The sequence below is a fragment of the Rhodopila sp. genome (assembly GCF_965276935.1).
Taxonomy (GTDB): Bacteria; Pseudomonadota; Alphaproteobacteria; order Acetobacterales; family Acetobacteraceae; genus Rhodopila.
In genome coordinates this window covers 56750-113855 of the sequence record NZ_CBDIBS010000002.1, presented here as the reverse complement: position 1 = coordinate 113855, position 57106 = coordinate 56750, and the positions used below count along the sequence as shown (strand labels likewise).

General features: G+C 65.2%; 48 protein-coding genes, 1 tRNA gene and 1 pseudogene (2 of these 50 cut by a window edge). 24 read left to right on the top strand and 26 right to left on the bottom strand.

Features of this window, described 5'->3' with window-relative positions; translation table 11 throughout:
• Window positions 1-244, top strand: partial view of a hypothetical protein gene (locus tag ACQY4S_RS03525; RefSeq protein WP_428483813.1) — the 3' portion only. 119 nt of this gene lie to the left of the window's left edge; only the last 244 of its 363 coding nucleotides appear in the window; the start codon falls outside the window, past its left edge; the stop codon is at window positions 242-244.
• Between the two features lie 379 nt (window positions 245-623).
• Here the strand turns inward: ACQY4S_RS03525 and ACQY4S_RS03520 are convergent, their stop codons facing one another.
• Window positions 624-3428 carry an ATP-dependent DNA helicase gene (locus ACQY4S_RS03520; protein WP_428483812.1) on the bottom strand — a complete coding sequence of 935 codons (2805 nt, stop codon included), beginning with the start codon at window positions 3426-3428 and terminating at the stop codon, window positions 624-626.
• A gap of 32 nt (window positions 3429-3460) precedes the next feature.
• Window positions 3461-4150 (bottom strand): lipoyl(octanoyl) transferase LipB, encoded by a 690-nt coding sequence (gene lipB / locus ACQY4S_RS03515; protein ID WP_428484630.1) that lies wholly within the window; start codon window positions 4148-4150, stop codon window positions 3461-3463.
• Window positions 4151-4200: 50 nt separating this feature from the next.
• Here lipB and ACQY4S_RS03510 point away from each other — a divergent pair.
• Both ACQY4S_RS03510 and ACQY4S_RS03505 read left to right on the top strand, forming a co-directional pair.
• Window positions 4201-4286 (top strand) — tRNA-Leu (locus ACQY4S_RS03510).
• Between the two features lie 410 nt (window positions 4287-4696).
• Window positions 4697-5335: a hypothetical protein gene (locus ACQY4S_RS03505; protein WP_428483811.1), complete on the top strand. Its 639-nt coding sequence runs from the start codon at window positions 4697-4699 to the stop codon at window positions 5333-5335.
• A gap of 204 nt (window positions 5336-5539) precedes the next feature.
• Here the strand turns inward: ACQY4S_RS03505 and ACQY4S_RS03500 are convergent, their stop codons facing one another.
• From ACQY4S_RS03500 to ACQY4S_RS03480, 5 genes are all read right to left on the bottom strand, one after another.
• Window positions 5540-6202: a CoA transferase subunit B gene (locus tag ACQY4S_RS03500; protein ID WP_428483810.1), complete on the bottom strand. Its 663-nt coding sequence runs from the start codon at window positions 6200-6202 to the stop codon at window positions 5540-5542.
• A gap of 86 nt (window positions 6203-6288) precedes the next feature.
• On the bottom strand, window positions 6289-6996 hold the full coding sequence (locus tag ACQY4S_RS03495; RefSeq protein ID WP_428483809.1) for a CoA transferase subunit A: 708 nt from the start codon (window positions 6994-6996) through the stop codon (window positions 6289-6291).
• Window positions 6997-7045: 49 nt separating this feature from the next.
• Window positions 7046-7948 (bottom strand): SAM-dependent methyltransferase, encoded by a 903-nt coding sequence (locus ACQY4S_RS03490; RefSeq protein ID WP_428483808.1) that lies wholly within the window; start codon window positions 7946-7948, stop codon window positions 7046-7048.
• Window positions 7945-8301: a DUF423 domain-containing protein gene (locus ACQY4S_RS03485; RefSeq protein WP_428483807.1), complete on the bottom strand. Its 357-nt coding sequence runs from the start codon at window positions 8299-8301 to the stop codon at window positions 7945-7947. The genes ACQY4S_RS03490 and ACQY4S_RS03485 overlap by 4 nt, the downstream gene beginning before the upstream one ends.
• Before the next feature lie 191 nt (window positions 8302-8492).
• Entirely contained in the window at window positions 8493-10088 is a 1596-nt protein-coding gene (locus ACQY4S_RS03480) for a 4-hydroxyphenylacetate 3-hydroxylase N-terminal domain-containing protein (RefSeq protein ID WP_428483806.1), read from the bottom strand.
• Window positions 10089-10225: 137 nt separating this feature from the next.
• On the opposite strand from ACQY4S_RS03480, the gene pip reads away from it, so the two are divergent.
• The 4 genes from pip (at window position 10226) to ACQY4S_RS03460 (ending at window position 13944) form a co-directional block, all read left to right on the top strand.
• On the top strand, window positions 10226-11176 hold the full coding sequence (gene pip, locus ACQY4S_RS03475) for a prolyl aminopeptidase (RefSeq protein WP_428483805.1): 951 nt from the start codon (window positions 10226-10228) through the stop codon (window positions 11174-11176).
• 128 nt (window positions 11177-11304) lie between these two features.
• On the top strand, window positions 11305-12198 hold the full coding sequence (ltnD, locus tag ACQY4S_RS03470; protein WP_428483804.1) for an L-threonate dehydrogenase: 894 nt from the start codon (window positions 11305-11307) through the stop codon (window positions 12196-12198).
• Between the two features lie 37 nt (window positions 12199-12235).
• The gene (locus ACQY4S_RS03465; RefSeq protein ID WP_428483803.1) at window positions 12236-13120 is read left to right on the top strand and encodes a polysaccharide deacetylase family protein; all 885 of its coding nucleotides are present in this window, start codon (window positions 12236-12238) and stop codon (window positions 13118-13120) included.
• Complete coding sequence (locus ACQY4S_RS03460) at window positions 13117-13944, top strand: alpha/beta hydrolase (protein ID WP_428483802.1); 828 nt, start codon at window positions 13117-13119, stop codon at window positions 13942-13944. Before ACQY4S_RS03465 ends, ACQY4S_RS03460 begins: the two co-directional genes overlap by 4 nt.
• Before the next feature lie 296 nt (window positions 13945-14240).
• On the opposite strand, the gene ACQY4S_RS03455 is transcribed toward ACQY4S_RS03460, so the two are convergent.
• Complete coding sequence (locus tag ACQY4S_RS03455) at window positions 14241-14930, bottom strand: 2-phosphosulfolactate phosphatase (protein WP_428483801.1); 690 nt, start codon at window positions 14928-14930, stop codon at window positions 14241-14243.
• Window positions 14931-14998: 68 nt separating this feature from the next.
• On the opposite strand from ACQY4S_RS03455, the gene ACQY4S_RS03450 reads away from it, so the two are divergent.
• The 3 genes from ACQY4S_RS03450 to ACQY4S_RS03440 all read left to right on the top strand — a co-directional run bounded on the left by ACQY4S_RS03450 (window position 14999) and on the right by ACQY4S_RS03440 (window position 16823).
• Window positions 14999-15523: a 2'-5' RNA ligase family protein gene (locus ACQY4S_RS03450; protein WP_428483800.1), complete on the top strand. Its 525-nt coding sequence runs from the start codon at window positions 14999-15001 to the stop codon at window positions 15521-15523.
• Between the two features lie 290 nt (window positions 15524-15813).
• On the top strand, window positions 15814-16104 hold the full coding sequence (locus ACQY4S_RS03445) for a putative quinol monooxygenase (RefSeq protein ID WP_428483799.1): 291 nt from the start codon (window positions 15814-15816) through the stop codon (window positions 16102-16104).
• Between the two features lie 83 nt (window positions 16105-16187).
• Window positions 16188-16823 (top strand): LysE family transporter, encoded by a 636-nt coding sequence (locus ACQY4S_RS03440; RefSeq protein ID WP_428483798.1) that lies wholly within the window; start codon window positions 16188-16190, stop codon window positions 16821-16823.
• Window positions 16824-17021: 198 nt separating this feature from the next.
• Here the strand turns inward: ACQY4S_RS03440 and bchO are convergent, their stop codons facing one another.
• The 10 genes and pseudogenes from bchO to ACQY4S_RS03390 form a co-directional block, all read right to left on the bottom strand.
• Window positions 17022-17906 (bottom strand): alpha/beta fold hydrolase BchO, encoded by an 885-nt coding sequence (gene bchO / locus ACQY4S_RS03435; protein WP_428483797.1) that lies wholly within the window; start codon window positions 17904-17906, stop codon window positions 17022-17024.
• The gene (locus ACQY4S_RS03430) at window positions 17903-19771 is read right to left on the bottom strand and encodes a magnesium chelatase subunit D (protein WP_428483796.1); all 1869 of its coding nucleotides are present in this window, start codon (window positions 19769-19771) and stop codon (window positions 17903-17905) included. Before ACQY4S_RS03430 ends, bchO begins: the two co-directional genes overlap by 4 nt.
• A complete protein-coding gene (gene bchI / locus ACQY4S_RS03425; RefSeq protein ID WP_428483795.1) occupies window positions 19768-20784 on the bottom strand; it encodes a magnesium chelatase ATPase subunit I in 1017 nt (338 codons plus the stop codon). The genes ACQY4S_RS03430 and bchI overlap by 4 nt, the downstream gene beginning before the upstream one ends.
• 117 nt (window positions 20785-20901) lie before the next feature.
• Complete coding sequence (locus tag ACQY4S_RS03420) at window positions 20902-22641, bottom strand: GAF domain-containing protein (protein WP_428484629.1); 1740 nt, start codon at window positions 22639-22641, stop codon at window positions 20902-20904.
• A 189-nt stretch (window positions 22642-22830) separates the two neighbouring features.
• Window positions 22831-23142 (bottom strand): annotated as a pseudogene (locus ACQY4S_RS03415) (hypothetical protein); the annotation flags it as partial.
• Window positions 23143-23163: 21 nt separating this feature from the next.
• Window positions 23164-24504, bottom strand: a complete 1341-nt coding sequence (gene ppsR / locus ACQY4S_RS03410; protein ID WP_428484628.1) for a transcriptional regulator PpsR — start codon at window positions 24502-24504, stop codon at window positions 23164-23166.
• A 181-nt stretch (window positions 24505-24685) separates the two neighbouring features.
• The gene (locus ACQY4S_RS03405) at window positions 24686-25342 is read right to left on the bottom strand and encodes a heme oxygenase (biliverdin-producing) (protein WP_428483794.1); all 657 of its coding nucleotides are present in this window, start codon (window positions 25340-25342) and stop codon (window positions 24686-24688) included.
• Window positions 25343-25596: 254 nt separating this feature from the next.
• Window positions 25597-26082: a hypothetical protein gene (locus ACQY4S_RS03400; protein WP_428483793.1), complete on the bottom strand. Its 486-nt coding sequence runs from the start codon at window positions 26080-26082 to the stop codon at window positions 25597-25599.
• 529 nt (window positions 26083-26611) lie between these two features.
• Window positions 26612-28210 (bottom strand): ABC transporter substrate-binding protein, encoded by a 1599-nt coding sequence (locus tag ACQY4S_RS03395; RefSeq protein ID WP_428483792.1) that lies wholly within the window; start codon window positions 28208-28210, stop codon window positions 26612-26614.
• A 2-nt stretch (window positions 28211-28212) separates the two neighbouring features.
• Entirely contained in the window at window positions 28213-30540 is a 2328-nt protein-coding gene (locus ACQY4S_RS03390; protein WP_428483791.1) for an amidase family protein, read from the bottom strand.
• Between the two features lie 238 nt (window positions 30541-30778).
• Between ACQY4S_RS03390 and ACQY4S_RS03385 the strand changes: the two genes are divergently transcribed.
• The 3 genes from ACQY4S_RS03385 to ACQY4S_RS03375 all read left to right on the top strand — a co-directional run bounded on the left by ACQY4S_RS03385 (window position 30779) and on the right by ACQY4S_RS03375 (window position 33646).
• Window positions 30779-31531 carry a pyridoxine 5'-phosphate synthase gene (locus ACQY4S_RS03385; RefSeq protein ID WP_428483790.1) on the top strand — a complete coding sequence of 251 codons (753 nt, stop codon included), beginning with the start codon at window positions 30779-30781 and terminating at the stop codon, window positions 31529-31531.
• Window positions 31532-31672: 141 nt separating this feature from the next.
• Window positions 31673-32023: a GFA family protein gene (locus ACQY4S_RS03380; RefSeq protein WP_428483789.1), complete on the top strand. Its 351-nt coding sequence runs from the start codon at window positions 31673-31675 to the stop codon at window positions 32021-32023.
• A gap of 318 nt (window positions 32024-32341) precedes the next feature.
• On the top strand, window positions 32342-33646 hold the full coding sequence (locus ACQY4S_RS03375; protein ID WP_428483788.1) for an MFS transporter: 1305 nt from the start codon (window positions 32342-32344) through the stop codon (window positions 33644-33646).
• 31 nt (window positions 33647-33677) lie between these two features.
• Here the strand turns inward: ACQY4S_RS03375 and ACQY4S_RS03370 are convergent, their stop codons facing one another.
• A complete protein-coding gene (locus ACQY4S_RS03370; protein ID WP_428483393.1) occupies window positions 33678-34790 on the bottom strand; it encodes an IS630 family transposase in 1113 nt (370 codons plus the stop codon).
• On the opposite strand from ACQY4S_RS03370, the gene ACQY4S_RS03365 reads away from it, so the two are divergent.
• The 3 genes from ACQY4S_RS03365 to ACQY4S_RS03355 all read left to right on the top strand — a co-directional run bounded on the left by ACQY4S_RS03365 (window position 34783) and on the right by ACQY4S_RS03355 (window position 38108).
• Window positions 34783-35121, top strand: coding sequence for a LexA family protein (locus ACQY4S_RS03365; protein ID WP_428483392.1), 339 nt, complete (start codon window positions 34783-34785; stop codon window positions 35119-35121). The genes ACQY4S_RS03370 and ACQY4S_RS03365 overlap by 8 nt on opposite strands.
• 160 nt (window positions 35122-35281) lie before the next feature.
• A complete protein-coding gene (locus ACQY4S_RS03360; protein WP_428483787.1) occupies window positions 35282-36529 on the top strand; it encodes a branched-chain amino acid ABC transporter substrate-binding protein in 1248 nt (415 codons plus the stop codon).
• A gap of 64 nt (window positions 36530-36593) precedes the next feature.
• Complete coding sequence (locus ACQY4S_RS03355; RefSeq protein ID WP_428483786.1) at window positions 36594-38108, top strand: aminotransferase class V-fold PLP-dependent enzyme; 1515 nt, start codon at window positions 36594-36596, stop codon at window positions 38106-38108.
• Between the two features lie 175 nt (window positions 38109-38283).
• Here the strand turns inward: ACQY4S_RS03355 and ACQY4S_RS03350 are convergent, their stop codons facing one another.
• Window positions 38284-39486, bottom strand: a complete 1203-nt coding sequence (locus ACQY4S_RS03350) for a Rieske 2Fe-2S domain-containing protein (RefSeq protein ID WP_428483785.1) — start codon at window positions 39484-39486, stop codon at window positions 38284-38286.
• A gap of 412 nt (window positions 39487-39898) precedes the next feature.
• Here ACQY4S_RS03350 and ACQY4S_RS03345 point away from each other — a divergent pair, with 412 nt between their 5' ends.
• The gene (locus ACQY4S_RS03345; RefSeq protein ID WP_428483784.1) at window positions 39899-40117 is read left to right on the top strand and encodes a CDGSH iron-sulfur domain-containing protein; all 219 of its coding nucleotides are present in this window, start codon (window positions 39899-39901) and stop codon (window positions 40115-40117) included.
• A 103-nt stretch (window positions 40118-40220) separates the two neighbouring features.
• On the opposite strand, the gene gyrB is transcribed toward ACQY4S_RS03345, so the two are convergent.
• Both gyrB and recF read right to left on the bottom strand, forming a co-directional pair.
• A complete protein-coding gene (gene gyrB, locus ACQY4S_RS03340; RefSeq protein ID WP_428483783.1) occupies window positions 40221-42656 on the bottom strand; it encodes a DNA topoisomerase (ATP-hydrolyzing) subunit B in 2436 nt (811 codons plus the stop codon).
• A 50-nt stretch (window positions 42657-42706) separates the two neighbouring features.
• The gene (recF, locus tag ACQY4S_RS03335) at window positions 42707-43936 is read right to left on the bottom strand and encodes a DNA replication/repair protein RecF (RefSeq protein ID WP_428483782.1); all 1230 of its coding nucleotides are present in this window, start codon (window positions 43934-43936) and stop codon (window positions 42707-42709) included.
• Window positions 43937-44143: 207 nt separating this feature from the next.
• Here recF and ACQY4S_RS03330 point away from each other — a divergent pair, with 207 nt between their 5' ends.
• The 4 genes from ACQY4S_RS03330 (at window position 44144) to ACQY4S_RS03315 (ending at window position 51168) form a co-directional block, all read left to right on the top strand.
• Window positions 44144-45340, top strand: a complete 1197-nt coding sequence (locus ACQY4S_RS03330) for an ABC transporter substrate-binding protein (RefSeq protein WP_428483781.1) — start codon at window positions 44144-44146, stop codon at window positions 45338-45340.
• A 217-nt stretch (window positions 45341-45557) separates the two neighbouring features.
• A complete protein-coding gene (locus tag ACQY4S_RS03325; protein WP_428483780.1) occupies window positions 45558-46460 on the top strand; it encodes a TRAP transporter substrate-binding protein in 903 nt (300 codons plus the stop codon).
• A gap of 41 nt (window positions 46461-46501) precedes the next feature.
• A complete protein-coding gene (locus ACQY4S_RS03320; protein WP_428483779.1) occupies window positions 46502-49651 on the top strand; it encodes an EAL domain-containing protein in 3150 nt (1049 codons plus the stop codon).
• Window positions 49652-49893: 242 nt separating this feature from the next.
• On the top strand, window positions 49894-51168 hold the full coding sequence (locus ACQY4S_RS03315) for an MFS transporter (protein ID WP_428483778.1): 1275 nt from the start codon (window positions 49894-49896) through the stop codon (window positions 51166-51168).
• Window positions 51169-51255: 87 nt separating this feature from the next.
• Here the strand turns inward: ACQY4S_RS03315 and ACQY4S_RS03310 are convergent, their stop codons facing one another.
• The 3 genes from ACQY4S_RS03310 to ACQY4S_RS03300 form a co-directional block, all read right to left on the bottom strand.
• On the bottom strand, window positions 51256-52341 hold the full coding sequence (locus ACQY4S_RS03310) for an aldose epimerase family protein (protein WP_428483777.1): 1086 nt from the start codon (window positions 52339-52341) through the stop codon (window positions 51256-51258).
• 424 nt (window positions 52342-52765) lie between these two features.
• Window positions 52766-53575, bottom strand: a complete 810-nt coding sequence (locus tag ACQY4S_RS03305) for an IS5 family transposase (RefSeq protein ID WP_428483489.1) — start codon at window positions 53573-53575, stop codon at window positions 52766-52768.
• A gap of 203 nt (window positions 53576-53778) precedes the next feature.
• Window positions 53779-54720, bottom strand: a complete 942-nt coding sequence (locus ACQY4S_RS03300; protein ID WP_428483776.1) for an NADP-dependent oxidoreductase — start codon at window positions 54718-54720, stop codon at window positions 53779-53781.
• 80 nt (window positions 54721-54800) lie between these two features.
• On the opposite strand from ACQY4S_RS03300, the gene ACQY4S_RS03295 reads away from it, so the two are divergent.
• Together ACQY4S_RS03295 and ACQY4S_RS03290 are read left to right on the top strand one after the other, a co-directional pair.
• Window positions 54801-55388, top strand: coding sequence for a TetR/AcrR family transcriptional regulator (locus ACQY4S_RS03295; RefSeq protein WP_428483775.1), 588 nt, complete (start codon window positions 54801-54803; stop codon window positions 55386-55388).
• Window positions 55389-55449: 61 nt separating this feature from the next.
• Window positions 55450-55686: a recombinase family protein gene (locus ACQY4S_RS03290; RefSeq protein ID WP_428483774.1), complete on the top strand. Its 237-nt coding sequence runs from the start codon at window positions 55450-55452 to the stop codon at window positions 55684-55686.
• Here ACQY4S_RS03290 and tnpC read toward each other — a convergent pair.
• Window positions 55610-56197: an IS66 family transposase gene (gene tnpC, locus ACQY4S_RS03285; protein ID WP_428484627.1), complete on the bottom strand. Its 588-nt coding sequence runs from the start codon at window positions 56195-56197 to the stop codon at window positions 55610-55612. The genes ACQY4S_RS03290 and tnpC overlap by 77 nt on opposite strands.
• Window positions 56198-56529: 332 nt before the next feature.
• On the opposite strand from tnpC, the gene ACQY4S_RS03280 reads away from it, so the two are divergent.
• A protein-coding gene (locus ACQY4S_RS03280; protein WP_428483773.1) for a recombinase family protein crosses the window boundary here: on the top strand, window positions 56530-57106 show its start. It continues 1085 nt past the right edge of the window; the window shows 577 of its 1662 coding nt (coding positions 1-577); the start codon lies at window positions 56530-56532; its stop codon lies beyond the right edge, outside the window.

The window sequence follows — 57106 nt, the reverse complement described above, 5'->3', positions numbered from 1 at the left end:
GCTGTTCCACTACACGCTGGCGTCCTTGGCGGACGAATTTGTGGGGGTGACGCAGCGTGCAACCACACGATATGTCCTTGTTTACAGAAGCGTCGACCACCGGACCTTGAGGGAGACCTGCGCCGAGGTGCAGAAGCAGAACCCGCCGCAAAGATATGTTCGGTATTTCCCAGCTAACGGGTTTGGCGCCAACATCCAGGCATTTGCGACAGCCACGGTAGAATTACAGGAGAAGCGGCATTGAGCGGACTACAATCCGGAGCCGCGTTTTCGGACTTCGGATGCCCAGCTCGCTATTGGGACAGCCCGTAGTGCGGTAAGGCGTTTCGGGCGGGCGAGCCAGGAACGTAGAAAAGCGTTCCTCACACTCCTTCTTTGCCCACCCCGCTAATGGTCCGATCCTAACGCTTGGTTTCCAAGCGTTAGGTGAATCGGCCCACCAAATCAAAGCCTAGTGGATAAATTCAACGGACCTATCCGTTGGATTTTATCCACTAGGGTCCGCAATCTTCTTGAAGCAGTCCTGCCAAACGGAACTGACCCGTGCGCTACAAGTCCTGCCGTGGCGCCGAGAAGACAGGAAAACGGGCCTCGCGATCATTCGGAACCTTCATGCCGTGGTGCTAGCGCGTATCGGCCAGAAACCCCCGCGTCTGCGCCACCGCCTCCGCCAGCCCCACGCGCCGCACCACGACGCCGGCGGGAAACGCCGACATCAGCCGCGAGGGCGCCTGGCGGTCCAACAGCACGAACACTCCTTGATCGGAGGCACGCCGGATCAGCCGCCCGAAGGCCTGCCGCAGGCGCAGCCGGACGATCCGGTCGTCGTAGCCCTTCGGATCGCCGCCGGACAGGTGGATGCGCCGCTCGCGGTGCAGGATGTCGGGGCGCGGCCAAGGCGTCCGCTCGAACACCACCAGCCGCAGCGCGTTGCCCGGCACATCCACGCCATCACGCATCGCGTCGGTGCCCAGCAGGCAGCTTTCCTCCTCGGCGCGAAAGATGTCCACCAAGGTGGCGTTGCCCATCGCATCGACGTGCTGGGCGTACAGCGGGATGCCGGCCTGCTCCAGCTCCGGTGCGATCCTGCCATGCACCGCGCGCAACCGGCTGATCGCAGTGAACAACCCAAGCCCGCCGCCGCCGGCCGCCAGGAACAGTTCGCGATACGCCGCCGCCAACTGATCCAGGTTGCCAGGCGTCAGGTCGCTGACCACGAACGCCCGCGTCTGGCGCGCATAGTCGAACGGCGAGGCCACCGCCGCGCGGATCGCCGGCGAGGCCAGATGCGGCGCGCCCACCCGCGCCTCCGCCGCCGCCCAGGCGATCTCCGGATCGCGGTCGCCGGAATCGCGCAGTGTGGCTGAGGTCACCAGCAGCCCCTGTGCCGGCGCGGCCAGGGTGGCGGCGAACGGGATCGTCGGATCCAGCCAGTGCCGATGCAGCCCGACATCGACATCGCGAAGCCCATCCCGCCGGTCCAGCCGCAGGAACAGCACATACCCAGGCCGCTGCCCCGGATCATCCGGCGGTTCGGTCAGGCTCCACAGCATCGTCTGCCACGCCTGCAACGGGTTCAGCGCGCGCCGCAGCAGCGACCGCCCAATCGCCTCGATCCGGTTGCGCGTCGCCGCGTCCATGTCCTCGGCCTCGTCATCCAACCGGGCGAGCAGGCGTTCGCGCAGCGTCGCGAGCGGCTCGGAGATGCGGGACAACGCCCGCGCCAGCCGGTCGGCGGCCTGCGCCAGATCGTCATTGATCGGGAACACGTCACATTCCTGCGCGCCGAACGACGGTCGGGCGTCAGCCCCCGTGGTGCGCGCCAGGACCTGGCGATGCACCAGGCGGAGGAATGCCTCCGACGGGTTTGGCCGAACCGGTTCGGCGCCGTCGATCTCCGGACCTTGCTCCTGCAGGCGGGCCGCCCAGTCGGACGGCGGCAGCGCATTGGCGGCCTGCAACGCGGCCTCCAGCGGGGCGACCAGCGGCGGGCGATCGGCGACCAGATCCTCCAGCCGCTTGCGCAGGCCGCGCGCTCGCGATCGGCCGCCTTCCGAGCCGCGCAGCCAGCGGCGCAGTTCGGCGGTTTCCAGCCCGGACAGCGCGGCCGAGAAGGCGCCGTCGGCGGCGTCGAAGACGTGGTGGCCCTCGTCGAACACATAGCGCGTCGGCACGGCGTTGTCGTCCAGTCCGCCCCACGCCGCCTGCGTCATCACCAGCGCATGGTTCGCTACCACCAGTTCGGCGGTGCGGGACCGGCGGATGGTATGTTCCACGAAGCAGCGGCGCCAGTGCGGGCAGGCGGCATGGATGCATTCGCCGCGCCGGTCGGCCAGCGACGTAATCAGGCCGCCGCCATGCAATTCGGGCAGCCAGCCGGGCAGGTCGCCGCCCTGGATATCGCCGTCGTCGCTCGCCATCGCCCAACGCGCGATCAAGCCGAGGGGGATGGTGTTCTGGTGCATGAAGCCGCCGGTGGCGGTGCCGACGGCTTCCTCCAGGTTCAGCAGGCACAGGTAGTTCTCGCGGCCCTTGCGGACAACGACGCGGCGGCGGCGGTCGGTCGGGTCGGGGATCAGGCGCTCCAGCTCGCTGTCGATCTGCCGCTGCAGGTGGCGGGTGAAGGTGCTGATCCACACCGCGCCCTTGTTCTTCTCCGCCCAGACGCTGGCCGGCGCCAGGTAGCCCAGGGTCTTGCCGGTGCCGGTGCCGGCCTCGACCAGCACCAGATGCGGGTCGCCGCGCACCTCCCGCGGGGCGAAGGCGGCGCTGGCGGCACCGGCGTAGTCACCCTGGCCGGGCCGCGGTTCGGCGTGCGGCCCCAACATGGTACCGAGACGGGCACGGGCCTCGGTCTCCGAGACCGCATGCGCGGACGGCGGCGGCGGCGGCGCCTCATCCTCCCATTCCGGCAGGCGCTTCCAGATCTTCAACGGTTCGTTCGACGCCGCGGCCTCCGGCTGTCCCAGGGCATGCGTGACGTAGCCGCCCCAGCCCCAGCCGGCCTTCTGCATGCGCGCGGCCAGGCTTGCGGCGTCGCGGTTCCGCAAGGTGCCGCGGGCCTGGACAAGCTGGTGCAGCAGCACGGCGGCCAAGTCGGGCAGGCGGGTGACCTCGGCTTCCAGGCCGACCGGCGGCTGGTCGTCGTCCAGCGCCATCGCCAGCCCACGCGGCGTCGGCGCGGCGGTATGGGCGGGACGGACGAAGGCGAACAGTTCCAGCAGGTCGAACGCCGGTCCAGGCCGCATGCCCAGGCGGCGAAAGGTGGCCGGCGCATGCACCAGCATCGGCGGCGGCAAGGTCCGCAGCAGCGCGGCGGCCTCCCCATTAGCCAGCACCAGAACCTCGCCATCCAGTGTCAGGATAGCCGCTCGGCCGTGGCCCGCGACAACCGAGGGGGCGTCGGGCAGCGCGATGGATGGGTTCACGAGTCGTTAGGTAGACCGGATTTCGTGTCGCGTCAGCAGGCGGCGTGCGCTTGCCCGCCGAATACCGGATCCCACGCGGCGCGCAGCGCGACATCGGCGTCGTGCATCGTCGCCGGAATGCCCAGGGCGGCCAGGCTGGTAACGCCATACTGCGCCAGGCCGCAGGGAACGATGCCGCCGAAATGCGACAGGTTGGGCGCCACGTTCAAGGCGACGCCGTGCCAACTGACCCAGCGGGTGACGCGCACGCCGATGGCGCCGATCTTCTCATCCAGACCGGTGGCCGGGTTGGCGACCCAGATGCCGACGCGGCCGGCACGGCGCTCACCCTTGACGTTGAACTGCGTCAGGGCGCGGATCAGCCATTCCTCCAGCCCATTGACGTAGCAGCGGATGTCCTGCGGTGGCACCCGGCCATGCCGGCGGGTCAGGTCGAGCATGACATAGGCGGTGCGCTGCCCCGGACCGTGATACGTCCATTGCCCGCCGCGCCCGGCGGCAAAGCTGGGGAAGCGGGCAGGGTCCGTCAACTCGCCGGGCTTGGCCGAGGTGCCGGCGGTGTACAGCGGCGGATGCTCCACCAGCCAGACCTGTTCGCCGGCGGTGCCGGCCCGTATGCCGGCAACCCGCGCCTGCATCGCGGCCAGCGCAGCGGGATATTCGGTCAGGCCGTCCGCGATGCGCCATTCGGGAAGCGTAGGAGTTGGCATGATCGAGGTCATTGAACCGGTGTCGTTCATCCGCTATATCCCGGCCCCTGTTAAACCACGATGCGGTCGTGGCGGAATGGTAGACGCGCAAGCTTGAGGTGCTTGTGGGGGAAACCTCGTGGAAGTTCGAGTCTTCTCGACCGCACCAGTTTCATCCGATCAGTTCATGCTACACGCCCGGCCGAGTTACAGCAGATCCCCTGACCGGCAGCCTCCGTAGCATGCTTTGGCTCACCGCCAGGCGGGGTAGCGAAGGTAGCGCGAGCAACCGCCCGTAGCGGCCCGCCAAGGTCGGCGGCAAACAGGTTGTTCCCGCCGGCACCGTTTCGCCTTGCCCGCAGTCGCAGCAACTCTGAGGTTGCACCAGGCGCTCCCACATCTCGATCCCGGGTGAGTGACCTAGATCACATCCACCCGTATATGGAGTGGCCTATGCTCCATCAGGCAAAGGGCAATCTGTTTCAGTCGCGGCGACCATTCACAGGTTCATTCGCTTCGACAACGGACAGGCCGGCCCTCTGCACACCGGATCTTCGAGTACGGCAACGCGAGGCAACCATGATGCCGCGTAATAGACCATTGGGACGTCAGGCCGGGCGGCATACAGAGACCTCGTGGGCACCCGCGGTCAACGAGAAAGGTCGCCCTCCGGCACACGAGCGGCGGCCCGAAGAATTCGATCAGCAGGAACACCAATCCAAGCCGCGACACAGCGAGCAGTCTACGCGAAAGACGGACCGGGGCAAATCGCGGCTTGCCAAAGCGAAAGGTGAGCTGAAGGATCTTCTCAAAGGCTCTATTAAGATCACGGTCAAAATAACCATCACAATAACGATCACACTTGGTGGCGTCGGCGTGGCCGCTAATAATCGCCATGTGGAGCAGATCTGGACTGATCTCGGAAGGTCATACCCCGTGCCCATGTTTGCCGCTGAGATTGTCAACGTTGCTCACAAGGTGAGCCATTCCGCGTTTGCGTTCGCACTCGCTAAGCCCATTCATGATCCGCCTATCCACCATTCCACGACGGGTTATAGCCCGGCGTATGAACCTCCGCCTCCACTCGTCCATACCGCCCCGGAAAGCTGGTGTGTACAGACGAAAAGCATTTGGGCCTCGAACCCAGCATTTTTTCCCGCACTTCCTATCGAACTGCGGGAGAACAATTGCCAGCACTGGGGCATTTCCGCGCCCTGATGTTTTGCGGACCGTCGCCGTGTCCGTTGCGGCTGTGGCGCTTACGTCAACTTGCGGGTGCCTTAACCGCCGCCGCGTTCAGCAGCAGCGCCACCGCACAAACTGCGGGCAATCCGCCTCTACCTGCGGCATCCAGGACAAAGCTAGACTGCGTCTAAGCACACACGAGGTCGGCAAGCCAGGGCTTACCTGTTCCGAAAGCCCTCAGGCCGCGACCTTCAGGTGCGCCGCCACCGTGAACGGCGCCTCGGTCTTCTCGTGCAACTCTGCCAACGTGACATCCGGCGCGAGATCGACCAGCACCAGCCCGTCATCCTGGCCTTTGGCCGAGACCTCAAATACCCCCAGATCGGTGATCACCAGATCCACCACGCCCCGACCGGTCAGCGGCAGGTTGCACTGCTTCAGCAGCTTGGGCTTGCCGCCGGCGGTATGCTCCATCAGCACCACCACCCGGCGCACGCCGGCGACCAGATCCATCGCTCCACCCATCCCCTTCACCATCTTGCCCGGGATCATCCAGTTCGCCAGGTCGCCATTCTCCGCGACCTGCAACGCGCCCAGGATCGAGATGTCGATGTGCCCGCCACGGACCATGGCGAAGCTGGCGGCGCTGTCGAAGAAGCTGGTGGTCGGCAGTTCCGTGACTGTCTGCTTGCCGGCGTTGATCAGGTCGGCGTCCTCCTCGCCCTCGAACGGGAAGGCGCCCATGCCGAGCATGCCGTTCTCGGAATGAAGCTGGATCGACATGCCGGCGGGGATGTGGTTCGCCACCAGGGTCGGGATGCCGATCCCCAGGTTGACGTAGAAACCGTCCCGCAGTTCCTGTGCCGCGCGGGCGGCCATCTGGTCTCGGGTCCAGGGCATGACGTTCGCCTCCTTCAAGCGTGCCTTCACGCGATATGTTACACGCGCTCCCGCACGATATGTTAAATGCGCCTTTGCGAGGAACTTTAACCGCGCCTGCGCACGGTGCGTTGCTCGATCCGTTTGTCCACCGCGGTCAGCTTGACGATGCGGTTGACGAAGATGCCGGCGGTGATGATGTGGTCGGGGTCGATCTGACCGGGTTCCACCAGTTCCTCGACCTGTACCACCACGGCCTCGCCGGCGGTAGCCATGATCGGGTTGAAGTTCCGCGCGGTCTTCCGATAGACCAGATTACCCTCGGTGTCGGCCTTCCAGGCATGGATGATCGATAGGTCGGCGCGCAGCCCAAGCTCCTGCACATACAGCCGCCCATCGAATTCCTGCTGCGGCTTGCCTTCGGCGATTTGCGTGCCCGCGCCGGTGGCGGTGAAGAACGCCGGAATGCCCGCGCCGCCGGCCCGGATGCGTTCGGCCAGAGTGCCCTGCGGGTTGAACTCGATCTCCAGCTCCCCGGCCAGGTACTGCTTGGCGAAGGTGGCGTTTTCCCCGACGTAGGAGCTGATCATCTTGCGCACCTGCCTTGTCTGCAGCAGCAGGCCCAGCCCGGCATCGTCGATGCCGGCGTTGTTGGAGACGATGGTCAGGTTCTTCACCCCGCTGTCGCGGATCGTCTCGATCAGCGCGCCAGGGATGCCGCACAGGCCGAACCCGCCCGACATGATCGTCATGCCATCGTGCAGCAGGCCTGATAAGGCCGCCGTCGTGTCCGGATAGATCTTGTTGACCGCCATGGCCTCCCTCGACTTAAGGTCAGGTGCATCCTGCCGAACCGCCGGCCGATCAGCAAGCACTCCATAGGAAGGTCAGTTCGTGCTTGTTGTGGAACAGATGGACGACCTGACCACCCGGGATCGCGGCGAAGGCGTCGGCGGCATCGTGGTCGGTCGCACCCTGGAACTTCAGCGTGCAGACAATGTGGCTGGCCGTCCCGGCATTGATCCAGCGCCGCACCAGTGCCAGCAGCCGGTCCGGGTAGGCGATGACATCGCTGAACAGCCAGTCCACCGGCTCGACCGGCACGGCGAAGGCGCTGTCCAGGCGCTGGACGACACCGGCCATCGCTGCCACCGCGGGATCAAGCGGCGCCTTGTCCACCGCCGTCAGGTTCGCTCCCAGCCGAACCAGCGCCCAGGTCCAGCCGCCGGGCGAGGCGCCCAGATCGAGGCATCGCTCATCCGGCCGCGGAAACCGTCCAAACCTTGCCAGCGCCTCCCACAATTTCAGGTATGCCCTGCTTGGCGGCCCGATGTGGTCTTCGATGAAATGGCATTCTCCATTGACGAACGGGCTCGACTTGGTCGGACTGGCGAGCAGCCTGTCCTGGGCCAGCAGCGTCCACGCGCCCAGGTGCGACGTTGGCGCGGGCGCCGGAAAGGCAAGCGGTCGAGGCTTGACCGGCGGCAACCGCTGGCTGACCAGCGCCATGCGGCGATGATGCCCGGCGCTGTACGCCGCCCAGTTGCGCTGCACCGCCCGCAGCGCATCGGCGGCGGCCTTGACAGACGGCGCGTCAATTTCCCTCGGATCGGTCCAGGTATCCAGTGCCCAGGCGGATCGCATCGGCGGGTCGGGCGACAGTGCCAGCCGGCCGTGCCAGTGGCTGATGGTGACGCCGCGACGGCTCAGTTCCTCGGCCAGCGGCGTTTGCAAATCCTCGGCGGCGAGATAAGCGGCGCCTATCATCGGCTGCGTAAAGCCGACGCGCCCAGCAGCAGCCAGCCGATCATCAGCAAGATGCCGCCGGTCGGCGCCAGCAGGCCCCAGGACACGCCAGCCAGGCCTACCGAGTACACCGACCCGCAGAACAGCAGCAAGCCCACGGTGAATGCAGCGCCCGCCGCGTCAGCCAACACGCCGCCTCGCGGCGCCCACAGCCCGGTGCCGAAAAGCGCCAGTGCGTGCCAGCCCTGCATCTGGACGCCGCTGCCGACGATGCGTGCGGCGGTGGCGTCCACGATCCCGTGTGCCGCGAACGCCGCCATCGCCACCGCACCAAATCCCGCCAGCGAACCCAGTCCAATCCAGATACGCTGCATACGACAACCCTCATATGAGATGTGCACGAAGGCCCCGCGCCCAGAGCCTGCGCCGAGGGTCGGCGCATGCCATGACGGAAGACTGCCGGTGGCTAGGGCGTGCTTCTCTCTAGACACCAGCTATTCGCTTGGCCGTGGCAACGTCCCAGCCGCCGCGAGAAGGAAGAACGTTCCGCGGTTGTACGACGGCATTACCCACCGCCCCGCATCAAGTGGTAGCTCAGATCGCCCGGATCGCTCAGGTCCGGCACCGTCCAGCCGTTCAGATCGTATTCCGCCATGCATTGTTCGGCGAAGCCCATGAACGCCGCGGCGTTGCCCGAGGCCTGTGCCCCGAACAGGGCATAGCGCCGTATTTCCTCAGTGGAGCCGGCATAGTTGATCTCATACAACTCGTGCCGGCCGCCGAACTCCGAGGCGATGCTGTCCCACAGCAGCTTCATCAGCTTCACCCGCTGTTCGGCATCGACGCCGTTGGAACCGCGCAGATACTTGTCGAGATACGGTCGGATCGCCGGGCTTTGGAAATCGCGGGCGTGGCTGTTCAGGTAGATCAGGCCAGAGGCGACCGTTTGCTCGACGATGTATTTGATCTTGGTGTACGCGATCGTCGCGATGATCATGTACGCGTTGACAGGGTCCATGTTGGGCTGCACGTAGTCGCCGACCCACGGCTTTGGATCACGCACCATGGCGTCTGATAGACCCCAAAACAGGTTGCGCCAGGCGATCACCTCGCCAACGTTGGCCTGGACGCCGCGGTAGTCCTTGGTGCCGGACGCCTCGATCGCCTTCAGCAACAGGCCGGAGATGAAATCCAGCTTCACCGCCAGCCGGGTGCAGCCGTGCACGCCGAAGCGCGGCAGGAAGCCGGTGCGGGGGAAGAAATTGTTGGCCTTTTCCACGTCGCCATGGACGAAGACGTTTTCCCAGGGAACCAGGACCTCGTCCATGATGAAGATGGCGTCGTTCTCATCAAGTCGGCTGGACAGCGGATAGTCGAACGGGCTGCCCATCGCGGTGGCGGTCATCTCATAGGATGTGCGGCAGATGAACTTGATGCCGGGCGCGTTGGTCGGAACCATGAAGACCACGGCATAGGACCTGTCCTGCAGCGGGATCAGGCCGTGATGCGCGACGAAGGTGTAGTTCGTCAGCACCGAGCCGGTGGCGACGACCTTCGCACCGGACACGACGATGCCGGCATCGGTTTCCCGCACCACGTGGCAGCACACGTCGCTGATTTGATCAGGCGGCCGGTCGCGATCCACCGGCGGGTGGATGATCGCGTGGTTGATGAACGGCACCCGCTCCTGGCTGAATTTGTACCAATGCCGGGCATTGCACTGATACGGCTCGTAGAAGTCCGCATTGGCGCCGAGTGTGGCCAGGAATGCCGCCTTGTAGTCCGGCGACCGGCCAACCCAGCCATAGGTGATCCTGGCCCAGTCCGCGATCGCATCGCGCCCGGCGATCAGGTCTTCCATGGTCTTCGGCGCCTTGAAGAAGGCGTGCGTCATGCCGCCGTTGCCGGTATCGGTCGGCACCAGCAGCTTCGTTCGCCGAGCCGGATCGTGCATCGCATCGTACAGCCGAGCGATCATGCGCGCGGTGTTGCGAAAGGCCGGATGTTCGGTGACCTTGGCGACCCGCTCGCCATAGATATAGACCTCGCGTCCGTCATCGAGCGAGGCGAGGTATTCCGCCCCCGTCATCGGCCGCGTGGCGTCACATCGATCGGTCTGGTCCGGCCGCGCCGCGACCGCTTCCCTGACGAACTCCGGCATGTCGTTTTGCTCCCAACGGTTATTGTTGACGGGGACTATCACCCCGTTGCATTGCTCATCGCAACCGCCGGCGCTGTCGGCGCAAGTGACGAAACCCTGTTTCCCACTGCGCCGGCTTGGCTCTATCATGCCGCCCAATGCCCCGCGGCGACCTGTTCCCCGAGATCGGCCCATACGAGACCGGCTACATGCCGCTGTCCGGCGGTCATGTGATGTACTGGGAGCAGGCGGGCAACCCGAACGGCCGCCCGGCGCTGTTCCTGCATGGCGGCCCCGGCGCCGGCGCCGGCGCGGTGCACCGCCGCTTCTTCGATCCGCACTACTGGCGCATCGTGATCTTCGACCAGCGCGGCGCCGGCCGCTCCCGACCCCTCGGCGGCCTGCAACACAATACCACGCCCGACCTCGTCGCCGACATCGAGACGCTGCGCCGGCATCTCGCGATCGAGCGGTTCCTGCTGTTCGGCGGCTCCTGGGGCTCCACGCTTGCTCTGGCCTATGCCCAGACCCACCCCGATCGTGTCGCCGGCTGCGTACTGCGCGGCGTGTTCCTGGGACGCCCGCGTGAGGTCGAATGGTTCCTGCATGACATCCGGGCGGTATTTCCCGAAGCGCACGCCGCCTTCGCCGGCTTCCTGCCGGAGCATGAGCGGGCGGACCTGCTGGGCGCCTACCTGCGCCGGCTGACCAGTCCAGACCCATCCATGCATCTGCCCGCCGCCCGCGCCTGGTCGGTTTTCGAAGGCACCTGCAGCACCCTGCTGCCCAGCCCGGAAACCGTCACCGGCTTTTCCCATGATCGCACGGCGCTGGGCCTGGCACGGATCGAGGCATTCTACTTCGCCCACCGTCTGTTCCTGCCGCCCGAGGGCCTGCTCGGCCGGATGGACCGCATCGCCCGGATCCCGGCGGAGATCGTGCAGGGCCGCTACGACATGATTTGCCCCGCCACCACCGCCTTCGAACTGGCGGCGTCGTGGCGCAACGCCCGGATGACGATCGTGCCCGACGCCGGGCACTCCGCGCTGGAGCCAGGGATCAGGCGGGCACTGGTTGCGGCGGTCGAACGCTTCCGCGGCGGACGCTAGACCATGATCGTTCGAGGATGCATCAGAACAGCGTCCTATCCTGGCCTGGCCCGCTGTCCGATCGCGGAACTCGGGCCTGCTGACCGGCCAGACTCGGGCGATTGCGTTCTAGTAAAGGAGGGTTGTTCATGCGAGTGGGAGTCATCGGTCTGGGCAACATGGGCATGGGCGCCGCGCTCAACCTGCTGAAGAAGGGCCACGCTGTCACCGGTTGCGACCTGCGGGAGGACGCCCGTGCCGCTTTCACCGCCGCCGGCGGCACGGCGGTGGTCTCGCCCGACGCCCTGCCGACGGACCTGGAAGCGGTGGTCGTCTTCGTCATCAACGCCGAACAGACCGGGCAGGTGCTGTTCGGGGAGAAAGCCTGCCTGGCGCGGATGGAGAAGGGCGGCGTCGTGTTGTGCTGCGCCACCGTCGCACCAGAGGCCGCCCGCACGCTCGGCCGCCAGATCGAGGACGCCGGATTCCTGATGCTGGACTGCCCGGTGTCCGGCGGCTCGGTCGGCGCTCAGGCCGGGACGATGACGGTGATGGGATCAGGCTCGGAAGCCGCCTTCGCCAAGGCGGCACCGGTGCTGCAGGCAATCTCCACCAAGGTGTGGCGGCTGGGCGACCAGGTCGGTGTCGGCAGCACGGTGAAGATGGTCAACCAGTTGCTGGCCGGCGTCCACATCGCGACGGCGGCGGAGGCGCTGGCGCTCGGCATTCGAGCCGGAGCAGACCCAACCACGCTGTACAAGGTCATTTCGGAGTCGGCCGGCAGTTCCTGGATGTGGCAGAACCGCGTGCCGCATATCCTGGATGGCGACGACACGCCGTCCTCCGCGGTCAACATCTTTGTCAAGGATCTGGGCATCGTGCTGGACCAGGCGCGGGCGCTGACCTTCCCGCTGCCGCTGGCGGCGGCGGCGCATCAGTTGTTCCTGGCCGCCGCGGCGAACGGGCAGGGCTATAAGGACGATGCCTTCGTCATCCGGGTGTGGCAGGCGCTGACGGGGATTCCCCTGCCGGAGAAGACGTGAGCTTGAACGCCGCGTTCGCCGCGTTCATCATTGCCGCATGACAGATCTTTTAAAACCTGCCGAACGGCTGGATTACCTCGCTTCCATCGATCGTCCCCGGCTGGCCTTGCCGGACGGCAAGCGCGTTGCCGTCTTCCTGGTGGTGAATATCGAGCGCTGGGACATCGACCGCGCCATGCCGCGCCAGGCACTCAGCGCGCCGCAGGGTTCGGCGGTGGTGCCGGACGTGCCGAACTGGGCCTGGCACGAATACGGCATGCGGGTCGGCTTCTGGCGGCTGAAGGCGGCGCTGGACCTGCATGGCATCGCGCCGACCCTGGCGATCAACGGTGCGGTTCCCGCCGCCTATCCACGCGTGACGGAAGCCTGCCGCGATGCCGGATGGGAGTTCATGGTGCACGGCTACCATCAGATGGCCACGCATCTGGTGGAAGACCAGAGGGCGATGATCCACGACGCCATCGCGGCCCTTCGGCAGGCCGGCGGCCACGACCCCGTCGGCTGGCTCGCCCCTGGGCTGACCGAGACGCTGGACACGCCGGACCTGCTGGCGGAAGCCGGAATTCGTTACTGTGCCGACTGGGTGGTGGACGACCTGCCGTGCGCCATCCGCACCCGGCACGGGCCGCTGCTGACAATGCCCTACAGCGTGGAGCTGAACGACATCCCGATCATGATGATCCAGCATCACCGCGCCGAGGAACTCTACGACCGCAGCATCGCGCAGTTCGAGCGACTGTACCAGGAAGCCGAGGACGACGGGGCCAAGGTCATGGGCCTCGCGGTGCATCCCTATATCAGCGGCGTGCCGCACCGCATCGGCTGGTTTGAGCGGGCGCTCGCGCACATGGCGAGCCGCCCCGGCACGCTGTTCTGGCAGGGCCGGCAGATCATGGACTGGTATCTGCGGGCGACAGCATGAGCTTCATGGCGCAATGGGGCCGGCTATCGCGGGCGGAGCGTGACGCGGCCTACAACAACCCCGCCGCGGTGACCGATAGTCCGGTGCTGAACGCGGCGCGGGAGGTCGCGTCGTCAGTGTTCCGTTCCACCAACGGGATGCATCTTGATCTGCGCTACGGCATGCGGGAGCGGAACACCTGGGACCTGTTCCCGGTCGCCAATCCCGGCGCACCCTGCATCGTGTTCATCCACGGCGGCTACTGGCAACGCAATGCCAAGGAACAGTTTTCCAACCTGATCGCCGGGCCCCACGCGCGGGGATGGGCGGCGGCCCTGCCGGGATATACGCTCGCGCCGGATGCGTCCTTGAGCGAGATCGTCGGGGAAATCCGTGCCGCATTGGACTGGCTGGGGGCACACGGACCGGCGCATGGCATTGACGGGCCGGTCGTGCTGTCCGGATGGTCGGCCGGCGGGCATCTAACGGCGATGTGCCTGGATCATTCGCTGGTAAAGGCGGGGCTGGCGATCTCCGGCATCTTCGAACTCGGACCGATGAGGGACACGTATCTGAATGAAAAGCTGCAACTGACCGAGCAGGAAATCGTTTCTTTGTCGCCGATGCGGCTGCGGCCGGTGAACAAGCCGTTGGCGATCGCCTATGGGACGGCGGAGTTGCCGCCGCTGGTGTCTGACAGCCGGGACCTGCACGCGCGGCGGGCGGCGGCGCATCTGCCGGGTGCGTTGATCCCCGTCCCAGGGGCGAACCATTTTACCATCGTGCATGAGTTGCGGGACCAGGATGGCATCTTGACGCGGCAACTGCCGTTGTTGTTGGGGTAGATCTACTGTTCTGCCGTCGATTTCCGAAAGCTCGGAATGAGGAATACGACGGGCAGCAAGAACACGACGTTGCAACCAGCACATGAAGTGCGCCGAGGCATGACCGGATCCGGATCTTTGCAACGATCTGCCTGAATCTGCTACTTCCTGACATATGCGAGGGTCGTTTAACCGGCAAGAATATTTTCACTGACAAGACTTCCGTATTGTGAAGTCAAGCAACTGGCATATCGATATTGCAATAGAACAGAATTGCTCCATGGTGATCGCACCGTCGTCAGGCGGTTGTTCTCGCTCTACCGCGCGTCGATGCGGGCGACTGGCCGACCATCCTCGGTCCGAACCCTAACTGCGAAGGCGTAACGGTCGACATCCAGGGCGATGTCCACGTCTTCCGGATGCAAATGCAGGCGTGCTGGATCATTAAAACGTGCAATTTCGCCACCTGCCCAAATCAATTGGCGTACAGCTTCAACCTGTCCAGGCCGCCCTTCCAACAGGTTACGCAGGTGGAGCGCGCATAATTCATCCTCATCGGTTCTCTTGATCCCGTTGTCGCCCATGGCAACCAACGAGATCTTACCAACTCCGGCTGAAGCCAACGCCTGCGCCGTTGCCCTCGCGGTGACCAGAGCCGCGGCATAGAGCCATTCCGCCCCTGCTGCCGCGACGACACCCTGGGTACCGGCACTGGTTCGCTGGATGATTGTCTTTCCACCGAAATCAATCCGCGACACCTCAAAAGGCGAATTCCCGAAATCAAATCCGGCCGGCATAAAGCCGCGGACCTCACCCATGCAGACATGCCCAACACCCTTGCCGCGCAGCGTGAGCGCTTCCTCACTTGTAGTTACCATCACGATCTTTGACGCGCCGTTCGCCAGGACGACGGCGGCCGTCGTGAACGCTCGGAAGACGTCGATGATGGCGACCGCGCCGACCGCCAGTCTGGCGCCTTCGAGAAGGCTTCGTACGACAACGTCCATGGCTGTTTCTGATGTCCCGATTCGGATTGCACATCATGATGGGCTAAACCTTGCTTATGCCATTTGCCATGACACTCCGGTTCGATTCGATCTGTGCTGCCTCGGTCGAGGAGATGTGGCGGATTCTGGCCAAGGACTCCATTGATACTGGCCTTTATCACCTATGTTACCCGCCACATATCACACTCGCGATCTTTCCAGACGAGGTTTCTGGCGAGGTGCTTCAGGCCGCATTTGCACAGATCACGGCCGTCTGGCAGGCTCTGCCAGTCACCTTGAACGGTCTTGGCATTTTTCCCGGATCGCCGTCAGTTCTTTGGGCCGTTCCTGTTGTCACGCGCGAGTTGCTCGATCTGCATGCAATGGTATGCGACACGTTGCCGGACGTGACGATCCATCCGCATTATCAGCCGAGCTTTTGGATACCGCACGTTACATTATCACGCGCAGTTGAAAATCCAGACCGCGCGATCGCGGCTCTGCTGCCCGGATGGCATTCCATTTCCGGATTTCTGGATCAGGCGGATCTTGTGCGTTTTCATCCTCTCGAGGTTGTGCAGAGTCAGGCATTGTTTAAGGTCTCCTGCGGTTGATGCCGGAGACGAGCTTTGAACTGTTATGGGGAGATCTTGACGCATCCGATTGCCCACCTTGGATGGCGCCGTTGCTGTAAAAGAATATTCGCTAGCGCGTTTTGAACAGACTTGCTTGAATACTTGCCTAATTCGGACCTTCTCTTAGCCTTCACGGATGCTGGATTATTCGTCCGCGAAATGGTAAAACGTCCCACTGATGGCGAAACAAGCCGTGTCTTGGTGGATGCTTGACAGGCGGTGATGCCGGATCGCTACTTCTAGCTATCGTGCGGTGAAAGGAAGCTACCATGTCAGTCCGCCTCGTCGTCACATTGACCGCTGCGCCGGGAAAGGGCACCGATTTCGCGCAGGTGTTCAAGAACCGGTGTGTGGAGGTCATGAAAGAGCCGGGTTGCGAGCAGTTCGAGGTGTTCCAGAGCGTGATAGATCCCGACAAGCTGGCATTGCTGGAGCTTTGGGCCGACCAGGCCGCTCTGGACGAGCATGCAAAGCTCAATGCCACGCGCGCGCCGATACCAGCCGGGCTGCGAGTGGGAATGGGCGAACGGGAAGATTACGCCTATAACCGAACCCGGTAGTGGCAGGCGCGTCGTAGTTTGGTTCAGCGATCGCCAACGCTCCGCACCGTCGTGCAGGACTACATCTTAACAAGCTTATGTTGATGTCTATTCATCAATATACCGTCGTGCTGGGTGCCCTCGCGGTCCTATGGCTAGCCGCATTGGTCGCGCCGGGACCCGACTTCCTGCTCGTCATCCGCCTGTCGATCACGCAGGGACGGGCAGCGGCGATCAGCGCCGCGCTTGGCATAGCGGCCGGCATTGCCGCGTGGGGTGTGGCGGGGTTCTTTGGCATTCGCGCCATGTTCGTGGCCTCACCCTGGCTTTACGTCGCCTTCAAGGTTGGCGGCGGTGCCTACCTGATGCTGCTGGGATTCCGCCTTCTGGTGAGTAGCTGGAGACCCACGGTATCGCGGCATCAGGCCACCGGGCCCGGCCCTGTCGGACACCCATTCCGTCTGGGCCTGCTGACCAATCTCGCCAATCCCAAGGCGCCGCTTTTTGTCTCCAGCCTGTTCGCCGCGACGCTGCCCGCGCATTCACCGGCGATGCTTGGTGTGGCAGCCGTCGGTCTGATGTTCGCGCTCACTGTCATCTGGTACGTTCTCGTGGCGCGCGTGCTGACCATCCGGCGTGTGGCCGATGCCTTCGGCAGAGCGCGACGCTGGATTGATCGCGCCGCCGGCCTCGCGTTCATCGGCTTCGGCACCAGGCTGATGCTGGATCGTTCCGCATAGGTCCGGCGCGGATGATGACAAGCCGCCGAAGCCGAACCGCCGCCCGACAGCACCGACATCGACAAGCACTCGGAGTTCGGCGAGTTGGCCACGGTCCGTTGTCAAGCAGGCGCCGCCGACCAGCCGGGTGGCCCGCTCACCGCAAAAACAGCCGTGCTACGGCATCGCTGATCGCACTGCTGATGCCCCTGGAAATGATCACCTGGACGGGTCTTGCGGCAGCAGCCTGTTGAGCAAAGCGATGATCTCATCCGGCCGTTCCTCATGCGCGAGATGCCCCAGTCCACGCAGGGAAAACAACTCCGCCTTCGGCACCAGGGCGCGCACGCGATAGGCTTCGCCGGACGGCACCATGCCGTCGTTGCTGCCAGTGACCAGCACCAGCCGCGTTGCCAGCCGCGGCAGGTCGCGCACCAGCGGGCGCAGGTCCCAGTTCGCCATCAGCGCCAGGGCGCCTTGCACATGACCGGGATTTGCCACCAGACGGGCATACAATCGCTGGCCCTCCGGATCGATCCGCGACCCGGTCGAGCGCAGCAGCCGCTCCACCGAGGGGCGAGAGCCAGCGAACAAGGTGACCGCCCGGGCGGCGAGGCTTGAGCTTGCCAACAGCCGCGCCGCCGGGCCGAAAAAATCGTTGGTCATCCCTGGAAAAGGCAGCAGCGCGCCATTCAGGCTCACCACGGCGGCGGGCGAGATGGTGCCGTCCAGGCACATCCGTGCCGCCACCGCGGCGCCGGCGGAGTGGCCGGCCACCAGCACCGGCGAGATCCCCAATGCGCCGAGGAGGGCGGTCATTCCCCGCGCCACGCCGGGCAGCGAATAGCCGGCGGGCGATCGCGGCGCGCCGGTGAAGCCGTGACCCGGCAGATCGGGCGCCACCACGGTGCACCTCTCGGCCAGCACGGGCGCCATGGTCCGCCAGGAATGCGCGGACGCGCCGGTGCCGTGGATCAGCAGCACCGCCGGACCGCTCCCGATGACCTGGACATGCCAGCGCAGACCATCGGCCTGGATAAAGCGGCTGGCCGCGCGATGCGGCCAGTCGCGGCCGTCCCGCTCCCAGTTCAGCCGGTTGCTCATGCGGCGGCGGCGGATCGCACGGCGCGCGACAACGCCGAGGCGTCGGCATAAGGCAGCGGGACGTAGTGCGCCCGCATCGTCTCGGCCAGGCGACGGGCAAAGGGGTTTGGGCGGGGCGAGGTGTCCACCAAAAGGGTCGCGACACCGGCGGCGCGGAGGGCGCGGGCGCTCTCCAGCGCCTCGGCTTCGGCACGCGGCCGGCCGCCGCTGCCGTCGCGGGCGATGTTGGCCCGCGCGTCGGTCAGCAGGGTGATCACCGCTGTGCGGCCGGTCCGGCGGATCGTATCAGCCAGTGCGGCGGCCGCATCGATGCCGGCCGCGAGCGGGGTCGGACCGCCGCCTGGCAAACCGGCCAGGCTGCGCTTCGCCCGCAGCAGCGATCCAGTCGGCGGCAGCAGCACGGTGGCGCCGCGGCCACGGAAGGCAATCAAGGCAACCTGGTCCCGCCGCACATAGCAATCCGCCAGCAGCAGTTCCACCGCGCCCTTTGCCTCGTTCAAGCGCTGCATGGCGGCGGAACCGGAGGCGTCCACCGCGAATACCGTCGTGGTGCCGATGCGCTGGCGAAAGCGGATGATGCGGAAGTCCTCACGCCGGACCTCGAACCGCGTCATCGTGGCAGAGGCCGTGCCGCTGCCGGGATGGCGGCGCAGGGCCTGCCAGGGAGCGGCGGCCTTCAGGGTTTCCAGCAGATGCAGCCGCGCGCCATTCTTCGGGTCGCCCTGGCGCGTGCCGATCGGCCGTCCGCGCTTTGTGCTGGCCTTCATTTGCCCGGCGCGGCCGGGCGCGCGGGCCAAGCCGCGACCGCCGTCCGGCCGCGCCAGTCTGGCCAGCAGATCGGGCGGCAGGGCGGCGAGCGCGGCTTGCAGAACCACATCGGCGAGCGGCTGGTCCGGCATCGTGTCCGGATCGGACGGGTCGTCGTCCGGATCGGACGGTGGTCGGTCGTCTTGATCAGACCGATTGTCATCGTCCTGCGGATCCGGTTCGGTGTCGGGCTCCGGCTGCTCCGCGTCACGCGGTGGCGGAAAACGGGTGGCGCGGGAGACGAAGACCAGCCGGGCGGCAAGGCCGAGATCGGTGTCGGTTGCCTCGGTCCGTTCGTCCAGCGCGGCGGCAATGCGTGCCGCGTGCAAAGCGAGCAGAGGGGCCCGAAGGGAATCGATGCCAAGCGCCAGGGCGGCGCCGCAGAGGGCTTGGGCCGCGTCGGGAATGATGCGGCGGGCGGGAGGCACGGAGATAACATCGTCGGGAAGGCCCGCGGCCATGACGCGGCGGGCGACTGCCAGATCAGCAGGCGTCCATGGCCGGTCGCCGATGTCGCGGACCGAGACATCGGTCAGATCCAGATGGAACGCCAGCCGATCCAGCAGCGATGTGGGCGGACGCTCGTCGGGGTCGGCACCCTCGTCCAGCGCGACGATGCCGAACCGGGTCGGCAGCAGGCATGGCAGTCCCTCGCGCTGCAACGTCACCGCTCGGTCGTCCAGCGCCGCACGCAGCCGCGCCGCCGTCGCAGGCTCGATCCGTTCGGCCATCGCCAGCAGCAGCACACCGCCGTCGGCCTCGGCCAGCAGACCCCTTTGCGCGATCGGCCGGTTGGCCTGCAAGGTGGCGGCCAGATCCAGGCCGCCGAGCAGCCGATCGTCCCCGGCATGCAGGGGCAGCCGCCGCAACGGCATATCCGGCGGCAGGGCCTGCTTCAGCAGCGACAGCCAATGATCGCGTACGGTCCCGGCTCCAGCGCGCAGCGAAATCCCACCCAGGCCGGCCGGATCAATGGCGAACAGCGCCAGTGCTCGCACCGCGTCGGCCCAGATGGCCGCACCACGACCGGCCGAACCGCTGGCAGCCGAACCGTTCATGCGCCGAACAGTTCCTCGACCGCGCGCGTCACGCGCGTGCTGGCGATCGCCTCATCCAGCGGGTTGCGGCGCAGCCGGTGGCTGAGGACCATCGGCGCGACCCGGCGCAGATGGCTGTCGCCGATCGCCTCGTCACCATCCAGGCTGGCGACGGCGCGGGCGGCGCGGATCAGCGTCAGTTCCCCGCGCAGCCCATCGGTGCCGAGCGCCATGCAGAGCCGGGCGGCGCGTTCCAGTGAGGTGTCCGAGACCACCAGGTCGGGCAGGCGGGCGCGGGCATCAATGATGCGGCGCCGCAGCTTGTCTCGCGGTTTTTTCCAGACCTCGGCGAACCCCACCGGATCGCGTTCAAAACTGTCGCGCCGGCGCACGACGTCGATCCGGGTCGGCAGGTCGGCCGGCGTGCGCACCTCCACCGCCAAGCCGAAGCGGTCCAGAAGCTGTGGCCGCAGTTCGCCTTCCTCTGGATTGCCACTGCCGATCAGCACGAAGCGGGCCGGGTGGCGGATGCTCAGTCCCTCACGCTCCACGACGTTCTCACCCGATGCGGCGACGTCCAGCAGCAGGTCGACCAGATGGTCCTCCAGCAGGTTGACCTCGTCGATGTAGAGAAAGCCGCGGTTGGCGCGTGCCAACAAACCCGGTTCGAACACCTTGGTTCCGGTCAGCGCGCGTTCCAGGTCAAGTGCGCCGACCACCCGGTCCTCGGTGGCGCCAAGTGGCATGTCGACGACCGGGACGGGTGCGGTGATGCTCTTGCCCTTGCCGGCGGCGCGGCAGTCGGCGCACCAGGAATCCGGCGCGGCCGGATCGCATTGGTAGCGGCAGCCCTGCATCACCCTCATCGGCGGCAGCAGCGCGGCGAGCGCCCGGACCGTGGTAGACTTGCCGGTGCCGCGATCGCCAAACACCAGCACGCCGCCGATACCTGGATCGACCGCCGCGACCAGCATCGCGAGCTTCATGTCGTCCTGTCCGACAATGGCGGCGAAGGGGAAGACCGGGCGGCTCATTAGACCGATGCTACGCGGTGCTTGCGCCGGCCCGGGCAAGCCAAGCGATGACGGTGGCAAAACGGAGTAATCTGGTTGGTTCGCACGCGCACTTTATCCGGGGCGGACGAGGCAGGGTCAAGCCTTGCTCGAACGCCTGTCAGGCTGATCCGACAGCGCGGCCTCGTCGCCGCGCCGATCCTTTGCCCAGCGCGTCGCGTGCCAGACCAGATAGCGCAGAATCTCGGCTGTCCGGGCGACCGAGGCGCGCACCGCTTCCAGCATCTCCGGCATGCGCGCGGTATCCACACGGTCGGTGATTTCCAATGCGGCGAGCTGCGCGTTCTCCACAATCTTCGCCAGCAGGTTGCGGAACATCAGGTCGGCCTTGGAGTCGAGCTGGCCGGAAGACGGCGGACGCTGCTGGATCACACCTTCCTGAAAGCGCCGGCGCGCCGTCTCGGCCGCCTTGCGCTCGGTCAGATCGGTGAACAGCAGCACGAAGCCCAGCGTGCGGTCCGGTCCGGTGAACACCGGGTCGGCGCGGACCAGCAGCGGCGTCCCGGCTTCGCCCAGGCCAGCGATGCGGACCTCGCCGCGCCAGGCACGCCGGTGTTGCACAAGGTCCTGGAACCGACCCTGGGCTTCCTCTGGATCGCTCAGCAGCGCCAGCAGGTCGGCAACCCGCTCAAGCCGGCTCATGGCGGCGGGCAGCAACGCGGCAAAGGCGGCATTCATCTTCAGGATGCGGCCGCCCGCGTCGGCGATCACCACCGGCTGGCTGGCATGCTGGACCTGACGACGCACCTGATCGAGCTGGTCCTCGGCGAACAGCATGCGCACGGCGCGGAACTGCATGATCACGTCGCTGACCGAATCGCCGATCAGGCGCGCCGCGGCGAGGTCGGCATCGTTCCAGGCATCGGCGGTGCCTTCAACGAGCTGATGCCATTGCGCGAATGACCGCCGTGGCGACAGGTTGGCGGGATTGTCAGCCGGCGAGTTGGGCTTAAAGGGATTGCCGCCCCAGGTAACGGTGCGGACACGCTCCGGCCGCAGCCAGATCAGGTACTCCCCTGGCGTGCTGGATACCGGCACCGCCAGCAGGCCGCTGGCGATCGGCGTCAGCGCGGTAAAGGCAGGCGCATCATCGGCGAGGCAGGTGGTGGCAATCAGTTCGGCGTCGGGGCCGGCGGCACGCGGCTGCATGTCCAGCCAACGGCCGATATCGCGCAGTGCCGATGTCGCCGGCACGTCGCCGACGCTCAGTACCTCGTTTTCGAACAGCAGCGCCGCGCCGGTGGCCTGGACCGGCTCCAGCAATGCGCGCGAGCCGTCGAACAGCGCGCCGCGCCAGTCACCTTCCTGCGAAATCGCACGGATCATGCGCTGTTCCAGCCGGCGGACAGACAGTTCGGCCTGCGCCCTGGAGAAACTTTCCAGCGCTGCGATCCGTGTGGCGACCGCCTCGGCGAGCAGTTCGCAAACCGCCCTGATTTCAAAATGAATGAAACGAGGCACATAGTGATGGCAGGAGATCAGCCCCCACAGCTTGCCACCAACCAGCAGCGACACCGCCAGCGTCGCGCGCACCCCCATGTTTTTCAGGTACTGGACGTGAATCGGGGAAACACTGCGCAGGAAGCACAACGACATGTCGAGCTCTTCGCCAGTGATCGGCGACAGCCTCGGCGTCAGGGGGACGGACGCGTATTCGACGTCAACCAGCACCCGCACCCGGTTTCGTTCATAGAGCCTGCGGGCAATGTGCGGGATGTCGGTCGCCGGGTAGCGGTTGCCGAGATAGGCTTCCAGCGCCGGTTCCCGCTTTTCGGAGAACACCTCGCCATGGCCATGGTCATCAAAACGATAGACCATCACCCGATCATAGCCGGTCAGGGCCTTGAAGATGCGTGCGGTTTCATCGCAAAGCGCGCGCGGGGTGGCGGCGGCCATGATGGCCTGCAAGCCTTTTTCCAACAGAGCGGAGAGATCGACAACCGGACCGGCCGGCTCCAGTTCGATGATCAGGCCGCCGCCGGCCGGACGATGAATCAGGCTGTCGAAGGCGCGCGGCGGATGACCGACATGGCACCGGACACCACGCGCCACTTCCAGCAGGGAATCGGGCAAATGCGGGATGAGATGTGCCGCAAGGTCACCGCCGACCTCGTCAAGGCGGCGGCCCACGATATCCTGCTCGATGCCAAGGAAAGCGGCCGCGTTCTCGCTGGCCTGGACAATGACGTTGTCCTGCTCCCGCAGGTAGAGCAGCGCACCGTGCGGCTGGATTGATCCCGCGAGGTGGATCTGCTCCCGCTCACAATTCGAAAGATCTGCCTCTCCAAAGGCCGGCGACGAGACCGCACGGGTCAGCAAAGCAAGCCCCCCACATAGCGCTTATTTATTAGTTATGTCGGCACCTGACTTTGCATGCCCCTCCATTTCATATTGAGCAAGCTTTTTATAGAATCCCTGACGGCTCAGCCCCAGAATCTCGGCCGCTGCGGTACGATTGCCTTCAACAAGTTCCAGCGCCGCACTGATATAATGCCGTTCGACCAGACCAACGGCGTCCTTTACAAGATCGCGCAGCGAGGTCTTCTCGTGCTGCTCGATCACCGCGGCCAGCGCGGCTTGCAGGCTTGCCGCACCGTCATCCGATGGCAGCTTTCGGCCGACGTCACGCAGCAGCAGTGCGATGTGGCTCGACTGCCCCGCGGTGTTGCCGACCGCGGCGATTTCCACCTCGGTTTCCGCGCCAAGCTCGCCTTGGATGCTGGTGCCGAACCGGCGCACGCTGCCATGCCGATTAAGGTTGGCGAACAGCACGGTCAGGTCGGCGCCGGGACGCGACAGCCAGCGGCCGAGACGTTCATGCAGGACAGCACCTTCCGCGCCGACCTGCACCAGATCGAGGAAGGCCCGATTGGTTCGCAGGATCACCCCGTTGCGATCTATCACGGCGAAGGCGTCCGGCAGGCGGTCGATGAAGTCGTCGGACGAGATCGGCTCCCGCCGGACCTCCGGCGGTTCGATGCCGTTGGCGGGGGCGAGCTGGATCATGAACATCTGGCCAGGCTCGCCGGCCATCAACGTCGCGCGCGCGATCCAGGCCTCACGCCCAGCTCCGAGATGCAGCAGCGTGCCGGGGGCGCGTCCGCTTTGCCGCACCCGCTGCAGCATCGCCTGGAACGGCTCACGATCCTCGGCGTTCATTTCCAACAGGAGCTGACGGCCGCGGGCAAAGCCGAGCGCCCGGATCGCGGCCGGATTGGCCTCGATGATGCGCAGCATGTCGGCGCTGAGCAGCAGCACCGCCTCGTTCGAGGCATCGAACAGGACGCGATAGCGGGTCTCGACCTCCCGCAACTTCCAGTAGTCCTGCTCCATCGCCTGCTGCGCGGCAATCAGACGGGACTGCAGTTCGGCCACCGCCTTGAGGTTGCGCCCGATCGCGATCAGACCGGCTTTCCCGCCAAGACGGACCGTAGTGTACTCCATCGGGAGTTCAAGGCCGCTGGGGAAACGCTGGTTGACCTGACGAAACGCCGAGACGCCACGTTCGCGGGCGTCTTCCACCATCCGCAAGACCTTGCCGCCGCCGCTGTCGGCGATGGTGTCCGTCCAGGCGCGGCCGCGCCAGTCCTCTCCGATTTCCTCGGACACGTCGTTGGAGAGCGTCACGTGCTGAATGACACCGTCCAGATCAAGGATAAGGGTGACGTCAGGTTGGGCGATATGAACGCCCGAGAGGACTGCTGCGCTAATTGTACCCTCCTGGGGACAATGATGTCTTTAGGTGGGTGTCATAGCATGGTTTACATCGGCCCGGCAGCCAATTAATCGAAATACATCTAAAGTGACGTTTTATCCATAAGTCTGTCACTTTGGGTTGTCGTCTTTTCGTGTCAACCACGGCTCACGCCGCGGGTATTTCGGCGAACGATGCCTGGTCTCCATCAATATCGTTGGAGATGTCTATGTTATTTTGAAATGCGACGGCGGCTTCCTCGACCACGGGCGTTGCGTCGGCCAGCCATGCGCCAGTACGGTCCAAGGCGGCGCGATAAATCGCGGCGAAAGCACGCACATTGCCGATGTTGCTAAAATGGGTGAAGGCGAGGGCCGGAAAGTCGGCGCCGAACAGGCTGGCGAGGCGGCGACCCAGGATCTGGCCACCGCTCAGGTCGCCGAGGTAGCGTGTATAGCAGTGGGCGATCAGCATCATGCCGTCGCCGGACGCTGCCCAGGTCAGTCGGTCGGCGTAGCGCTGACCGGACGGCAGCAGCGGCACCGACACTGCCCAGCCTGGTCCGGCGAGATGACCGAGGTCGGCGACAATCGCCTCGGCCCGATATAGCGCCGGCAGCGCCAGTTCCGCCAGCAAGGGCTGGTTGCGACGGTGCCGCAGGGCCTGCTCCATCGCCTGATAGGCCGGCAGCAGATTGCGCAGATACACCGCGTAAGCCGCCACGCTGACCCGACCACGCAGCAGCGCCGCCACCACCCCCGAACGCTCGGCCTGCCGATGAAGCTCCATTGTCCGCGCCCGCAGGCGGTGCACGAGGCTGTCCATATTGGTGAAAGTATCCGCCGAGAAGTCGGAAATGCCGTGGTCTCCTTGTCCGAAAAGGGACGTGAGAATGGCGGGCGTGTCAACCGAAGCCAGACCGGCCAGATAGGCAGTCGACCGGCGGAGGAGCCAACGGCGGAATTCGATTGACAGCGCAAGGCTTAGGGCGACGGTTCATCACCGGACACGCCGGCGCATGTCCTGACATCATGCCCAGTATCAGCACAAAACCCTGTCCGCCGGACTAAGTTCGCCCGTTAATGGTTTGGCTGAAACCCAAGTCTCTTGAGCGATTCCAAGTTCGCCGCGGCCTGTGGTGGCGCTGGCCGGGCAGCCGGAGGAGGGGCGGGATGGAAACCACCCGGCGGTGCGGCATGCATACCCGGTGGCGGCGCGTTGATGACAGTGGGCGGCGGTCCGGCCGGTCGACGTTCCGCACCGTGCTCCTGGACCTCATGCTCGTGGTATTCGCCCCGTTCGGCGCGCTCGCGCTCACGACGCTCGCTCTCGTTGTAGCCGCCAAACCCGAACGCCGGCGTTGGCTGGTACTGTGGCGCGTAGCCGTAGACGGGGGAAGGGTAGCCCGGCGCATACCCATACGGCTGAACAGGCTGTGAATACCCATACGGCTGTGCATATGGCTGGACCGGCTGTTGCTGTGCGTATCCCCCAGTGCCGGTGTCATAGCCGCAGCCTGCGCAAAGGCTCGCCAGCGCCAATGCCGAGAATACGATCGGGCGCATGTTGTTGTTGTCTCCTTGGATTGACAGATCTTCGATATGGGGTGCTGCTGTATCTTGCGCATCGGGTAACATTTAATTTCGCAGCCATCCTGCTGCCTTGCCTCGCGGCCTTGCGCCAAGGCATTGAGGCGGCCGAACGAATCTCCGGCGCGTATGGAAGCCGGCGCATATGGAAGACGGAACGACGGACGCAAGCCGGCTGATGCATGATCAGGATCCCATGTTGCACCGGCTCTCTCTGTTCGGCACGCCCCGTTAGCGGGACAGCCTTCTGCTTGGTCACCGCCGCGTTGACTCAGGGCTCGACCGACGCATAGAGCGCTTCCACGGTGACTCGAAACAGGCCTGCCCCTTTCGTCATGGCCGAGTCTTGTCCCGGCCATGACAGTGGCTGGTAGATCCGGCGATTCCAGTCACCGTGGAAGCGCTCTAGCGGCTCGCCATCCAAGCCCTTGCAGGCGCTGTTCAGATAATAAAGATTTTCGGCGGTGGGGGATAAGCGCGCTTGTGCGGCTGGTCCGCCGCGGACCTACCGCGCCGCGATCGTGACCTGGGTGAAATCCTGATACCAGCTTTCCGCCTGCCGAAACCCCTTCACCCGAGGGCTGAGCGCGCGCGGGTTCAGGTCATGCACCACCAACACCCAGGGGGCGTCATCAACCACCAGTTCGTGCGCCTGGGTGATCAGCCCGTCGCGCGCTTCCGGTTCAAAGCTGCGGAAAGCCTCCGACAGCAGTTCGTCGACTTTCGGGTTGCGATAGACGCTCCAGTTCGATCCGTTCGGTGGGATCGCGGAGCCATGGAAGTTCAGGAAGAACTGCGTCGGATCGGAGATCGGCAGCCCGTGGTTGATCGCGTCGCGATGCGGCAATCCGGGGGTATCCGGGCGGGAGCGCATGGTCGTCAGCATGGTGCCCCAGTCGACCATCTCGTAGTCGACCTCGACCGCAATGTCCTTGTAGCTCTGCTGCACGAATTCGCCCATTGGCAGCGGGTCCATGTTGCCGGAGCCCGCGGTCGGGATCTGCACCTTCAGGCGCAGCGGGTTTTGTGGACCGAAGCCAGCCTCGGCCAGCAGACGGCGCGCCTTCTCTGGATTGTAATCGTAATGTTCCCGCGGATGGCCGAAATACTTGTAGGTATCCGGCCAGGGGCCGCGCGCCGGAATCGCGGTATCGGCCAGCAGGTAAACTAGGCCGGCGCGGTCCAGACCATAATTCAGTGCGTGCCGCACCCGCTTGTCATGCAGCGGCGAGCCATCGGTGTTGTTGGCGTGCCAGGCCCAGATATGCGGATAAGGTTTCGTAACAATCTGATAGCCAGCGCCGCGCAACGCCGGCAGCGCATCCGGCGCGGGGTACTCGATCCAGTCCACTTGGCCGGATCGCAGGGCGGCCACCCGCGTATTGGGATCCGGGATCGGCAGCAGCACCATCCGGTCCACCTTGGGGACGCGGGTGCGATCCCAATACGCCTCGTTCCGCGCCAGTTCGATGGAAACATGCGGCGACACCCGCGTGACCCTGAAGGGACCGGTGCCGGCGGGCGATTTCTGGAAATCCAGCCAGTTGCCGATCTTGGCGTACTGTGTCGGGCTGACCATGAAGACCCTGGACAGCAGGTAGGGCAGCATGCTGAACGGCGCTTCGGTGTACAGCGCCACGTGCGTGTCATCGAGTTTTTCGTAGTGCTTCACCTGCGAGGTGTAGGGCCGATAGGTCAACGCCTGCGCCCGGTCGAAATGCGGCGACTGTTCGTTCAGATGCCGGTCGAAGTTCCAGACGATGTCCTCGGCTTTCATCACCGTGCCATCGTGGTACTGCACGCCCTGCCGCAGGGTGAAGATCCAGCGCAGGTGGTTGTCCGGATCGATCTTCCACTCGGTCGCCAGGCCGGGCGTCAGGTCGGCGAAATGGTCGGTATGGCTGAAATCCCAGTTCACCAACGCATCGTAGATCGTGTAGCCGGCGAAACGACCGCCCTCGCTGCCGTTGTCCGGGATGCCGCCGGTCGTCGGCAGGTCGGACGTCGTCATGCCAATGCGCAGCGTCTGCGTTGGCGTCTCCGCCCTGGCGGCCGGGGCCAGCAGCAGTCCCGGCGAAACCTTAAGAAGGTCACGGCGTCGCATCGTCATGCTTTCCTTGAATGCAGGGCGGGCAGCGGGCCGAAGGCGGGCGGCGGCACCCGTCGCATCGAGGCGGCCTCGTAGGCCGAGGCGAGCTTCAGCAGCACATCCTCCCGTCCCGGTTCGGCGCGGAACACCAGGGAGAACGGCATTCCCGGATCGGCCACAACGGTGGGGGTATCGGACAACGCCGGCAGATACCGTGTGCCGTCAGCGCTGAGTTTGAACACCGGATCGTAGACCGTCTTGACGTAGCCGGCCGGGATCAGCACCTCGGTCAGGCCGGCGTTCGGACCGTAGAAGGTTTCGCCCCGCAAGTTCTGCGGCGTACCGGGTTCGGTTGCGCCGCCGATCTTCGCCGGCGGCAGCGGCGTGTGCAGCCGTACCAGCGCGTCCAGTCGGTTTTCCAGGATCACCATCATGTCGACCCGGCGCAGCAGCTCCCGCAGCATGATCCGTTCATCAACACCTTGCCGGCCGCCCAGGGCATTGCGCGGGTCGGCCACGTCTTCCCAGTTCTTGAAGGCAGCGCGCTGGTCGTCGCCCCAGAACTTCGACCGGGCATTCAGCGCCGGAAAACCGGTCAGCGTTTCGGTAAAGCCGAGGGCGGCCCAGTCGGCGGCGCGCCGGGTGAGGTACTGCGGAATATGGAAGCGGAACGACATCGCCAGTTCCTGGTGCTGGATCGTGGCGATATCGAGGTTTGCCGGCGGGGCGATGCGGCCCTCGGCCATCTCCACCATGTAATCGATCGATGCCATGGTGCCGGAGCCGAAGACCTGGCCCGGCATGAACTCTGTCGGCTGGATCGCAGCAGCGAAGTCCTTGAACACCGGCTGGCCGTCCGGGCCAAGGCGGAACAGCAGTTCCGGCATGAACACCGGCACAAGCCGTGCCAGCGCGTGACGGAAATTCGTCGTCATCGGCTCGATGTCGGGATCGGGCGTCCAGAGCGGATCGGCGGATTCCACCAGGGTGGCGCCCAGCTTGCCGCCCAGCACCGACTTGATCTCGATGGCCGCCGCCGTGGTGATCGGTTCCACCAGCTTCAGCCCTGGGTTCAGCATCGACTCCCGGATCACGCCAATACGCGTGCCCGCCAAGCAGGCAGGCATGGTGGCATGCGAGGCAAAGCGGGTGGGAAGCACGGACGATCGAGCCACGGTGGTGAACGGGTCGCGCGGATCGTAGTAGCCGCTGACAGAATCTTTCAGGGCGTCCAGCACCTTCGCCGCATCGCCGATGCGGCGCGCATGGATGCCGCTGCGATCGCAGTAGATGTCCGCCCCGATCGCGCCGCCATCGAACCCGATCATCGCCTTGTGCGGCAGCAGCAGCGCCACCGCGTTGTGATTGGACGGCCCTCGGCAGGATGCCCGCGTCTCCTCGCCCAGGCTGATCATTACCATGTTGGTGCTGACCGACAGCGCCGATCCCGAACTCGATCCAAGTGATGCGGCGCGCGTGGTATCGTAGGGATTGGCTGGGTTGCCCGCCCAGGTGCTGCGCTGATACCCCAAGGTGGAGGGCAGTATCTTGTCGGCAACATGCCGTCCGCCGGGATCACCCGCGCGGCCGTTGTACTCCGTGTTGACGGCCTTGGCGAAGATGATCGCGCCCTTGGCCCGCAACTGCCCGACCAGGATGTGGTCGCGGGCCGGAAAGTCGATGTCGTAGGCGGCATCGCCGCCGCCGGTGGAGCGCATGTCGGTGGTGTCGAAGGGGTCCTTGAAGGAGAACACCACGCCGTACATCGGCAGCTTCTCCAGGTCCGGATCCTGGCCATACGCCGCATCAAGTTCCGCCGCGCGTTCCAGCGCGTCGGGCTGGCGGCGGAACATCTCGCACACCGGCGGCGCACCGGGCGGCAGCGGCCCCTGCGACGGATGCCGATCAAACTCGCCGCGGCAGGTCACCGACCGCTCGCCGCGGATATTGATCGTTCCTAGCGCATTCACCTGCCCGGCGTCGGGAATGCCGACGATCATGCCGAACTGCTGCTGCACCGACGGGTCCGATGCGGTCGGCTCCATGCGGCCGAACTCCAGCGGCGGTCCCCGGTATTTGTCGAGGTCAGGCAGCACGGCGGAAGCTTTCACCGTTGCCGTTGGAAAGCGCAGCGGCGTCGTGCCGCGCGTGACGCCGGGCGCCTCCGGCACCGGTGCGCCGTCCGCGGTAACCAGCATGCTGCAGACGCCGTTGAAGGCGCGGACGCGCGCGAGGTAGTGCCGCACGACGCTGACGCAGGTGGCACGGCCATCCCGGATCGCCTGGTGCAAGTCATCGATCGTCGCTTCTTCCAGACGAAACGTCGTCTCGGCCTGCCGCGTCATCCGCCAACCTCTCTCTCGTTCAGCTTGCGCCGGACCTGGTCTTGCAGGCGGCGTGCCATGGCGGTCAAGCCGACCGGAGCGGCTTGCCCACGGGCGTTGCGGAAAACCATCGGCAGTCCCGGCAACGGCAGCGAACACTTGGGGCTTTCCGGCAAAGCCCGTCACCGGCCGGCAGGCGCTCCGACGAAAGCTCGTCCGGCACATTGAACCGCCACCGCGCCCGCGTTACCCTGTCGTCATGGCCCGCCTCAGCGTCAACCTGAACAAGATCGCCCTGCTCCGGAACTCGCGCCGCACCGGCGTGCCCGACCTGCCGCGGTTCGGGCGTCTTGCGTTGGAGTCCGGCGCGCAGGGCCTGACCGTCCATCCGCGGCCGGACGAACGCCACATCCGCGCGTCCGACGTTCCGGCGATCGGCGAGCTGATGCGGCCGTATCGTCCCGGCTTCGAATACAACATCGAGGGCTATCCCGACGACCGCCTGCTCGCCATCCTGCAAGCCGCTCGGCCGGAGCAGACTACGCTGGTGCCCGACGCGCCCGGGGCCTTCACATCGGAGGAGGGCTGGCATCTGGACGCGGCGCAAACCGCCCTGGCGACGGCGTTCATTGCAACGATCAAGGCGCTGGGCGGACGGGCGATCCTGTTCATCGATCCTGATCCCTCCGTCATCGCGCGCGTGCCGGCCACCGGCGCGGATGGGGTGGAGATCTACACCGGGCCATACGCCGCCGCATTCCGGGAGGGGACGCACGGCCCCATCGTGACGGAGATCGCCGCCACCGCCGCGGCGGCGAAAGCCGCTGGCCTGATCGTCAATGCCGGCCACGATCTGAACCTGCACAACATTCCGCCGCTGATACAGGCGGTGCCGTTCCTGGCAGAGGCCTCGATCGGCCACGAACTGACCGCCGATGCCTTGGAACAGGGCTGGGCCGCGACGGTCGTGGCCTATGCAAAGGCGCTTCGGGGTCAGGGCGTATCGGGGTAAAACCGGTTGAGACCGGCACCGACCGGATAACACAACACGTCATGGCAGCGGCCTGAGGGTTTTAGTCGCAAGCGTACGGGATTGGCGAGAAAGCCGGTGTGATGTCCACGCGAAGTGGCGGGCGGTTTGAGGAGTTATTGCATGAAGAAAACCTATTCAGGCGCCTGTCACTGCGGCCGAACCCGATTCGAGATCGACGCCGATCTGGATCATGTCCGTGTCTGCGACTGTTCCATCTGTCGGCAGCGCGGCGCGCTGATCCACCGCGTGCAACCGGACTGCTTCCGGCTGCTCACCCCGCTTGAGGACCTGACGCTTTATCAGTTCCACACGCGGACAGCGAAGAACTACTTTTGTCCGTCCTGCGGTATCCTGCCGTTCAGGCGTCCCCGGACAGATCCGGAGGTTTGGGCCGTTAACGTTCGATGCCTTGAGGCGGTCGACCTGGACTCGATTCCAATCAGGCGCGTGTTCGGCAGCCAGTATTCCTGAGCCAGCCTCTGGCACTGGCGCTGGCTGCTTTCTTCGCCTACGCAGGTTCAGACCGATGCGCCTTTCGCAATGGTGCGCAAGGCATGACCAAAGCATCATCGCTAGCAGTATAGTAACATGATTGATCACGACTGCCGCTGGCACTTGATCCGGCTGTCGCAATAATCTGGTTTGGGTAAACCTGATACGGTCGGTTTCCATTTGATCAGATGGTCGAGAAGCGGCCGACGTGGTTGCATTGATCGCATGGTTCACGCGTCTTGAACGTTCCACTCAGCGCGATCATGCTCCAGGTCACATCCGGCAAGGAGTTCAGCCATGTCCGAGGCCACCGCGAACGACTTTGCTTCGCTCGACGCAGGTCAGCTTGCGGCGCTGCGGCGCCGAGCCATCCTGTCCTGCGCCATTGGCAATTTCTTCGAGCTGTTCGACTTCACCATCTACGGCTACTTCGCTGTCGCCATCACACGCGCCTTCTATCCATCCGGATCAATGTATGGCACCTACGCCGCCTTCGGTGCGGCGTTCCTGATGCGCCCGGTTGGCGCCATCGTGCTCGGCGCCTACGGCGACCGAATGGGGCGCCGCGCCGCCCTGGTCATCACGATCGGGCTCATGGCCGGCGCGACCGGTGCGGTGGGGCTGATACCGACCTACCGTGCCATCGGCTACTGGGCGCCAATCCTGCTGGTGCTGTGCCGCCTGCTGCAAGGGTTTTCGACCGGCGGGGAATGGGGCGGAGCGGCGGCGTTCCTGGTGGAATACGCACCGCCCGGCAAGCGTGGCCTGACCGGAAGCTGGCAGCAGTTCAGCACCCAGATCGGTGCGGTTACCGGCTCGGTCTCGGCGGCGCTGCTGGCTTCCAGCCTCAGCGAGGCCGCATTCTACGCCTGGGGCTGGCGTATCCCATTCCTCTGCGGCTTCCTGCTCGGCCCGATCGGCTATTACCTGCGCAACAAGGTAGCGGAAACCCCGGCCTTCGAGCGTGCGGTGGAGACGCGTACCGTCGAACATGCGCCGCTGCGTGTGGCCATGCGTGAATATGGCACCCGCATGATCCAGGCGTTCGGCCTGAGCATCATCGGCTGCATCGCCAACTTCATCTTCGTGGTCTACCTCGTCTCCTACGCCATAAACACCATGCATCTGCCATCCAGCGCGGCATTTTCCTGCGCCGTCGCATCCGGCCTTGTCGTGGTCGTGCTGACGCCGTTCGTCGGCGCGCTGACGGATCGCGTTGGCCGCCGGCCGCTTATTCTGGCCTGCGCGTTGCTTAACCTTGTGTTCGACTATCCACTTTTTCTGCTGGCGATCCGCGGCAACACGTTCAAGTCGCTGCTGATCGCGCTGATCTGCAACGCCGTGTTCCAGGCGCTGTACACCGGCACGATCCCATCCATCCTGGCGGAGATGTTCCCGACCCGGGTGCGCTACACCGCCCTGTCGGTCAGCTATGGTTTCGCCGTCGTCCTGTTCGGCGGCTTCGCGCCGTTGATCTCCACGTGGCTCGTCGACGTGACAGGCAATCCGTTCGCGCCCGCCTTCTACGTGATGACCGGTGGCGCATTGAGTGCCATCGCGATCATCAGCATGAAGGAATATCGCGATGCGCCGCTGGAGTGACCTAGTACCTCTGCACAGTGATTTTGAACGGTTAAGTGGTGTCGGGATAGGCGCGAGCCAGCTTGTCTCTCGCCTTCTGCGTCGTGAACTTCCATTGGATCCGTGCGCCTGACGCGTTGCGTTGGCTTTGCCATGCTTTGATTTCGGTGTTGAGAACGTCGCGCTCACCGATCCGGCGATCCAGGCACTGGCCGCGCAGCACGCCGATCTCAATCTCCACCATGTTCAGCCAACTGGCATGTTTGGGTGTGTAATGAAATTCCAGGCGCTGAAGAATACGGTGCGCTTCGGGTGCCGGGAAGGTCTCATATAGCGCCCCGGCGGTGTGGGTTGAAAGATTGTCCAGCACAACCCGGATCTGGTCGGCATCTGGATAGTGGGTATTGGCCAGATCACGCATGCAGACGGCGAAATCCTGCGCGGTTCGCTGGTCTGTCACCTTTACATGACGCCAGGGTCTGTGTGCGTCGAGAAACACGAACAGATTGGCGGTGCCGTTACGGCGGTATTCGCAATCATAGCGCTCCGGCTGACCCGGTTCGGCCGGGATCGGCTCACGTACCTCGCCGATCAACTGGGTCGGACTTTCGTCAAAGCACACCACCGGGCGCTTCGCATCAGCCGTCTCGGCGTAGAGATCGAGCACATCCTCCATCCGCGCGACATAGGCGCCATCAATTTGTGGAATGCACCACATCTCCCGCCGCCACGGCTTTAGATCGTCTTCTGCAAGGCGCCGGCGCACGGTCTCGCGCGACAGATCCTCATGCTCGGTCAGCCTCACCATCTCGCCGGCCAACAGATCGAGCGTCCAGCGCTTGCGCCCCACCGGCGGGGTGGTGCAGGCCGTTGCCACCAGCAGCGCGGTCTCCTTGCCGGACAGCTTGCGCGAAGTCCCTGGGCGGACCTCCTCGCTGAGCGCCAGATCCAGGTTGCCCTCGACGAAGCGTCGCTTGGTGCGGTAGACCGTCGAGGTGCCAACCGAGACGCTGTTGGCGATCACGTCGTCGCTGACACCAGCATCGGCGGCCAGCAGGATCTGAGCCCGCTTGATCTTGCGTGCTGCGTGTTTGCCGCCGTTCAGCAGCGTCGTGAGGTGTGCGCGCTCCGCCTCGCTCAGATCGACCCGATACCGTATGGTCATCGCCGTTCCTTTCCCTTCAAGGACAACGATGAGTCGAGCTGTCGATGCGCTGCGACCGCAATTTACCCCCAGACAGGGCCAGTTTTTGGCGTATATCGACGCTTATACTCTGGTGAACGGGCGCCCGCCGGCGGAGGCGGACATGATGCGGTTCTTCCGCCTCACGCCTCCAAGCGTCCATCAGATGGTGCTCACCCTCGAGCAGGCCGGGCTGATCTCACGCAAACCAGGCTTCGCACGGAGCATCGTCGTCCTGCTTGAGCGTTCCGCTTTGCCTGAACTACTTCCAGGACACGCTCAACCGGTCAAAACCTCTGTGCAAAGGTACTAGTCGGCCGTCGTGACCGGCACCGCCGGCATGCCTTGCCGCGTGCGCCTGGTTTCGTTGGCATCGATCTTGAATGGGCAACTGACATCTGAAGGCCAGGGGCCTGCGACGAGGCAATGTCCTGACCTTGGTTTGGTCGCTGACATCAGCACGGAGACAAGCCATGTTCGATATAGGCCGTCGTTCGACGTTTCGCCTGCTGGCCGGTTCCGCCTTGGCCACTCTTGCGTGTCCTGACCTGGCCTCCGCCGCCGGCCAGTCGGTCACTGTCGGTATCGATCTGTCATTGACCGGCGCGGATGCGGAGACCGCCAACCTGATCAGGGACGGCTTCATGCTGGCGATCGACGAGGCGAACGCCAAGGGCGGTCCCGCCGGCATTCACGTCGATGTATTGATGCTGGACGACGGTACCGCGACCGCTGGCCAGTACGATCCGGCGCAGGGTGCGACCAATGCCCGCAAGATGGTTGCCGATCGCAACTGCGTCGCGGCGCTTGGACCCATGAGCAGCACGCCTGGCAAGGCGATGGCCGCGATCTTCAGCCAAGGCGATCTCGCAACGATCACGCCGACCTCAACGAACCCCGACATCACCGATCCCAAATTCGCCGGGCTGTACCGGCCAGCGGGCAAGGCGATCTATTTCCGTACCGTGACGACGGATGCTTATCAAGGGCCGAGCCTGGCGAACTACTTCGCGGATGTGCTCAAGGTGAAGACGATGTTCGGGCTGGACGACAGTGGCGCCTATGGCGTCGGCCTTGCCGCGGCATTCGAGGCACAAGCCAGGAAAAAGGGCATCGCGGTGCTCGGCCATGACCGGCTCGATCCGAAGGCACCCGACTACACGGCGGCGCTGACCAAGATCAAGTCGCTGGGTCCGCAACTGCTGTATTATGGCGGTGACGCGCAGGCCGGCGTTAAGCTGGTCAAGCAATCTTATGATATCATACCAAACGTCATGAAGGCCGGCGGCGATGGCATGTACGGCCCGTCGATCCTGCAGGGCGCCGGCTTTCCGGCAGTGAACGGCTGGTACGCCACCGTCGCCTCACCGCACATGATGGAAGACGCCAGGCTGGTGCCATTCGTGCAACGCTTCGTCGCCAGGACCGGGCACCAGCCCTCAGATTATTCCATCACCGCCTACGACGCCGCATTGATTGTGCTGGATGCCATCGGACGCGTGGCGAATACCGGCAAAACGGTTACGCGGTCAGCGGTGCGCGACGCGATCCAGACGACCCGGCTGGAGACGCTTCAGGGCATGGTCTCGTTCGATCCCAATGGCGATTTGATCAGCCGTGTCGTCAGTATCTTTCAGATACGGCACGACGGCGACTTCCCCCCGGACAATATCCTGCATCAGTACAAATACATCGGTGCGGCGCCACAGGATGCCGCCTGATCAAGGACCGCTTGACGCACGCGGCCGTTGCCCGCTGGATGCGGTCCCTGAAGGAGTTATCGCCATGAATGACGCTTCCATGGATGCGCCGCCGGCCACCCGCAACGCCAACCCCTATCTGGCGCTTGGTGTGCGCCCGTTCATCAACTGCGCCTCGGTCCGGACCGCCCATAGCGGCAGCCTGATGCTGCCGGAGGTGCGCGCCGCAGTCGCTCAGGCGTCGCGCCAGTTCGTCGGCCTGGACGAACTGATGGAAGGTGCCAGCCGCCGCATCGCGGAGCTGACCGGCGCGCCATGGGGCATCGTGACCTGCGGCAGTGCCGCCGCGCTGACCCTGGCCACGGCGGCCTGTGTCGCCGGCAACGATCCGGTCAAGATGCTGCGCCTGCCGTTCACCGAGGGCTGGACCAACCGCGTCATCATGCCAAGCAACCACCGCTTCGCCTATGATCAGGCGATCCGCATGGTGGGCACGCATATCATCGAGATTGACACCATCGCCGATCTCGATGCCGCGCTGACCGAACCGGTCGCAATGATCGCCATACTCGGCACCCACGAAGCGGCGTCGGCGGTGCGGCTGGAGGACATCGTTCCGCGTGCCAGGCAGCATGGGATACCCATTCTGGTCGATGCAGCATCGGAACACATTGAACGCCCCGATCCCTATCTGTCACGCGGCGCCGACATGGTGATCTACAGCGGCGGAAAGTTCCTGCGCGGCCCGCAGACCAGCGGCCTGCTGCTCGGCCGGAAGGATCTGATCCAGGCGGCCTGGCGCAACGCCTCGCCGCACCAGGCCTTCGCCCGCGGCATGAAGGTGTCCAAGGAGGACGTGATCGGCGTCCTCGCCGCGCTGGAGGTGTGGTTCGAGCAGCGTGACCCGGCCGCGGAACTCCGCAGTTGGAACAACGATCTGGCCGTCATCGCCGCGCGGCTGGACCGGCCGGGCGTGAGGGCAGAGGTCATCGCCCCGCATGGCGTGGTGCGCGTGCCGCGGCTGCGCGTCGTCTGGGACGTGGCGAAAGTCGGGCTGAGCGGCGAGACGCTCCGGCTGCGGCTGCTCGATGGCGAGCCGCGGATCATGCTGGATGACATGGCGACGACGGAGAATTCCGTCAGCATCGACCCATTCGGCTTGCAGCCGGGGGAAGCCGATCAGGTCGGCAAAGCCTTGGCGGCGGCGCTGGCGGCGCCGGCTGCCGCAATGACATCCCCACCGTCGGTTATTGATCTTGATGTCTCCGGCATATGGGATGTGGACGTATCGTTCCTGCTGGGCAAGCGGCGGCATCGCATCCGCCTGCGGCAGCAGGATGGTGTCGTCACCGGCAGCCAAAGCTCCCACCAGTTCGAGGGCCCGGTGACGGGCAGCATTGACGCCAACGGCATCCGCCTGGTGTTCAGCATGTGGCACGAAGGCACCATGATCGCGTATCACCTGGATGGGTGCGTGGCCGATGGACGGATGCAGGGCAGCGTGACGTTCGGCAGCATGACCCATCACCATCAAGGCCCGATCAACCTGGCCCAGTTCGGTCCGGGCGAGTTTCAAGCTACGCGCACCGGCGATGCATGATGGACGAATTCGTCGCACGTCCGTGTTTTCGATTCTAACCACCTAATGGAACCGTAATGACCGGCGCATCCGGCGTCTCTCCCGCATCTCGCGGTGCGGCAGCCCGTGCATGGTGCTCTCAGGGTGTCGCCATGCAGGCTGCCTGAACGCACCGTATCGACGTTCGCATGGTCGATCAGGCGTGCCGCCGGACCGGCTGGTCGGCCGCGACCGGATTGATATTGGACGGATCGGCGATGGGCGGACGTCTTGCGTGCGCGCCGGCGAACTTGCGCCAGGCGATCACGCCGACATCCGTCTTGGATAGACGTTCCGGACCCGGCACGAGCGCCTCGACCATCGTCTTGTCCTGGTCGGAGAAGATCCGATCGTGCATCCAGCCACGCCAGAGATAGTAGTTCGCGCGATCGTAGATCTCCCGCCAGCGTCCAAGCCGGCGCCAGTTGTTGATGTTGAAGCAGCGCGTCGTGTTTTCGTCGATCGGCACCGCCCACTGCACCAGCGCATACTCACCGCTCAGCCGGCCAACGACCACCAGCCCGGGCAACCAGACTTCCGACTGGTTGCGAATGCCGTAGACCTTGTGGGCCTTGGACGTCTCAAAGCCGCGCACGTTGCCGCGTCCGCTGGGCTTCATGACACGCCACCACTCGTTGTTGGGGAACCCGCCAAGGCCGGGATAGTCGGCGCGGGTCATGCCGCCGGATCGCCGGATCGCAATGCCCTTGTTGCCGTCGAGCGGAAACGGATCGAGCGCGAGGGCGAACGGCAGTACCGGCTGCAACATTAACTCGGGCGAGGTGCGGTGGACGTACTGCGCATGGTGATCCTGCGGCCAGTTGTCCACCAACGCGCGCCAGTTGCACTTATAGTCGGTGAACATCGAGATCGAGAAGAAACGATCCTGTTGGCCGATATACTCCGGGACGTCTTCCTCCAGCACCGATGGCGCCATGCTGCCGGGCCAGAGCCATATCAATCCGGCGTATTCGCGCACGGGATAGCTGCGGATGGTCACTTTCCGGTTGATCGGTGAGTCAGGCCCTTCCATCAGCGCCGCGACCAGTTGTCCGCTGGCGCCGTCGAATGTCCATCCATGGTAGGGGCAACTGATCGTCCCGCTGCCCGCGTAGGCGCAGCGCCCGCCTGACAGTTTCACGCCGCGGTGCGGACAGCGGTCGTCGAGCGCGAACAGCTTTCCGGCGTCGCGGAACAGCACGATGTCATTGCCGAGCAGGCGCACCGAGCGTGGCTTGCGCCTGACGTCGCGCGTGGTGAGGATCGGGTACCAGTAGTTCTCGAAGCCCAGCTTCGGAATGCCGAAGCGCTGGTAGGGCATTTCGGCGGCATCGTCGGCGGCGAGTTCGATATCGGCCATGGCATTTGTCCTTACAGCGTCATCCGGGATGCTCAGGCTAGCAGCGGTCTCAGGCCTTCGTCACGGGGCGAAGTGGCGGCGGTGTTCGGCTGCGTGGAGCATCTTGTCGGCGGTCGCGTCTCATGAAGACAAGAAGGCTGGCGACCGTGGCTGGTGAAGAGATGACTGGCCTGCTCAGCGAATGACGAGCGAAGTCGATGCCGCGCGCCACTGGCCAGCAGTCTTGAAGTCGCCGACGCCTTTTCGTATCGTTCCGAATTCGGATAATGATGACACGCCCTTCGTGCGAACGCCATTGGACGGTTGGGTCGTGGCGTCCTATACTACGGTCAACCTGACGACCTGGAGCCAAACCATCTGGCACATTGTCAGGTTGCGGTTTAAATCTCGTTCCATTGCAAGGAGCACCTGAATGGCCGATGTCTCTATCACGATCCGCAAGAACGGCCCTTATCTTGTCAAAGGCATGGTTGAGCTGACCGACGCGGATGGGAACGCTTATCCGGCGAAGGATACGATGGCCCTCTGTCGCTGTGGGGCCTCCACCAAGAAGCCGTTTTGTGACGGCACGCACTCCAAGACGGGCTTTCAAGCTGCGGAGCAGGCCGTTCCCGGCTCAGCCGAGGGCTAACGCTCGGCGTAATTGATGGCTCATGGCACGAAAGGATGATGGAGCATCGGGCGGCCCGCGGATGTGGATTTCGCTCCATCAGCCATCACGCATTGTGGGCGGGCTAAACGTCCAAGTTCGCCACCTTCAGCGCATTCCCCACGATGAAGTCCCGCCGCGGCTCCACCACATCGCCCATCAGCGTGCTGAACACCTGCGCCGCATCCTCGGAATCGCCCACCTTCACCTGCAACAACGTCCGAATTGATGGGTCCAGTGTCGTCTGCCAAAGCTGATCCGGGTTCATCTCGCCCAGGCCCTTGAAGCGCTGCACCGACAGGCCGCGCCGCCCATGCGCGATGATCCGGTCATACGCCGTGGCCGGACCCGCCACCGACGGCTCCTGCCCATCCAGCTTCAGCCTGGCTGGCGTGCTGAACCGCTGGGCCAGTGCCGACGCCCGCTCCGCCAGCCATCGTGCATCGGCACTGCGCAGGGCCGCCGGATCAAGAAAATAGCGTTCCGCCACGCCGCGTACCGTGCGTGACAGCGACAGCCCGTTATCCGCCGCCACCACCCATCCTTGTTCAGTCGGCAGCGACACCGTGTTCAGCCGCCGGGCGAATTCCGGTGCCGCCGCGGTGGCCCGTTCCGCGTCCGAGGTCAGCACGCCGGCGATCGCCGCCTGTTCCAGCAGCGCAACCGGGATTACCGAGGACAGCCGCTTCAGGCACAACGATGCCTCCCGCAGCAGGTTCACCTCCCGCCGCAGGACGTCCTTTTCGTGTACGTCGCCGTTAGCGTAGGTCAGGCGGGCGTCCGCCAGGGCCTTGTCCAGCAGGAACGATTCCAGCGCGTTGTCGTCTTTCAAGTAACGTTCGTCGTTGCCTCGCTTGGCGCGGTACAGCGGCGGCTGGGCGATGTACAGATGCCCGCGCTCGATCAGTTCGCGCATCTGGCGAAAGAAGAAGGTCAGCAGCAGGGTGCGGATGTGGGAGCCGTCCACGTCGGCGTCCGTCATGATGACGATGCGGTGGTAGCGCAGCTTGCCGGCGTCGAAACCGCCGACATCGACCGCGCCGGGACCGATGCCGGTGCCCAGCGCGGTGATCAGCGTGCCGATTTCCTGGCTGCCCAACATGCGGTCGAAGCGGGCGCGCTCGACGTTCAGGATCTTGCCTTTCAGCGGCAGGATTGCCTGGAACTTGCGGTCGCGTCCCTGCTTGGCGGAGCCACCGGCGCTGTCGCCCTCGACGATGAAGATCTCGCACTTGGCCGGGTCGCGTTCCTGGCAGTCGGCCAGCTTGCCGGGCAGGGTGGACACATCCAGCACGCCCTTGCGCCGCGTCAGTTCCCGCGCCTTGCGGGCGGCCTCCCGCGCCGCGGCGGCATCCATCACCTTCTGGATGATGCCCCGGGCTTCCTTCGGGTGGGTCTCGAACCAGTGCGACACGGCATCCGCCACCGCCGCCTGCACCACCGGCTGGACTTCCGAACTGACCAGCTTGTCCTTGGTCTGCGACGAGAACTTCGGGTCCGGCACCTTGACCGACAGCACGGCGGTCATGCCTTCGCGCATGTCGTCACCGACCAGGGCCAGGGTGTCCTTCTTGCCCATGCCCTCGGCGTACTTCGTCACCACCCGGGTCAGCGCCTGGCGGAAGCCGGCCAGGTGCGTGCCGCCGTCCCGTTGCGGAATGTTGTTGGTGAAGCACAGCATCGTCTCGTGGAAGCTGTCGTTCCAGGACAGTGCGAACTCCGCCCTTATGCCTTGCGCGTCGTCGGACACGCGCAGGCTGATCGGCGGCGTGAACACCGCCGTCTTGGACCGGTCAAGCCACTCGACAAAGGCCACCAGGCCGCCATCATAGCGCAGCACGGTTTCCACCGCCGGCGCGTGCCGCTCATCACGCAGCACGATGGTCATGCCGGAATTGAGGAACGCGAGTTCCCGCAGCCGCCGTTCCAGCAAGGCAAAGTCGTACTCGGTCTTGGTAAAGGTTCCCGGGCTGGCCTTGAAGGTGACCTCGGTGCCGCTGCCGCGATCGGCCGGCCCGACGATCGCCAGCGGCGCATCGGCCTCGCCATGCTGGAAGCGGATGCGATGCTCCTGGCCCTGGCGCCAGATGCGCACCTCCATCCATTCCGACAGCGCGTTCACCACCGCGGCGCCAACGCCATGCAGCCCGCCGGACACCTTGTAGGAGTTCTGGTTGAACTTGCCGCCGGCGTGCAGGCGGGTCAGCACGACCTCGGTCGCGGAGATGCCTTCTTCCTGATGGATGTCGGTCGGGATGCCCCGCCCGTCATCGCGCACGGTGACGCTGCCGTCGCCGTTCAAGGTTAGCTCGACGTGCGAGGCGAAGCCGGCCTGCACCTCGTCCACCGCATTGTCGATGATCTCGAACGCCATATGATGCAGGCCCGAGCCGTCATCGGTATCGCCGATATACATGCCCGGACGGCGGCGCACGGCGTCCAGTCCCTTGAGGACGGAAATCGATGCGGCATCGTATGTTTCAGGGTCGGAATCAGAGGGCGGCGCGGCGTTGTCGGACATGCCGAGGGACGACTCCAAGCTGTTGATCGCGTACTATAGACATATAGCGCCTACAGCGGTCCGGCGACAGGGGAACTCGCTTCCTGTTGCATAAGAAAACGCCGATCCTGCCGCAATCCGCCGTCGCCGGCCGCAAACGCCTCAGCGTGTTCGGCCAGCGGCAGGAAGGTGTCACCGTCGGTGCCGGTAAGGAACGTCTGCGCCGGCAGTTCCGCCAGCACCTCGAACAGCTTATCCCGCCGGTCGTTGTCCAGATGCACCGCGGGTTCGTCCAGCAGCAGCAGCGGCCAGAAGCCCCGCGTGGCGGCGATCAGGGCGGCATGTGACAGCACGACACCGATCAGCAGCGCCTTTTGCTGACCGGTGCTGGCCAGTGCCGCCGCGGTCCCGGTGGCCAGGTCGGTCAGCAGCATATCCGTCCGGTGCGCGCCCAGCGCCGTCGTGCCGGCGGCCGCATCCCGTGCGCGGCTGGCTTCCAGGCCGGCGCGCAGCCAGTCCTCCACCGCCAGGGCCGGTTCATGCGCCAGTCTTTCGGCAATCGGGCAGGCCAGCGTCATGCGCGCCGCCGGGAAGCGGCCGGCGGGCTGGGCATTGAGCCGGTTCACCAGGCTCAGGCGTGCGGCGGAGGCGGCCACCGCATGGCGGGCCATGGCGTCCTCCAGCCCAGCCAGCCAGGCGCGGTCGTGGCGGCCCTCGCACAGCAGGCGGTTGCGGTTGCCCATCGCGGTGTCATGCGCCGCCATCTCCCGCGCGTGGTTCGGCTCCAGCGCCCAGACCAGCCGGTCCAGGAAGCGGCGGCGGCCGGACAGCCCGTCCAGGAACAGCCGGTCCATGCGCGGCGTCAGCCAGACGGCGGCAATCCGGCCGACGATCTCCGCCTGGCTGCGCGGCGTGGCGCCATTCATCCGGAACACCCGCCGGTCGGACGCGCCCCGGTCGGACGCGCCATCAGGCGCCGAACCGGTGCCGATATCGGTGTCGCCCTCAGCGGTCTGGAACCGACCCGCCACGCCCCAGGCACGGACGCTGTGCGCCGGGACGCCCTGGCGCGGCAGATCGGCATTGCGCGCGCCGCGCAGGCCGCGGCCGGGCACCAGCAGCGACACCGCCTCCAGCAGGTTGGTCTTGCCGCTGCCGTTCGGGCCGTGCAGCACGCTGATCCGCGCCGTCGGGCGCCAGGTCAGCGCGGCGTAGTTGCGAAACTCGGTCAGCGTGAGGCGGGTCAGGCGAAGCACGCTAGCAACATGGCGTCGCGGCGGCACCGCGTGAAGACGCCGCATGGCACCGTGTGCGTGAAGATGGCGCATGGCGCCGGGGACGCGAAGATGGCGCACGAATTCGCTCCCCACGCCGGCCATTTCGTTCTAGCGTGATGGCGGGCCGTCGAAGGCAGCGGTCATAAGGCCGGTGATCCCAGACGTGCCCGCCATAAGTCGCAAAGACACCGCGACCGGACATGATCCGGCCGCGCCAGGGAGGCTTAATCAATGCAAACGACACGTGCCTTCGCGCGCCGCTCCATGCTGGCCGGCGCGGCCAGCATCCTGTTCACACCCGCACTGCCTGGCTCCGCCACCGCCGCGACCCGCGGGGTGACGGATACCGAGATCACCATCGGCATGATGACCGACCTGTCCGGCGTCACCGCCGTGCAGGGCAGCAACGCGGCCAAGGCGATCCGCATGGCGTTCGACGCCGCCAACGCGCAGGGCGGTATTGCCGGCCGCAAGATCCACTTGATTGTCGAGGACGACGAGTACCTGGTCCCCAAGGCGGTGCAGGCAATGAACAAGCTGCTCAACCGCGACAATATCTTCTTCGCGATCGGCAGCGGCGGCACGCCGCACATGGATGCGGTGCTGCCCAGCATGATCGAGAAGCAGGTGCCGAACGTCTTTCCGCTGACCTGCGCGCGGTCGATGTACGAGCCGTTCAACCGCTACAAGTTCGGCCAGTTCGCCAGCTACTACGACCAGATGCGCGCAGCGGTGAAGTTCTTCGTCGAAACCCGCGGCAAGAAGACCATCGGCGCGATGTATCAGGACACCGATTTCGGCAAGGACGTCTATGCCGGCGCGGTGGCGCAGACCGCGGCGATGGGCCTGAAGCTCGCCGCCGTGACGGCGCACCGTCCGACAGACACGGATTTCAATGCCGCGGTCACCCGGATGCACGACGCCGGGTGCGACCTGATCAGCATGGGCACCATCGTCAAGGACACCATCATCATCATGCAGACGGCGCGCAAGATGGGCTGGAACGTCGAGTTCGTCGGCCAGTTCGCCAGCTATGCCAATGCGGTGGCGGAGGCGCCGGGCGAACCGGCGGACGGGTTCTATTCGATGTCGCCGGCGCTGTATCGCTATGGCGACGATCCGCGGCCGGCGGTGCGCGCATTCTGCAAGGCATTCCGTGCCGCTAACGGCATAGATCCCAACTACCTCGGCGAGGCCGGCTATACCCAGGCGATGTTCGTCCTGGACGTGCTGCGCAAGGCCGGCCGCGACCTGACCCTGGACAGCTTTCTGGCGGCGATGGAAAGCATGAAGGACTGGCGGGACATCTTCGACGGGCCGCCGTTGAGCCTGAGTGCCACCAACCACCATGCCTCCAGCCAGTCGTTCCTGTCGGTGGTGAACAAGACCCGCTGGACCCCGGTGCTGGAGGCGCCGTTGAGCTTCTGAGATCACCGCGCGCAAGGTCTGACCAATGCCTACCATCGTCGCTGGGACATTAGCCAAATCTTAAACTATCACCGTGATCATGTCCTTAATTTTACCGTTAAGGATCTGTTCCGTGATCATGCTCAGCCGGCGTCGCCTGATCTCAAGCACGACCATGACACTCGGGATGCCGCTGCTCGTTACGGCAACGGCAAGGGCGGCGGCATTTCGTCGCGTCATGCGGATCGGCGTCGTCACGCCCCTCGCGGCCGCGCCGGGGCAGGCCTGCCGCGCCTTCGCGGACGCCGTCGCCGCAACCCCGGTGCTCGACAATGCCGTGCAGGTCGAGGTGCACGCGAATGGCGAGCTCGGCGGTGAAGTCGAAATGGTCAAGGCCTGCGCCGCCGGGGCGCTCGACCTCGTGTTCGCCGTCTCGAACGTCGTCGCCGGCCTGGTTCCGGCGCTCGGGCTTCTCGATACACCCTTTCTGTTCCGCGACGCGGCCCATGCCCGCAGTACGCTGGATGGTCCGATCGGTCAGGAGTACGCGGACCTGCTTTTGGCCGCTAATCTGCAAGTGCTTGCCTGGGGCGAAAACGGCACCCGTCATGTCACCGCCAACAAACCCGTGCGGGCGCCCGCCGATCTGCACGGGTTGCACATTCGGGTGCCGCAATCCGAGGTCATGGTCGAAGGTTTCCGTGTTCTTGGCGCCATGCCCGAGACGTTGCCCTTCCCGCAGTTGTTCGAGGCACTGCGTACCGGCCGTTTTGATGCACAAGAAAACCCGGTGGCAACAATCGCCGCCGCGCACCTGGACAAAGTTCAGCGTTGCCTCAGTCTGACCGGACATGCCTACAGCGCCGCGTTCTTTCTGGCTTCCTCCGACCTGCTGGAGGATCTCGACGACGCGCAGCGTACGGCGCTGAAGTCGTGCGCCTCGATCGGCGCGGCGTTCTCGCGCGAAACCGCCTCACGCGGTGAGCGTGACGGGGTCGAGCAGCTTCGCGCTGGCGGCATGACGATCGTCGAAGACGTCGACCGCGCCGCTCTTGCCGCCGCGAGCGCGCCGGCGTTGCAGGCAGCCGGCCAACGTTTTGGCCCGGACCGGGTCGCTCGGATCAGGGGCATGCGGACGTGAGCGGGACAGACTTCGTCAGGCAAAGCAGGCTGTAGACCGTCATGTTTTCGGTCCGCTCGATCAGGACGCGCATCCTCGTCAGCTTCCTTCTGATGCTGGCCACCGTCGTTGCGCTCTCGCTTGCGGTCCTGCGGGCAAGTGGAGAGCTGGAAGCAGCCCTGTCCGCCGACGCCACAAGTCAACGCTTCGCCCAGCAGAGCGGTGCCGTGCGGACGATCTTGCTGGAAGCGCGCCTGGGCGTGGCCAACTATCTGCTGTCCGGCGGAACCGCGGAGCGCGACGCGCTGGAGGCGACGACGAGCCGCCTTGAGCGTGCGGCGGCGTTGGCGGACGAGAGCCGCCCGGTCAGCCTGCCGCAAGGCAGACTCGCCCTGGGTGTGCAGGTGCGTGCCATGTTCTTGTCCGTCGCCGAGGCCATCGAGCAACGCCGAGCGGCGGCGGCCCGCCTGAGCGATGCCGCGGCCGTGCTTAACAACAGCGCGACCACCCTTGCCGAGACGGCGGCCCGGGTCGGCGACCGAAGCCTCGCCGAACCGGCCAGCTCAATGCTCTCGGCAATCTCGCGGGCGTTGCGCGCGGCGGCATACTTCACCGTGCTGGACGAGGCTTCACAGGCAGCGATCGCCACCACCGAGGCAACCAGGGCTGGAACCTTCCTCGACGGGTGGCTCAACGTCCCAAGCAGCCCGCCGCGAATCCAACGCGTCGCGGCTGCAACGTCGGCGGCACTCGATCTGTTCAAGGCGGCGACGGACAACCTGGGCGTCGCCCTGCGATCCCGAGAGCAGCGGCTTGCGGGTCTGGCGGAAGCCTCGGATCGCCTGGCCGCCACAACCGCACAGGCATCGCTGGCCATCGCCGCCGAACGCCAGCAGCGCCGAACCGCGATCCTGCGGGCTCAGGCGGAGCTGCGGACAACCGTCACCTGGGCGACGATCGCTGTCGGGCTGTTCGGCCTTTCGATCACGATCGGGCTCGTGCTGAGCATCACCCGATCCACCCGGCGCCTGGCCACGGCGATGGCCAGCATCGCCACAGGTACATCGGATCGCACCGTGCTCAGCGTCGGCAAGGACGAGCTGGGACAACTGCTGGTGGCGACAGAGGCAATGCGAGCCCGGGTGCAGGCGATGGTGGAATGCGAGGTGGAGGAGCGCCGCTCCGCGCAGACCCGCCTTGTCGACGCTCTTGAGGGGTCGCGGGAAGGCATCGTGCTGGTGGACAGCGCCGGACGGCTCGTCCTCGTCAACTCCCAGATGAGCCGCTTTCACCCCGGCGAAACCACGCTACTCCAGTCCGGCGCCGACTTCGCCGCGTTCGCCGTCGCAATCGGCGCCCCGGCCGTGTTCGAGGCCGATGCCCCCGATGTGCCGGAGATACGGCTTGGCGACGGACGCTGGGTGCGCGTCAGCCGCAGCGCGACGCAGGACGGCGGCTTCGTCGCCATCACCAGTGACATCACCGCCCTCAAGCAGCGCGAGGCGGAGCTGCGCGAGACCAATCTGCGGTTCGATGCGGCGCTGGCGAACATGTCGCAGGGTCTGGCGCTGTTTGACGCCGAACACCGCCTGCAGGTCAGCAACCGGCGGCTGGCGGAAATCTGGCAACTGCCAGCCTCATCCCTACAGCCCGGCGTGACCATGCGGCACCTGTTGGACCTCAGCGTCAAGGGCGGCAATCATGGGAAGCGGGCGGTTTCAGAGGTACAGGCAAGCTATCTCGCCATGGTGACGCAAGCGCGGAAAAGCACCGTGGTTCAGACATTTGGCAATGGCCGGGTGGTCGCGGTGTCGCACCAGCCGTTGCAAGATGGCGGCTGGGTCGCGACGTTCGACGACATCACCGAGCGCCGCCAATCAGAGGCAAGGATCGTCTTCCTGGCGCATCATGACGCGTTGACGGGGCTGCCCAATCGCGTGCTGCTGCGCGAGCGGCTCGACCAGGCTATTGCCCAACTCGGACGCGGAACGGTCTTCGCCCTGCTGTGTCTCGATCTGGACAACTTCAAGACGGTGAACGACACGTTGGGGCATCCGGTCGGCGACAAGCTGCTGCAGGCGGTGGCGGACCGCCTGGGGTTCTGCGTGCGCGAGACCGACACCGTGGCCCGCCTGGGCGGCGACGAATTCGCCATCGTGCAAGTCGGCATCACGGCACCCGAAGACGCCGGCGAGTTGGCCGGTCGCGTCGTGGCCACCCTTAGCCGGCCCTATGACATCGACGGCCAGCAGGTCATCGTGGGCGCCAGCGTCGGCATCGCGGTGGCGCCGGGGGACGGCAGCAACTGGGACAAGCTGCTCAAGAATGCCGACATGGCGCTGTACCGGGCCAAGTCGGATGGGAAAGGCCTTCATCGCTGGTTCGAGCAGGAGATGGATGCGCGCCTTCAGCAGCGGCACCGGCTGGAATGGGAGCTGCGCCAAGCCCTGCCGAACAACGAGCTGGAGCTGTTCTACCAGCCGCTGGTAAACCTCGCCTCCGACCGGGTCAGCAGCTTCGAGGCGCTGCTGCGCTGGCGCCATCCGCAGCGTGGTCTGGTGTCGCCTGGCGAGTTCATTCCGCTCGCCGAGGAGACCGGCCTGATCGTTCCGATCGGCGAGTGGGTGCTACGGCGAGCCTGTGCTGATGCGGCGTCCTGGCCGGACGGGATCAAGGTCGCGGTGAACGTCTCGGCGATCCAGTTCCGGAGTTCCCGCCTGGCCGAAGCGGTGAACGATGCGCTGACCGACGCGGGCCTGCCAGCGCAACGGCTGGAGCTGGAGGTGACGGAGTCGGTGCTGCTGCGCGACTCGGATGCAACGCTTGCAACACTGCACCAACTGCGCCGGCTCGGCTCCCGCATTGCCCTGGACGACTTCGGAACCGGCTATTCCTCGCTCAGCTACCTGCGCAGCTTTCCGTTCGACAAGCTCAAGATCGATCGGTCGTTCGTCCGCGACCTGGCCGATAACCCCGAGGCGGCTGCCATCGTCCGTGCCATCACCCAACTCGCGACCGCACTGGGCATGACGATCGCCGCCGAGGGTATAGAGACCGAGGCGCAACTCGCCTGCCTGCGCAAGGAGGCGTGTACGGAGGGACAGGGCTACCTGTTCAGTCGTCCGGTGCCCGCCGACGTCGTGTCCACATTGCTGGAGCGGCTCAGCCCGCTCAATGGCGTCGCACGCGCTCGGACGCTGGCTCGGGTCTAAGTTCCAAGCGGGTACGGGTGACCCGGCTGATCAGGAAAGGCCGCAAGCCTCCGGTTGGCCTGGTGACCCATGGCCCCAGTTCAGCTCCACGGTTACTGGTCAACACGCCGCCGCCTGACCCGCCAATGTCCGCCGTCTGGGCACCCTTGCCAGGGAGCCTGAACCGTGTCGGGATCACGCTTGGGGACGAATAAGCGGGAAAACGCATGACCATAACGGCGATATCATCCGGAATGCGGCGGATGCAGTGGGTCGCGGTCGGGCTGGCGACCGGCGCCATTGCGCTGAACTACATCGACCGATCCACCCTCGCCATCGGCAACGTCACGATCCGGCAGGAGTTCGGTCTGAACGCCACCGCCATCGGCGCGCTGCAATCCTTTTGGTCGATCACCTATGCCTTCTGCCAGGTCCCGATCGGCTTTCTGCTGGACCGCCTGGGCCCGCGTTACCTAATCGGGTTCGCACTGATTGCCTGGTCCGCCGCGCAGGCGGCCGGCGGACTGGCAGGAAGCTACACGCAACTCATGTGGGCGCGCATCACCCTCGGCGCCACGGAAAGCCCAGCGTTTCCCGGCGCGGTTCGTATCACCAGCGACTGGTTTCACATCAAGGACCGAGGCAAGCCGACCGGCGTCTACAACTCCGGCGGCAGCATCGGCCCGGCCATTGCACCGCCGCTGCTCACCGCGCTGATGCTGGGCTTTGGCTGGCGGACGATGTTCATCGTCATGGGCTGTGCCGGCCTGCTGGGCGCGCTGGCGTGGTTCAAGCTCTACCGCGATCCGGCGAAAACCGCGCTGGAACCCCGCGACGAAGCCTACCTCGCCGCCAACCGGGCGGCCGAGGCGCCGGTCGAACTGCGCAACTGGAGCCGCCTGTTCCGCTTCCGCTCCATGTGGGGGCTGATGCTGGGCGCGGCGTGCAGCGGGTATGCGGTGTGGATGTACCAGACCTGGTTGCCGGCATATCTGGAGATGCAGCAGCATATCAGCATCGGCCGCACCGGGTTCCTGGCGATGATTCCGCTGGTGTTCTCGGTGCTGGGCGCCTGGGCCGGCGGCTGGATCACCGATCGGCTGGCGAAAAGTGGAATGGAGCTGGTGGCCAGTCGCCGTCTGCCCGCGATCGTCGGCCTGCTGGCATCCGGCGTGTTCACCGTGCTCGCCACCACCGCCGGCAACGCCACCCAGGCAGTGATCTTCATCTCCGCCGCGATGTTCTTCCTGTCGCTCGGCATTGCCGGCAAGTGGACACTGATTACAGCCGTCGCCCCGCAATCCTACTGCACCTCGGTTGCCAGCATCCAGAACTTCGGCGGCTATCTCGGCGGCACCGTATCGCCGCTGGTGACCGGCATGGTCGTGGACATCACCGGCTCCTTTGTCACGGCGCTGGCGATCGGTGCGGGCATTACCATGCTCGGTGCCATCATCCTTCAGACAATGGTGCGCTCACCCATCTCATCCGAAGCCCTCGAGGTTGATCCGCTGGTCCTGGCACGGTCGCGGCAGTAAACTGCCCTCTGCAACGAAGTTCAGAGCAACCGTGCGGGCCGGCAGCGCGCAGGCACGCGAACCTTAGCCGCGGAGACATCATTTGGCTTATTCCGCGGGGAAACGATACCGGATGACCCTGCGGTAGGTCTCGCCAGGACGCAGGATCGTGGACGGAAAGTTCGGATGGTGCGGCGCATCGGGAAAACCTTGCGCTTCCAGGGCAAAGCCCGCGGATTGGCGGTAGATGATGCCGCCATGTCCGGCGAACGCGCCGGTCAGCTTGTTTCCCGTATAGAGCTGCAGGCCGGGCTGGTCGGTGTAGACCTCCAGCACGCGTCCACTCGCTGGGTCGCGCACCCGGACCGCGAACCGAGGCGTGGTCGGTGCATCCGTTCCGACTACAAAGCAATGGTCGTAACCCAGGCCGTGGAACAAGTGCGGATCAGCCTGCCTTATCCGAGCACCGAGCAAGCTTGGCTGCCGGAAGTCGAAGGGCGTGCCGGCGACGGGAAGAAGATCGCCGGTCGGGATCTGCGCGGCGTCGGTCGGCAGGAACGTGTCGGCGGCAATGCTGACTTCATGGTCCAGCACGTCGCCACCGGCGGTGCCAGCAAGATTGAAGTAGGGATGCGCGCTGAGGTTGATCACGGTCGACTTGGACGTGCGCGCCTGGAACGAAAGCGACAGTGCATCCTCATCAAGCTGATAGGTCGCCTGGATCGACACCTCGCCGGGGAATCCCTGATCGCCGTCAGCACTGACATGTGTCAGGACCAGGCGCGGCACCGGTTCGGCCTCAGCCGTCGCCACGGTCCAGAACACCTTGTCGAACCCGACCGCACCGCCGTGCAGGGTGGCGTCACCGTTGTTCTTCGAAAGCTGATAGGTCTGGCCATCGATGGTGACACTGGCGCCGGCGATCCGGTTGGCACAGCGGCCCAGCAACGCGCCAAAAGCGCCGCCGTTGGCGACATAGGCGAGAACGTTGTCAAAGCCGAGCAGCACGTCGCCCCGATGATCGTGGCGATCCGGAGCTTCAATGCGAACCATGCGGCCGCCAAAGTCGGTGATGCACACGCGCAGCCGCGCATTCTCGAGCGTGTAAAGCGTTGCGGCGCGTGCGTCGGAGGTCTGGCCGAACGGCTGTGATGCAAGCGCCGGTGACGACCCTGCTGCCTCTGATTGATCCATGACCATCCAATGATCCCCCCGAAGGACAGTGGTGAAGGACAGCGGCGATAGGGCGGTGGCCGCACCGGAACGCCAAAATGTCGGACGCTTGTTCATGAAACGAGATCGGCTGGTGCCGGGTTGCACGGCCGGAAACCGAAGCTGATGGTGCAATCAGACGGGTGATACCCGTCACGTGAAGCCCCCAGGGTAGTCGGTTGAACCGGGTGACGCGAAGCATTCTGCGCCATGGGCATCCGACCGGCGTTCTGGCCGCGCTCCATTGCCTTGTGTCGTGGCCGGGACTTGGCCCCGCTACCCACGACTTGCGGTGCCAAACCAAGCCAAAAGTCGTGGGTCACCGGGCCAAGCCCGGTGATGACACAACGGCAGATGCGCCATCCCGTGTCTTCGATCTACTTCACCCGATTGCCTCTAGAGGCTGTTATGAACCTACCGCCAGTGAAGCGACGCGTTTGAGCATGAGGCATACAAATGCAATGAGGTGAAATCCTGCCAGAGTACTGGCATATCGTTCATAATCCCTGACCAGGCGCCGAAAGCGGGTCATCCAAGCGAACGACCGCTCGACCACCCAGCGACGCGGTAGCAAGACAAAACCCTTTTTGGCTTCCGGCAACTTGACCACAACCAGTTCGATACCGTTGGCTTCGGCGGCCGCGGCGGCGTTGGGACCATTGTAGCCCTGATCGGCGAACGCAACCTCGACGTTGTTGTCACTCACGGCCTGCACCGTCCGGGTCAGTCGGCCGACCTCAACCCGCTCGTCGACATCAGCCGCAGTGACGTGCAGTGCCAGCAGACTGCCCAGCGTATCGACCGCCAGATGCAGCTTCGAGCCCTTTTTGCGCTTGGCACCGTCATAGCCCGCACGCTGCCCGCTTTCCGGCGAGGACCGCAGGGTACGGCTGTCGAGAATGACGGCGCTTGGCTCTGCTGAGCGGCCCAAGGCGTGGCGGAGCACCGCCCGCAAATCGTCAACCAGCGCCTCGAAACAGCCCGCTGCCAACCACCGCTGCGCCTGCTGGTAGACCGCTGCCCAGGGCGGCAGGTCATTTGGCATCCAGCGCCATTGCGCGCCGGTCTTGATGATGTATCGCAGGCCGTTGAACACTTCCCGTAGCGGATGGGCCCGTTGTCCGGCATCCTCCGCCAGCAAGGTCAGGTACGGCGCAACCAAAACCCATTCTTCATCAGTTACATCAGACGGGTAGGGCTTGCGGACGGTGCTCATGCCTGCAAACTTGGTGATTACTCCGCCGCAGGTCCATAACAGGCTCTAGTGAAGGCCCCCGTTCTACCTGCGCCCTGGCCGGCAACGGAACAGGATAGAACAGGAGAATGGCCGACCCTGAGCAGACCTCCGTGCGACGACCGTGGCGCGATTGGTAAGACCCACGCTGAGGCAGGCAACCCGCAACTCCCGTCGGAGCGACCTCAATCTCTGGCGGTTGCGCCCGCGGGGAGCAGGACAAGTTTGCCGTGAGCGTGCCCGCTCAGGCTGAGGTCGAGCGCCTTGCGCCACGCCGCAAGGAGAAACGTGCGCGCGACCGGCACGATAAACCGCCCCTCGGCCGCGAGCTTCGCGAAGTCTGTAAGCACGTTGTAGCGCAGCTCGCCTTCAAAGCTGTTGCGCACCCCAAGCTTTTCGGCGACGGGACCGTGGTTGCTGACCGTGAGCACGCGGCGCCCATCGCCGCCGGCGATCCTGACGAGGTCAGGCAGCACGCCGCTGATCGGGCCGGCGTCCAGGATCAGGTCCGGCGCGCCCACGCTGATCTCAAGCACCCGCTCGACCATGTCGTCCGCATAGGACGTGACCTCGGCGCCAAGCGCGCGGAGCCGTTCGGCGAACGTGTTGCCCGCGGCTGCGATCACCCGCGTTCCGCGCATGAGCGCCATCTGCACGACGGCAAAGCCGATCATCGTTCCCGCGCCGTACACAAAAAGTGTGTGCCCGGCCGCCACCGCCAGGATGTCGAGGCTTCGACAGGCGGTCTCGACCGCCATTGGCAGCGCGGCCGCGTCGACAAGATCAAGGCCCGGCGGAACCGGCGTCCAAACCGCCAGGACCGCCTGGTCCGACGCGCCGGCGCTCGGAAACCCCCTGAAATCGGGCACGCCCAACACGCGTTGTCCGATCCGGACGTCCGTCACGCCCTCGCCGACCGCCTCCACCGTTCCGGACACATCCAGGCCGACGCCACGTGGGAGGTCGCCGGCGAACAGCCCCCGGCACAGATACCAATCGGCAGGATTGAGCCCGCACGCGTGCACCCGCACGCATATTTGCCCGGCGCGGGGGTTCGGCACAGCGACGTCCTCCAGGCGCAGCACATCCGCCGGTTCGCCATACTCATGGAAACGGAGCGTCTTCATCAGCGGTTGATCTCCCGTTATGTCAGTAGCTGACATATAAGCGTAGAGACAGCGCCTGACAATACGTATATGGACGGTCCATGCCACGCAGCGGAGAAGACGCGCGCCGCCGCCTTCAGCAGGCAACCTTGGAGCTGTTCCACGAGCGTGGCTACGACGCGACGACGACGGCTGAGATTGCCGCCAGGGCCGGCGTCACGGAGCGCACCTTCTTCCGGCACTTCCCCGACAAGCGGGAGGCATTGTTTGACGGAGAAGAGGCATTTCGCGACGCCTTGACCGACGCGGTTGCCAGGGCGCCCGAGGGGCTGGCGCCCATGGACGCCTTGCTCTGCGCGTTCCGCTCAGTCGAGCCGATGCTTGAGCGCAATCGTCCCTTCACCGAGCCTCGGCAGGCGATCATTGCCCGTACACCGGCGCTGCAGGAGCGGGTACTGACGAAGACGGCGAAGTTGATTGGCGCTCTGTCAGCCGCGTTAAGCCGCCGAGGCTTCGACGATGGCCTCGCGGCCCTCGCTGCTCAGGTCGGGATGGCCGCCCTCGGCTACGCCGCGAAAGCCTGGTTTGACGACCCGGGGCCAGGCCTGGATGCGCACCTGAGGCGCGCCTTTGACACGCTGCATCACCTCTCGCCGACCATCCGTCCACAAGACCTGAACGTCGGCTAGCCACACGAGCGGCGATTGCTGCTATGGCTGAATGCGGAAAACCACCGTTTGATGCAGGAAGGTGCTGACTGGCGGGATCGACACGACCGGCTCCACGGATCGCTTGGTGTTCGGCATCTTTGCCACTCTGTCCGAGTTTGAGCGCGACCTGATCAAGGAGCGCACCTTGGCTGAACTCGCCGCAGCCGTAAGCGTCCGGTCAGGCACGCGGCCTCACTTGCTCAAGCGGCGTCGCGTTGATCCAGCCGGGTTCGGACGCTGGTCATATTCCAAGGCAGCAGTTCATCAACCCGCTTGACCGGATGGTCGGCGATCCGTGCCAGCACCTGGCGCAGATAGTCCTCTGGATCAAAGCCATTCAGCTTTGCAGTTTCGATCAGCGAGTATGCTGCCGCCGCCCGCTCGCCGCCGGAATCCGAACCGGCGAACAGCCAGTTCTTTCTACCCAGACACATCGGCCGCATCGACCGCTCGGCGGCGTTGTTGTCGATGCAGGTGCGGCCATCGCGCAGCACCAGTGTCAGCGCCTCCCAGCGTGCCAGCGTATAGCGGATCGCCCCGGCCAGATCGCTTTTGCCGGAGATCCGCGCCTGGGTTTTCTCCAGCCAGGCTTTGAGATCGGCAAACAACGGCGCACTCTTCACCTGGCGTGTCGCGAAGCGAACCTCCGGCAGACGCCCGCGAACCGCCGCCTCAATCTGATACAACGCCGCGATGCGCTGGAGCGCCTCGGCCGCCAGCGGCGACTGCGTCGCTTTATGCACATCGAAGAACTTGCGCCGTGTGTGGACCATCCGAACACAATCGATGGTCTGCGTTTTGCTGTCTCGCTCTCCTTCTCTGCCGCTCTCATGTCATACCGGCAACGGAAGGTGCGGCCGGCCGGCTGAGATCGACACTCAGGGGTTGTTGGGGTGGTTCCAATGGAGGATCCCCCGATGCCTTCTGGTTCGCGCTCCATGGTGGCGCCGACCTGGGCAATCCGCTCCGTCACGGTGCGCACCCGCGACGGTGCTGAACGGCTCGACCAGGTTTATCGCCGTCTTATCGCTGACACTCCGTGTGATCAGCCAAAGCTTGCTCCGCATGCCCAGTCGAGCGTGGCAAGCCCGATATTGTCCCCAAACTCAGGAGATGACACATGCGCGCCGCGATCTATGCCCGCGTCTCGACCGAACGCCAAGAACGACAGCAGACCATCGACAGCCAACTCTCAGCCTTACGAGGCTGGGTAAGTGCTCAAGGTCACGTTCTGGCTGATGCCCATGTTTTTCGCGACGAAGGCTTCAGCGGCTCACGTTTGGATCGGCCCGCTTTGGATGCGCTGAGGGATGCGATCCGCGACAGCGTTGTGGACGTGGTGGTCGTGTTCAACCCGGACCGTCTGGCGCGGAAATATGCCTATCAGGTGCTGCTGATGGAGGAGTTTCGTCGGGCCGACTGCGAGGTCGTATTTCTGCATCATCCAATCTCGGATGACCCCAATGACCAGTTGCTGCTGCAGATCCAGGGTGCGATTGCAGAATACGAGCGTGCCGTGCTGGCCGAGCGATTTAGGCGCGGCAAACTGCAGAAGGCGCGTGACGGCAACATCATCAGCGCCAAGGTTCCATATGGCTATCGATACAAGACCCGTTGTGGCGCCGTGCCAGCCCGTCTCGTCGTTGACGATGCAGAGGCATCCATGATCCGCCAACTTTACGCTTGGGTGGCCGATG

Bases quoted from the DNA above. Each gene is read 5' to 3' on its own strand.
- lipB (WP_428484630.1), bottom strand. From the start codon at position 4,150: ATGACCTCGATCATGCCAACTCCTACGCTTCCCGAATGGCGCATCGCG.
- ACQY4S_RS03505 (WP_428483811.1), top strand. From the start codon at position 4,697: ATGATGCCGCGTAATAGACCATTGGGACGTCAGGCCGGGCGGCATACA.
- ACQY4S_RS03500 (WP_428483810.1), bottom strand. From the start codon at position 6,202: ATGCCCTGGACCCGAGACCAGATGGCCGCCCGCGCGGCACAGGAACTG.
- ACQY4S_RS03495 (WP_428483809.1), bottom strand. From the start codon at position 6,996: ATGGCGGTCAACAAGATCTATCCGGACACGACGGCGGCCTTATCAGGC.
- ACQY4S_RS03490 (WP_428483808.1), bottom strand. From the start codon at position 7,948: ATGATAGGCGCCGCTTATCTCGCCGCCGAGGATTTGCAAACGCCGCTG.
- ACQY4S_RS03485 (WP_428483807.1), bottom strand. From the start codon at position 8,301: ATGCAGCGTATCTGGATTGGACTGGGTTCGCTGGCGGGATTTGGTGCG.
- ACQY4S_RS03480 (WP_428483806.1), bottom strand. From the start codon at position 10,088: ATGCCGGAGTTCGTCAGGGAAGCGGTCGCGGCGCGGCCGGACCAGACC.
- pip (WP_428483805.1), top strand. From the start codon at position 10,226: ATGCCCCGCGGCGACCTGTTCCCCGAGATCGGCCCATACGAGACCGGC.
- ltnD (WP_428483804.1), top strand. From the start codon at position 11,305: ATGCGAGTGGGAGTCATCGGTCTGGGCAACATGGGCATGGGCGCCGCG.
- ACQY4S_RS03465 (WP_428483803.1), top strand. From the start codon at position 12,236: ATGACAGATCTTTTAAAACCTGCCGAACGGCTGGATTACCTCGCTTCC.
- ACQY4S_RS03460 (WP_428483802.1), top strand. From the start codon at position 13,117: ATGAGCTTCATGGCGCAATGGGGCCGGCTATCGCGGGCGGAGCGTGAC.
- ACQY4S_RS03455 (WP_428483801.1), bottom strand. From the start codon at position 14,930: ATGGACGTTGTCGTACGAAGCCTTCTCGAAGGCGCCAGACTGGCGGTC.
- ACQY4S_RS03450 (WP_428483800.1), top strand. From the start codon at position 14,999: ATGACACTCCGGTTCGATTCGATCTGTGCTGCCTCGGTCGAGGAGATG.
- ACQY4S_RS03445 (WP_428483799.1), top strand. From the start codon at position 15,814: ATGTCAGTCCGCCTCGTCGTCACATTGACCGCTGCGCCGGGAAAGGGC.
- ACQY4S_RS03440 (WP_428483798.1), top strand. From the start codon at position 16,188: ATGTCTATTCATCAATATACCGTCGTGCTGGGTGCCCTCGCGGTCCTA.
- bchO (WP_428483797.1), bottom strand. From the start codon at position 17,906: ATGAGCAACCGGCTGAACTGGGAGCGGGACGGCCGCGACTGGCCGCAT.
- ACQY4S_RS03430 (WP_428483796.1), bottom strand. From the start codon at position 19,771: ATGAACGGTTCGGCTGCCAGCGGTTCGGCCGGTCGTGGTGCGGCCATC.
- bchI (WP_428483795.1), bottom strand. From the start codon at position 20,784: ATGAGCCGCCCGGTCTTCCCCTTCGCCGCCATTGTCGGACAGGACGAC.
- ACQY4S_RS03420 (WP_428484629.1), bottom strand. From the start codon at position 22,641: ATGGTCTATCGTTTTGATGACCATGGCCATGGCGAGGTGTTCTCCGAA.
- ACQY4S_RS03405 (WP_428483794.1), bottom strand. From the start codon at position 25,342: ATGGACAGCCTCGTGCACCGCCTGCGGGCGCGGACAATGGAGCTTCAT.
- ACQY4S_RS03400 (WP_428483793.1), bottom strand. From the start codon at position 26,082: ATGCGCCCGATCGTATTCTCGGCATTGGCGCTGGCGAGCCTTTGCGCA.
- ACQY4S_RS03395 (WP_428483792.1), bottom strand. From the start codon at position 28,210: ATGCGACGCCGTGACCTTCTTAAGGTTTCGCCGGGACTGCTGCTGGCC.
- ACQY4S_RS03390 (WP_428483791.1), bottom strand. From the start codon at position 30,540: ATGACGCGGCAGGCCGAGACGACGTTTCGTCTGGAAGAAGCGACGATC.
- ACQY4S_RS03385 (WP_428483790.1), top strand. From the start codon at position 30,779: ATGGCCCGCCTCAGCGTCAACCTGAACAAGATCGCCCTGCTCCGGAAC.
- ACQY4S_RS03380 (WP_428483789.1), top strand. From the start codon at position 31,673: ATGAAGAAAACCTATTCAGGCGCCTGTCACTGCGGCCGAACCCGATTC.
- ACQY4S_RS03375 (WP_428483788.1), top strand. From the start codon at position 32,342: ATGTCCGAGGCCACCGCGAACGACTTTGCTTCGCTCGACGCAGGTCAG.
- ACQY4S_RS03365 (WP_428483392.1), top strand. From the start codon at position 34,783: ATGGTCATCGCCGTTCCTTTCCCTTCAAGGACAACGATGAGTCGAGCT.
- ACQY4S_RS03370 (WP_428483393.1), bottom strand. From the start codon at position 34,790: ATGACCATACGGTATCGGGTCGATCTGAGCGAGGCGGAGCGCGCACAC.
- ACQY4S_RS03360 (WP_428483787.1), top strand. From the start codon at position 35,282: ATGTTCGATATAGGCCGTCGTTCGACGTTTCGCCTGCTGGCCGGTTCC.
- ACQY4S_RS03355 (WP_428483786.1), top strand. From the start codon at position 36,594: ATGAATGACGCTTCCATGGATGCGCCGCCGGCCACCCGCAACGCCAAC.
- ACQY4S_RS03350 (WP_428483785.1), bottom strand. From the start codon at position 39,486: ATGGCCGATATCGAACTCGCCGCCGACGATGCCGCCGAAATGCCCTAC.
- ACQY4S_RS03345 (WP_428483784.1), top strand. From the start codon at position 39,899: ATGGCCGATGTCTCTATCACGATCCGCAAGAACGGCCCTTATCTTGTC.
- gyrB (WP_428483783.1), bottom strand. From the start codon at position 42,656: ATGTCCGACAACGCCGCGCCGCCCTCTGATTCCGACCCTGAAACATAC.
- recF (WP_428483782.1), bottom strand. From the start codon at position 43,936: ATGCGGCGTCTTCACGCGGTGCCGCCGCGACGCCATGTTGCTAGCGTG.
- ACQY4S_RS03330 (WP_428483781.1), top strand. From the start codon at position 44,144: ATGCAAACGACACGTGCCTTCGCGCGCCGCTCCATGCTGGCCGGCGCG.
- ACQY4S_RS03325 (WP_428483780.1), top strand. From the start codon at position 45,558: ATGCGGATCGGCGTCGTCACGCCCCTCGCGGCCGCGCCGGGGCAGGCC.
- ACQY4S_RS03320 (WP_428483779.1), top strand. From the start codon at position 46,502: ATGTTTTCGGTCCGCTCGATCAGGACGCGCATCCTCGTCAGCTTCCTT.
- ACQY4S_RS03315 (WP_428483778.1), top strand. From the start codon at position 49,894: ATGCAGTGGGTCGCGGTCGGGCTGGCGACCGGCGCCATTGCGCTGAAC.
- ACQY4S_RS03310 (WP_428483777.1), bottom strand. From the start codon at position 52,341: ATGGATCAATCAGAGGCAGCAGGGTCGTCACCGGCGCTTGCATCACAG.
- ACQY4S_RS03305 (WP_428483489.1), bottom strand. From the start codon at position 53,575: ATGAGCACCGTCCGCAAGCCCTACCCGTCTGATGTAACTGATGAAGAA.
- ACQY4S_RS03300 (WP_428483776.1), bottom strand. From the start codon at position 54,720: ATGAAGACGCTCCGTTTCCATGAGTATGGCGAACCGGCGGATGTGCTG.
- ACQY4S_RS03295 (WP_428483775.1), top strand. From the start codon at position 54,801: ATGCCACGCAGCGGAGAAGACGCGCGCCGCCGCCTTCAGCAGGCAACC.